At 65.4% G+C, this 56,428-nt stretch carries 48 protein-coding genes and 12 pseudogenes (1 of these 60 cut by a window edge); 32 read left to right on the top strand and 28 right to left on the bottom strand.

Going from position 1 to position 56,428, the window contains the following annotated elements:
- Nucleotides 1-1,689: pseudogene (locus tag AUC69_RS10030) on the top strand (valine--tRNA ligase) (it extends 1,041 nt beyond the left edge of the window).
- Nucleotides 1,690-1,728: 39 nt separating this feature from the next.
- On the opposite strand, the gene AUC69_RS17455 reads toward AUC69_RS10030, so the two are convergent.
- From AUC69_RS17455 to AUC69_RS10020, 3 genes are read right to left on the bottom strand one after another with little or no spacing between them, the layout of a single operon-like run.
- Nucleotides 1,729-1,869, bottom strand: coding sequence for a hypothetical protein (locus AUC69_RS17455; protein WP_158008075.1), 141 nt, complete (start codon nt 1,867-1,869; stop codon nt 1,729-1,731).
- Nucleotides 1,866-2,153, bottom strand: a complete 288-nt coding sequence (locus AUC69_RS10025) for a hypothetical protein (protein ID WP_069442043.1) — start codon at nt 2,151-2,153, stop codon at nt 1,866-1,868. Before AUC69_RS10025 ends, AUC69_RS17455 begins: the two co-directional genes overlap by 4 nt.
- A complete protein-coding gene (locus AUC69_RS10020) occupies nt 2,150-2,512 on the bottom strand; it encodes a hypothetical protein (protein WP_141700729.1) in 363 nt (120 codons plus the stop codon). The genes AUC69_RS10025 and AUC69_RS10020 overlap by 4 nt, the downstream gene beginning before the upstream one ends.
- A 347-nt stretch (nt 2,513-2,859) precedes the next feature.
- Here AUC69_RS10020 and ilvD point away from each other — a divergent pair, with 347 nt between their 5' ends.
- The 3 genes and pseudogenes from ilvD to AUC69_RS19740 form a co-directional block, all read left to right on the top strand.
- Entirely contained in the window at nt 2,860-4,584 is a 1,725-nt protein-coding gene (gene ilvD / locus AUC69_RS10015; RefSeq protein WP_069442041.1) for a dihydroxy-acid dehydratase, read from the top strand.
- Between the two features lie 10 nt (nt 4,585-4,594).
- Nucleotides 4,595-4,969, top strand: a complete 375-nt coding sequence (locus AUC69_RS10010) for an SEL1-like repeat protein (RefSeq protein ID WP_069442040.1) — start codon at nt 4,595-4,597, stop codon at nt 4,967-4,969.
- Nucleotides 4,966-5,130 (top strand): annotated as a pseudogene (locus AUC69_RS19740) (tetratricopeptide repeat protein); the annotation flags it as partial. The gene AUC69_RS10010 and the pseudogene AUC69_RS19740, both read left to right, overlap by 4 nt.
- Nucleotides 5,131-5,285: 155 nt before the next feature.
- On the opposite strand, the gene AUC69_RS10005 reads toward AUC69_RS19740, so the two are convergent.
- From AUC69_RS10005 to erpA, 3 genes are all read right to left on the bottom strand, one after another.
- Nucleotides 5,286-5,519, bottom strand: a complete 234-nt coding sequence (locus tag AUC69_RS10005; RefSeq protein ID WP_069442039.1) for a hypothetical protein — start codon at nt 5,517-5,519, stop codon at nt 5,286-5,288.
- Between the two features lie 46 nt (nt 5,520-5,565).
- On the bottom strand, nt 5,566-6,345 hold the full coding sequence (gene xth / locus AUC69_RS10000; RefSeq protein ID WP_069442038.1) for an exodeoxyribonuclease III: 780 nt from the start codon (nt 6,343-6,345) through the stop codon (nt 5,566-5,568).
- 96 nt (nt 6,346-6,441) lie between these two features.
- Nucleotides 6,442-6,774, bottom strand: a complete 333-nt coding sequence (gene erpA / locus AUC69_RS09995; protein ID WP_069442037.1) for an iron-sulfur cluster insertion protein ErpA — start codon at nt 6,772-6,774, stop codon at nt 6,442-6,444.
- A gap of 92 nt (nt 6,775-6,866) precedes the next feature.
- Here erpA and AUC69_RS09990 point away from each other — a divergent pair.
- From AUC69_RS09990 to AUC69_RS09925, 13 genes and pseudogenes are all read left to right on the top strand, one after another.
- Nucleotides 6,867-8,052, top strand: a pseudogene (locus tag AUC69_RS09990) (deoxyguanosinetriphosphate triphosphohydrolase).
- Between the two features lie 134 nt (nt 8,053-8,186).
- Entirely contained in the window at nt 8,187-9,947 is a 1,761-nt protein-coding gene (gene argS, locus AUC69_RS09985; RefSeq protein ID WP_069442036.1) for an arginine--tRNA ligase, read from the top strand.
- A gap of 1,859 nt (nt 9,948-11,806) precedes the next feature.
- Nucleotides 11,807-12,004 (top strand): SPOR domain-containing protein, encoded by a 198-nt coding sequence (locus tag AUC69_RS19735; RefSeq protein WP_425283528.1) that lies wholly within the window; start codon nt 11,807-11,809, stop codon nt 12,002-12,004.
- Nucleotides 12,005-12,051: 47 nt separating this feature from the next.
- Nucleotides 12,052-13,101 (top strand): beta-N-acetylhexosaminidase, encoded by a 1,050-nt coding sequence (gene nagZ, locus AUC69_RS09970; RefSeq protein ID WP_069442033.1) that lies wholly within the window; start codon nt 12,052-12,054, stop codon nt 13,099-13,101.
- 139 nt (nt 13,102-13,240) lie between these two features.
- Nucleotides 13,241-13,986: pseudogene (locus AUC69_RS09965) on the top strand (segregation and condensation protein A).
- A 412-nt stretch (nt 13,987-14,398) separates the two neighbouring features.
- Nucleotides 14,399-15,082 (top strand): SMC-Scp complex subunit ScpB, encoded by a 684-nt coding sequence (gene scpB, locus AUC69_RS09955; protein WP_069442031.1) that lies wholly within the window; start codon nt 14,399-14,401, stop codon nt 15,080-15,082.
- 89 nt (nt 15,083-15,171) lie between these two features.
- Nucleotides 15,172-16,353 (top strand): ABC transporter ATP-binding protein, encoded by a 1,182-nt coding sequence (locus AUC69_RS09950; protein WP_244500199.1) that lies wholly within the window; start codon nt 15,172-15,174, stop codon nt 16,351-16,353.
- A 113-nt stretch (nt 16,354-16,466) separates the two neighbouring features.
- Nucleotides 16,467-16,715, top strand: a complete 249-nt coding sequence (locus AUC69_RS09945) for a twin-arginine translocase TatA/TatE family subunit (RefSeq protein ID WP_069442030.1) — start codon at nt 16,467-16,469, stop codon at nt 16,713-16,715.
- Between the two features lie 67 nt (nt 16,716-16,782).
- Nucleotides 16,783-17,253 carry a Sec-independent protein translocase protein TatB gene (gene tatB / locus AUC69_RS17980; RefSeq protein ID WP_069442029.1) on the top strand — a complete coding sequence of 157 codons (471 nt, stop codon included), beginning with the start codon at nt 16,783-16,785 and terminating at the stop codon, nt 17,251-17,253.
- Between the two features lie 35 nt (nt 17,254-17,288).
- Nucleotides 17,289-18,074: pseudogene (gene tatC, locus AUC69_RS09935) on the top strand (twin-arginine translocase subunit TatC).
- On the top strand, nt 18,064-18,237 hold the full coding sequence (locus AUC69_RS17450; protein ID WP_158008074.1) for a hypothetical protein: 174 nt from the start codon (nt 18,064-18,066) through the stop codon (nt 18,235-18,237). Before tatC ends, AUC69_RS17450 begins: the two are co-directional and overlap by 11 nt.
- 120 nt (nt 18,238-18,357) lie before the next feature.
- On the top strand, nt 18,358-18,843 hold the full coding sequence (locus AUC69_RS09930; RefSeq protein ID WP_069442028.1) for a DUF305 domain-containing protein: 486 nt from the start codon (nt 18,358-18,360) through the stop codon (nt 18,841-18,843).
- A gap of 694 nt (nt 18,844-19,537) precedes the next feature.
- Nucleotides 19,538-19,885: a hypothetical protein gene (locus tag AUC69_RS09925; RefSeq protein ID WP_069442027.1), complete on the top strand. Its 348-nt coding sequence runs from the start codon at nt 19,538-19,540 to the stop codon at nt 19,883-19,885.
- A 60-nt stretch (nt 19,886-19,945) separates the two neighbouring features.
- Here the strand turns inward: AUC69_RS09925 and AUC69_RS09920 are convergent, their stop codons facing one another.
- Nucleotides 19,946-21,154 carry a hypothetical protein gene (locus AUC69_RS09920; RefSeq protein ID WP_069442026.1) on the bottom strand — a complete coding sequence of 403 codons (1,209 nt, stop codon included), beginning with the start codon at nt 21,152-21,154 and terminating at the stop codon, nt 19,946-19,948.
- A 234-nt stretch (nt 21,155-21,388) separates the two neighbouring features.
- Between AUC69_RS09920 and AUC69_RS09915 the strand changes: the two genes are divergently transcribed.
- A complete protein-coding gene (locus AUC69_RS09915) occupies nt 21,389-21,745 on the top strand; it encodes a hypothetical protein (RefSeq protein ID WP_069442025.1) in 357 nt (118 codons plus the stop codon).
- A 271-nt stretch (nt 21,746-22,016) separates the two neighbouring features.
- Here AUC69_RS09915 and AUC69_RS17775 read toward each other — a convergent pair whose 3' ends face one another.
- A complete protein-coding gene (locus AUC69_RS17775) occupies nt 22,017-22,172 on the bottom strand; it encodes a hypothetical protein (RefSeq protein WP_193427417.1) in 156 nt (51 codons plus the stop codon).
- A gap of 115 nt (nt 22,173-22,287) precedes the next feature.
- On the opposite strand from AUC69_RS17775, the gene AUC69_RS09905 reads away from it, so the two are divergent.
- Entirely contained in the window at nt 22,288-22,716 is a 429-nt protein-coding gene (locus AUC69_RS09905; RefSeq protein ID WP_158008073.1) for a cupin domain-containing protein, read from the top strand.
- A 10-nt stretch (nt 22,717-22,726) separates the two neighbouring features.
- Here the strand turns inward: AUC69_RS09905 and AUC69_RS09900 are convergent, their stop codons facing one another.
- Nucleotides 22,727-23,194, bottom strand: a complete 468-nt coding sequence (locus AUC69_RS09900) for a hypothetical protein (protein ID WP_141700726.1) — start codon at nt 23,192-23,194, stop codon at nt 22,727-22,729.
- A 211-nt stretch (nt 23,195-23,405) separates the two neighbouring features.
- Here AUC69_RS09900 and mdh point away from each other — a divergent pair, with 211 nt between their 5' ends.
- From mdh to lpdA, 7 genes and pseudogenes are all read left to right on the top strand, one after another.
- Nucleotides 23,406-24,374 carry a malate dehydrogenase gene (gene mdh / locus AUC69_RS09895; protein ID WP_069442021.1) on the top strand — a complete coding sequence of 323 codons (969 nt, stop codon included), beginning with the start codon at nt 23,406-23,408 and terminating at the stop codon, nt 24,372-24,374.
- 25 nt (nt 24,375-24,399) lie between these two features.
- Entirely contained in the window at nt 24,400-25,569 is a 1,170-nt protein-coding gene (gene sucC, locus AUC69_RS09890; protein WP_069442020.1) for an ADP-forming succinate--CoA ligase subunit beta, read from the top strand.
- Nucleotides 25,570-25,635: 66 nt separating this feature from the next.
- On the top strand, nt 25,636-26,508 hold the full coding sequence (sucD, locus tag AUC69_RS09885) for a succinate--CoA ligase subunit alpha (RefSeq protein WP_069442019.1): 873 nt from the start codon (nt 25,636-25,638) through the stop codon (nt 26,506-26,508).
- An 81-nt stretch (nt 26,509-26,589) separates the two neighbouring features.
- The gene (locus AUC69_RS19730; protein ID WP_425283524.1) at nt 26,590-27,501 is read left to right on the top strand and encodes a 2-oxoglutarate dehydrogenase E1 subunit family protein; all 912 of its coding nucleotides are present in this window, start codon (nt 26,590-26,592) and stop codon (nt 27,499-27,501) included.
- Nucleotides 27,498-29,455, top strand: a pseudogene (locus AUC69_RS09880) (2-oxoglutarate dehydrogenase E1 component). Before AUC69_RS19730 ends, AUC69_RS09880 begins: the two are co-directional and overlap by 4 nt.
- A 24-nt stretch (nt 29,456-29,479) precedes the next feature.
- Nucleotides 29,480-30,838 carry a 2-oxoglutarate dehydrogenase complex dihydrolipoyllysine-residue succinyltransferase gene (gene odhB / locus AUC69_RS09875; RefSeq protein ID WP_069442018.1) on the top strand — a complete coding sequence of 453 codons (1,359 nt, stop codon included), beginning with the start codon at nt 29,480-29,482 and terminating at the stop codon, nt 30,836-30,838.
- A gap of 11 nt (nt 30,839-30,849) precedes the next feature.
- Nucleotides 30,850-32,246 (top strand): annotated as a pseudogene (gene lpdA, locus AUC69_RS09870) (dihydrolipoyl dehydrogenase).
- Nucleotides 32,247-32,255: 9 nt separating this feature from the next.
- On the opposite strand, the gene AUC69_RS09865 reads toward lpdA, so the two are convergent.
- The 5 genes from AUC69_RS09865 to AUC69_RS09845 all read right to left on the bottom strand — a co-directional run bounded on the left by AUC69_RS09865 (nt 32,256) and on the right by AUC69_RS09845 (nt 37,110).
- Nucleotides 32,256-33,425, bottom strand: a complete 1,170-nt coding sequence (locus tag AUC69_RS09865) for an ABC transporter permease (RefSeq protein WP_083239303.1) — start codon at nt 33,423-33,425, stop codon at nt 32,256-32,258.
- Nucleotides 33,422-34,351: an ABC transporter ATP-binding protein gene (locus AUC69_RS09860; protein WP_069442017.1), complete on the bottom strand. Its 930-nt coding sequence runs from the start codon at nt 34,349-34,351 to the stop codon at nt 33,422-33,424. Before AUC69_RS09860 ends, AUC69_RS09865 begins: the two co-directional genes overlap by 4 nt.
- Nucleotides 34,348-35,343, bottom strand: coding sequence for an HlyD family secretion protein (locus tag AUC69_RS09855; protein ID WP_069442016.1), 996 nt, complete (start codon nt 35,341-35,343; stop codon nt 34,348-34,350). The genes AUC69_RS09860 and AUC69_RS09855 overlap by 4 nt, the downstream gene beginning before the upstream one ends.
- Nucleotides 35,340-36,014 carry a TetR/AcrR family transcriptional regulator gene (locus AUC69_RS17070; protein WP_069442015.1) on the bottom strand — a complete coding sequence of 225 codons (675 nt, stop codon included), beginning with the start codon at nt 36,012-36,014 and terminating at the stop codon, nt 35,340-35,342. The genes AUC69_RS09855 and AUC69_RS17070 overlap by 4 nt, the downstream gene beginning before the upstream one ends.
- Nucleotides 36,015-36,129: 115 nt before the next feature.
- Nucleotides 36,130-37,110: a tyrosine recombinase XerC gene (locus tag AUC69_RS09845; RefSeq protein ID WP_069442014.1), complete on the bottom strand. Its 981-nt coding sequence runs from the start codon at nt 37,108-37,110 to the stop codon at nt 36,130-36,132.
- Between the two features lie 133 nt (nt 37,111-37,243).
- On the opposite strand from AUC69_RS09845, the gene AUC69_RS09840 reads away from it, so the two are divergent.
- From AUC69_RS09840 to AUC69_RS19725, 6 genes and pseudogenes are all read left to right on the top strand, one after another.
- Nucleotides 37,244-39,412 (top strand): primosomal protein N', encoded by a 2,169-nt coding sequence (locus tag AUC69_RS09840; protein ID WP_244500198.1) that lies wholly within the window; start codon nt 37,244-37,246, stop codon nt 39,410-39,412.
- Nucleotides 39,413-39,654: 242 nt separating this feature from the next.
- Nucleotides 39,655-40,215 carry a F0F1 ATP synthase subunit delta gene (locus AUC69_RS09835; protein ID WP_069442137.1) on the top strand — a complete coding sequence of 187 codons (561 nt, stop codon included), beginning with the start codon at nt 39,655-39,657 and terminating at the stop codon, nt 40,213-40,215.
- Nucleotides 40,215-41,744 carry a F0F1 ATP synthase subunit alpha gene (gene atpA / locus AUC69_RS09830; RefSeq protein WP_069442012.1) on the top strand — a complete coding sequence of 510 codons (1,530 nt, stop codon included), beginning with the start codon at nt 40,215-40,217 and terminating at the stop codon, nt 41,742-41,744. Before AUC69_RS09835 ends, atpA begins: the two co-directional genes overlap by 1 nt.
- 7 nt (nt 41,745-41,751) lie before the next feature.
- Nucleotides 41,752-42,638 (top strand): annotated as a pseudogene (locus AUC69_RS09825) (F0F1 ATP synthase subunit gamma).
- Between the two features lie 20 nt (nt 42,639-42,658).
- Entirely contained in the window at nt 42,659-44,146 is a 1,488-nt protein-coding gene (gene atpD, locus AUC69_RS09820) for a F0F1 ATP synthase subunit beta (protein ID WP_083239301.1), read from the top strand.
- Nucleotides 44,146-44,358: pseudogene (locus tag AUC69_RS19725) on the top strand (FoF1 ATP synthase subunit delta/epsilon); the annotation flags it as partial. The gene atpD and the pseudogene AUC69_RS19725, both read left to right, overlap by 1 nt.
- 184 nt (nt 44,359-44,542) lie before the next feature.
- Here the strand turns inward: AUC69_RS19725 and AUC69_RS09815 are convergent.
- The 14 genes and pseudogenes from AUC69_RS09815 to rplU form a co-directional block, all read right to left on the bottom strand.
- Entirely contained in the window at nt 44,543-45,079 is a 537-nt protein-coding gene (locus AUC69_RS09815; protein ID WP_069442011.1) for an RNA pyrophosphohydrolase, read from the bottom strand.
- Between the two features lie 10 nt (nt 45,080-45,089).
- Nucleotides 45,090-45,640: pseudogene (locus AUC69_RS19720) on the bottom strand (divergent polysaccharide deacetylase family protein).
- Between the two features lie 103 nt (nt 45,641-45,743).
- A complete protein-coding gene (locus AUC69_RS17060) occupies nt 45,744-46,379 on the bottom strand; it encodes a hypothetical protein (RefSeq protein ID WP_141700723.1) in 636 nt (211 codons plus the stop codon).
- An 87-nt stretch (nt 46,380-46,466) separates the two neighbouring features.
- Nucleotides 46,467-47,816 carry a S41 family peptidase gene (locus tag AUC69_RS09800; protein ID WP_083239331.1) on the bottom strand — a complete coding sequence of 450 codons (1,350 nt, stop codon included), beginning with the start codon at nt 47,814-47,816 and terminating at the stop codon, nt 46,467-46,469.
- Nucleotides 47,816-49,180 (bottom strand): murein hydrolase activator EnvC family protein, encoded by a 1,365-nt coding sequence (locus tag AUC69_RS09795; RefSeq protein ID WP_083239299.1) that lies wholly within the window; start codon nt 49,178-49,180, stop codon nt 47,816-47,818. The genes AUC69_RS09800 and AUC69_RS09795 overlap by 1 nt, the downstream gene beginning before the upstream one ends.
- Before the next feature lie 87 nt (nt 49,181-49,267).
- A pseudogene (gene rlmH, locus AUC69_RS09790) lies at nt 49,268-49,749 on the bottom strand (23S rRNA (pseudouridine(1915)-N(3))-methyltransferase RlmH).
- Nucleotides 49,750-49,794: 45 nt separating this feature from the next.
- Nucleotides 49,795-50,205: a ribosome silencing factor gene (gene rsfS / locus AUC69_RS09785; RefSeq protein ID WP_083239298.1), complete on the bottom strand. Its 411-nt coding sequence runs from the start codon at nt 50,203-50,205 to the stop codon at nt 49,795-49,797.
- A 173-nt stretch (nt 50,206-50,378) separates the two neighbouring features.
- Nucleotides 50,379-50,996 carry a nicotinate-nucleotide adenylyltransferase gene (locus tag AUC69_RS09780; RefSeq protein WP_280136639.1) on the bottom strand — a complete coding sequence of 206 codons (618 nt, stop codon included), beginning with the start codon at nt 50,994-50,996 and terminating at the stop codon, nt 50,379-50,381.
- Complete coding sequence (locus tag AUC69_RS09775) at nt 50,993-52,279, bottom strand: glutamate-5-semialdehyde dehydrogenase (RefSeq protein ID WP_069442006.1); 1,287 nt, start codon at nt 52,277-52,279, stop codon at nt 50,993-50,995. Before AUC69_RS09775 ends, AUC69_RS09780 begins: the two co-directional genes overlap by 4 nt.
- A 10-nt stretch (nt 52,280-52,289) precedes the next feature.
- Nucleotides 52,290-53,414 carry a glutamate 5-kinase gene (gene proB / locus AUC69_RS09770; protein ID WP_069442005.1) on the bottom strand — a complete coding sequence of 375 codons (1,125 nt, stop codon included), beginning with the start codon at nt 53,412-53,414 and terminating at the stop codon, nt 52,290-52,292.
- Complete coding sequence (obgE, locus tag AUC69_RS09765; protein ID WP_069442004.1) at nt 53,411-54,448, bottom strand: GTPase ObgE; 1,038 nt, start codon at nt 54,446-54,448, stop codon at nt 53,411-53,413. Before obgE ends, proB begins: the two co-directional genes overlap by 4 nt.
- Before the next feature lie 70 nt (nt 54,449-54,518).
- Nucleotides 54,519-55,049, bottom strand: coding sequence for a GNAT family N-acetyltransferase (locus AUC69_RS09760; protein WP_244500196.1), 531 nt, complete (start codon nt 55,047-55,049; stop codon nt 54,519-54,521).
- A 68-nt stretch (nt 55,050-55,117) separates the two neighbouring features.
- Nucleotides 55,118-55,381 (bottom strand): 50S ribosomal protein L27, encoded by a 264-nt coding sequence (gene rpmA, locus AUC69_RS09755; protein WP_069442003.1) that lies wholly within the window; start codon nt 55,379-55,381, stop codon nt 55,118-55,120.
- A 141-nt stretch (nt 55,382-55,522) separates the two neighbouring features.
- Nucleotides 55,523-55,962 (bottom strand): annotated as a pseudogene (rplU, locus tag AUC69_RS09750) (50S ribosomal protein L21); the annotation flags it as partial.
- Nucleotides 55,963-56,428: the final 466 nt, after the last annotated feature.

Below are 56,428 nucleotides of genomic sequence, written 5' to 3'. Positions count from 1 at the left end.
GATCGTCGATCGGCTGGAAGGCGAGGGGCTGCTCGAGAAGATCGAGGACCACGTTCATGCGGTGCCGCACGGCGATCGCTCGAACGCCGTCATCGAGCCTTATCTCACCGACCAGTGGTATGTGGACGCAGCGACGCTCGCCAAGCCCGCCATCGAGGCGGTGAAGCGCGGCCGCACCACCTTCGTGCCGCGCAACTGGGAGTCGACATATTTCCACTGGATGGAGAACATCCAGCCCTGGTGCATCTCTCGTCAGCTCTGGTGGGGCCATCAGATCCCCGCGTGGTACGGGCCGGACGAGCAGCTGTTCGTCGCCGAGGACGAGGCGGCGGCGAAGGCGGCGGCCAAGGCGCATTACGGCAAGGACGTGCCGCTCAAGCGCGACGAGGACGTGCTCGACACGTGGTTCTCCTCGGGCCTGTGGCCGTTCTCGACGCTGGGCTGGCCCGACAAGACGCCGGAAGTTGCGCGCTACTATCCGACCGACGTGCTGGTTACCGGCTTCGACATCATCTTCTTCTGGATCGCCCGCATGATGATGATGGGCCTCCACTTCATGGAGGAGGTGCCCTTCCGCACCGTCTACATCCACGCCCTGGTCCGTGACGAGAAGGGCCAGAAGATGTCGAAGTCGAAGGGGAACGTCATCGATCCCCTTGAGCTGATCGACACCTATGGCGCCGATGCGCTGCGCTTCACGCTTGCCGCCATGGCGGCCCAGGGGCGCGACATCAAGCTTTCGGGGAGCCGCGTCGAGGGCTATCGCAATTTCGCGACCAAGCTGTGGAACGCCTCGCGCTTCGCCGAGATGAACGACTGCGTGCCGCTGTCCGGTTTCGATCCGCCTCCGCGACGCTCACCGTCAACAAGTGGATCGCCGGCGAGGCCGAGCGCACGTCCGCCGCCGTCACCGAGGCGCTCGAAGCCTTCCGCTTCAACGAGGCCGCCGGTGCCATCTATCATTTCATCTGGCACATCTACTGCGACTGGTATCTGGAGCTCATCAAGCCGGTCCTCATGGGCGAGGACGAGACCGGCAAGGCCGAGACCCGCGCCATGGCCGCCTTCGTGCTCGATCACGCGCTCAAGCTGCTGCATCCCTTCATGCCCTTCGTCACCGAGGAGCTGTGGGCCAAGCGCATGCCGAAAGGCGAGCGGCGCGATAACCTGCTCATGCTGACGGAATGGCCGAGCCATCTCGGGGTGCAGAATGCCGACGCCGACGCCGAGATCGGCTGGCTCATCAAGTTCGTGACCGAGGTGCGCTCGGTGCGCGCGGAGATGAACGTGCCGGCCGGCGCCAAGGTGCCGCTGGTGATCGCCGGCGCGCCGACGGCGACCAAGGCGCGCGCCGCCGCCCATGACGAGACCCTGAAGCGCTTGGCGCGCATCGACACGCTGGACTTCGGCCAGACGCCGCCGGGTTCGGTGCAGATCGTTCTCGACGAGGCGACGCTCGCCATGCCGCTCGCCGGCGTCATCGATATCGGCGCTGAGTCCGAGCGCCTGAAGCGCGAGATCGACAAGATCGGATCCGAGATCGCGCAGATCGACGCGAAGCTCGCCAATGAGAAATTCGTCTCCCGCGCGCCCGAGCACGTGGTCGAGGAGCAGCGCGAGCGGAAGACGGACGCCGAAGCCACCGCCGTCAAGCTCGAGCAGGCCCTGAAGCGCCTCGAGGCGCTATAGCCGTCGGCCTGGCGCCGCCTGCCTTGGCCGGGCACGCCCTTATTTGCGGATCACGCCTTCGGCCACTTCCAGCTCTTTGATGCGGCGGGCGAAGACCAGCAGATAGGCGAAGATGAAGAAGTAGAGATAGGTCTCGATGGTCTCGGCCGGCCGCTGTAGCAGGTGCGGGATCGCGTTCACCTGCTGAAGCTTGTCGACGCTCTTGAAGAAGGCCACGCCGAGCGCGTCGGCACGAGCGCCGCCGCCGGCAGAAACAGCGAGAAGCGGTTGGCGCGTACCCACGGCCAGAAGACGGCAGCGAGCGGCACCAGCAAGCCGCCGACGAAGATGCCGAGCTCCAGGATCAGGCGCGGCGTCTTCTCGAAGATATCGAAGGTGTTGTGCAAATTCGTCTCGTCCTGCCGGTTCACCGCCGCCCAATATTCCGGGGTGTTCCAGTGGAAGAAATGCTGGCCCCAGCTCATCTCTCGCCGGCGATGTAGATGCAGGCCAGCGCGCCCACGAGCGCCACGGACCAGGTGAAGGAGCGCGCGCGCACGAAGGGCAGGAGCAGCAAGCCCCCGGCGATGAGGAGGCCCAGGAGCGGCAGGATGAAGTGAGACACTTCGAGAATGCCGTAGCCCTCCGGGATCACGATGCGCATGTACCAGGCAGGGTCGAGCTGGTAGCTGCCGATGGTGAAGAGCGCCACCAGCACGGGCACCCCGAGCCACCACCAGGCCTCGCTCCAGCCTGGGTCGCATGTAAACGGGCGGTAGGGTCCAGTCGGCCGCTTCGGGTCGGGCAGGGGGGTATCCGGCGGGGCCGAGGGGGACTTCAACATTCCAAGCCTCGAGAGTAGCTGACAGCTGTCTAGATGACGATTTTAAGACAATTATCAAGCGCGAGACGTGCCGCAACATTGGGCGCGAGGCAGAGAGTCTTGGGCATTCTAGCAGGGCGCGCCCAGAATCTTTGCAACTGTATCAAAATTACAACAGACTGAGGTATTTGCGCCTCGTTTGCGCCATAAAACTTTGGGACATCGGCGTCAGTTAGAGGATCATTGGCCACGGAAGACACTCGCAGTCGAAATGCGAGGGGGGGCGGGGCCAGGGAGCGACCCGGCTAGACGTTTTGAGCGGCGGCGGATGACCCGTCGGCTGATCGATGCGTCGCCGGAAGTGGTAGATGGACGCAAAGACGTTCGATAAGTCCCGCTTGCCGAGCAGGCATGTGACGGAGGGGCCATCCCGCGCCCCGCATCGCTCCTACTATTACGCGATGGGGCTGACGCGCGAGCAGATTCACCAGCCCTTCGTCGGCGTTGCCACCTGCTGGAACGAGGCGGCGCCGTGCAACATCGCGCTGATGCGCCAGGCCCAAGCCGTGAAGCAGGGCGTGGCCGCCGCCGCCGGCACGCCCCGCGAGTTCTGCACCATCACCGTCACCGACGGCATCGCCATGGGCCACCAGGGCATGAAGTCCTCGCTGCCGTCTCGCGAGGTCATCGCCGACAGCGTCGAGCTCACCATGCGCGGCCATTGCTACGACGCCCTGGTCGGGCTCGCCGGCTGCGACAAGTCGCTGCCCGGCATGATGATGGCCATGTGCCGGCTCAACGTTCCGTCGATCTTCATCTATGGCGGCTCGATCCTGCCGGGCTCGTTCCGCGGCAAGCCAGTCACCGTGCAAGACCTGTTCGAGGCGGTCGGCCAATATTCCGTCGGCAATATCTCCTCGGAGGATCTCGACGAGCTGGAGCATGTCGCTTGTCCGTCGGCCGGGGCTTGCGGCGCGCAATTCACCGCCAACACCATGGCCACGGTGTCCGAGGCCATTGGCCTGGCGTTGCCCTATTCCGCCGGCGCGCCCGCGCCCTACGAGATCAGGGACCAGTTCTGCATGACGGCCGGCGAGAAGGTCATGGACCTCATCGCCCTCAATATCCGGCCGCGCGACATCGTCACGAAGAAGGCGCTGGAGAACGCCGCCGCCGTGGTCGCCGCCTCGGGCGGCTCCACCAACGCGGCCTTGCATCTGCCGGCCATCGCCCATGAGTGCGGCATCGAGTTCGACCTGTTCGACGTCGCCGCGGTCATGAAAAAGACACCTTACATCGCGGATTTGAAACCTGGTGGCCGTTATGTCGCCAAGGATATGTTCGAGGCTGGTGGCGTGCCGCTTCTGATGAAAACCCTCCTCGACCACGGCTACCTGCACGGCGATTGCCTGACGGTCACCGGCCGCACCATCGCGGAAAATCTTTCCAAGGTGAAGTGGAACCCGGACCAGGATGTCGTGCGTTCTGCAGACGCGCCGCTATCGCCCACGGGGGGTGTGGTGGGTCTGCGGGGATCGCTCGCACCGGAGGGCGCCATCGTCAAAGTCGCCGGCATGAAGAACCTGAAATTCAGGGGCCCGGCCCGCTGTTTCGACAGTGAGGAGGCGGCCTTCGCTGCCGTGAGCACCAAGAAATATGCCGAAGGCGACGTCATCATCATCCGCTACGAGGGCCCCAAGGGCGGTCCCGGCATGCGCGAGATGCTGTCCACCACCGCGGCCCTCTACGGCCAGGGCATGGGTGACAAGGTTGCGCTCATCACCGATGGACGTTTCTCCGGCGCCACGCGCGGTTTCTGTGTCGGCCATGCGGGTCCAGAGGCGGCGGCCTGCGGTCCGATCGCGCTGGTGCGCGACGGCGACATGATCGTGCTCGATGCCGAGGAAGGCATCATCGATATCGAAGTCTCCGCCGAAGAGTTGGCGGCGCGCGCCAAGGACTGGCGGGCGCCCGAGAAGTCGGTGCGGAGCGGGTATTTGTGGAAATACGCCAACGAGGTGGGGCCGGCACGGACCGGCGCCGTGACCCATCCGGGCGGAGCTGCGGAAGCGTCGTGCTATGCCGATATTTAGCGCATCCACAGTGGGGAGCGCGCTGGCCGCGTTCATTATCCTGACGCCGGCCGGTGTCGTCGGCGCGGATGAGCCGCCGCCTTACGCCTCGGCCACGGAAGCCTATCGCCAGGGCGCCAGCGCCATGAAGTCGGGCGAGTTGGCTTCCGCCGTGCCCGCGCTCGAATATGCCGCCAAGCGCGGCGTGCTCGGCGCCCAGCTCAAGCTCGCGCGTCTCTACGCCTCGGGGCGCGACGTGCCCAAGGACGACGCCAAGCGTTCTACTACTTCCAGCATATCGCCGATCAATATGCGGAGATTCCGTCGTCGAGCCCGATCGCCAAATATGTCGGCGAGGCCTTCGTCGCCCTCGGCCAATATTATTCGAGCGGCATCCCCGCGATGACGCTGCGCCCCGATCCCAACTACGCCGTCGGGCTGTTCCGCCATGCGGGCGCGTATTTCGGCAATGCCGAGGCGCAGTACCAGCTCGGCCGGCTCTATCTTTCGGGCACGGGCGTTGAGAAGAATTCGACCATCGCCGCCAACTGGCTCTCCATGGCCGCGCGCAAGCAGCATGCCGGCGCGCAAGCCGTCCTCGGCGAGCTGCTGTGGCGCGGCGAGGGCGTGAGCCAAAGGCCGGCGAGGGGCCTTGCCTTGCTGACGCTCGCCAACGAGAACGCCAAGGCGAGCGGCCGCGAGCCGTGGATCGGGCAGCTCTATCAGGAAGCCTTCGCCCACGCCGATAACATGACCCGCAAGGATGCCGAGGCGCTGCTGCCGCAATTGGGCGGCGCCAGGCGGCCGACCGCGACCGCCGCCAAGATCACCCAGAAGGAAGATCGGGTCGCCGCCCCGCCCGCCCGCGCCGCGGCGAAGCCGGCGACTCCGTCGCTGTCCGTGTCCGAGCCGCAGCTCGGTCCGGTCGACGTCGTGCCGCCGGCCGCCATGGGCATGTCGGTGGCTTCGGCGCCTCGTCCGACGGCGTCGGCGGCTTCTAGCCTAAAGCGACAACTCAGCCACGATCGGCACGTGATCCGACGGCTTCTCCCAGCTCCTGGGCGTGGCGTCGATCTCGCACGCGATGAGCCTGTCGGCGGCTTGCGGCGACAACAGCAGATGGTCGATGCGCAGGCCGTGATTCTTCTGCCAGGCGCCGGCCTGGTAATCCCAGAAGGTGAAGCGGTGCGGCTCGTCGTGACAGGCCCGGAACGCGTCCGTCAGCCCGAGATTGAGCAGCGCCTGGAAATGCGCGCGCGTCTCGGGGCGGAACAGGGCGTCGTCCATCCACGCGCTTGGATTGTAGACGTCCTCCGGCGCGGGGATGACGTTGTAGTCGCCGGCGACGACCAATGGCTCCTCGAAGGCGAGAAGCGCCTTCACCCGCTCTTTGAGCCGGTTCATCCACGCGAGCTTGTAGGCGAATTTCTCCGGCGCGCCGTTGCCGTTGGGCAGGTAGATATTCACCACCCGCACTACCCCCGACGGAACCGACACGACCCCTTCGAGATACCGCGCCTGCACGTCCTCCGCGTCGCCGGCGAGACCCGGCGTCACCTCGTCGAAGGGCAGCTTCGATAGCAACGCCACGCCGTTGAAGCCCTTCTGGCCGTGGACGGCGACGTTGTAGCCGAGGTCCTCGAAGGCGTGCGTGGGGAAGGCCTCGTCCATGCATTTGATCTCTTGCAGGCAGGCAATGTCCGGCGACTCGGATTTGAGCCAGGTGGTCGCGGTGTCGATGCGGGCCTTGACGCCGTTGATGTTCCAGGTGGCGATCTTCATGGGGCGATCCAGTGACGTGGGCCTCAGCGATAATCCGAGTCCGGTGAGTACTGGATTCCCGGCGTCGCGGGAATGACAATGACGCGGGAGAGGACGTTAGATCGAGAAGCTGGTGCCGCAGCCGCACGAGGCGGTGGCGTTCGGGTTCGTGATCTTGAAATGGGCGCCGATCAACTCGTCCACGAAGTCGATCTCCGAGCCTTGCACGAAATCCGCCGACACCGGGTCGATGGCCACCGTCGCGCCGTCCCGCTTGATGAGGATATCGTCGGGCGCGGTGTCGCTCGTCAGCTCGAAATGATACTGGAAGCCGGAGCAGCCGCCGCCTTCGACGCTGACGCGGAACAGGCTCGCGGCGGCGTCCTCGGACACGAGTTCGTTGATGCGCTTCGCGGCGCGCTCGCTCAAGGTGATGGACGGTTCGCTCATGATGGGTATAGCTCCTATCGATAAGATTGGGACGAACAAGGGAGTTGTCAATCAGCCAAGGCCGCAACCGTGAGCGGGATTTGACGCAGTGGATGGCGGCGCCGCCGGACAGGCGAAATCTCGCGGCCTACGCCGTGGATGAGCGCACGAGCCGCGGGCGGCTCGATCCCCGAGGCGCCGAGCCCGACCCGCTCGCCTTACGCGCGCGACCGCGACCGCATTCTCCATTCCACCGCGTTCCGCCGCCTCAACTACAGACCCCAGGTCTTCGTCTATCACGAGGGCGATCACTTCCGCTCGCGGCTCACCCACAGCCTGGAGGTGGCACAGATCGCCCGGGCGCTCGCCCGCACCTTGCGCATCGACGAGGATCTGACCGAGGCCTTGGCGCTCGCCCACGATCTCGGCCATCCGCCCTTCGGTCATGCGGGCGAGCGCGCGCTCGATGCCGCCACGGCGAATGCGGGCGGATTCGACCACAATGCCCAATCCTTGCGCGTCGTCACCGAGCTCGAGAAGAAATACGCGAGCTTCGACGGCCTCAATCTCACCTGGGAGACGCTCGAGGGCCTAGTGAAGCATAACGGCCCGCTACGGGCTGGAGCCGAGCCCGTGCCCGAGCCCATCCTCGCCTATTGCGCCAAGCAGAATTTGGACCTCGCCAGCTTCGCCTCCCTCGAGGCGCAGGCCGCAGCCCTCGCCGACGACATCGCCTACAACAATCACGACATGGACGACGGCTATCGCGCCGACTGCTTCACCTTCGCCGAGCTCGCCGAGGTGCCGGTCGCCGGACGCCTGCTCGCCGAGGTCGATGCGGCTTATCCCGGCGTCGAGGGGCCGCGGCGTCTTTACGAGGTCAACCGCCGGCTCATCACCGCGATGGTCAACGACGCGCTCGCCGAGACGAGCGCGCGGCTTGCGGCGCTTCGACCGCAAAGCGCCGACGATGTGCGCCACGCCGGCCACGCCGTGGTCGCGTTCTCCGACGCCATGCAGGACGATCTCAACGCCTTGCGCGGCTTTCTTTTTACGCGCGTCTACCGCCATGAGCGGGTCATGCGCATCATGGGCGAGGCGGAGGACGTGATCGTGGAGCTGTTCGGCCGCTATGCGTCGGACCCGGGCGCGCTGCCGCCGGATTGGCGCGAGCAGGCGCCGGCGCACGGCACGCGCGAATACGCCCGTCATATCGCCGACTTCATCGCCGGGCAGACCGACCGCTACGCCCTTGCCGAGCATCGCCGCCTGTTTGACGCCACCCCGGATTTGCGATAGTCGCGCGCTCACGCATGATCCGGAAAAGGGGTCCCCGGTTTCCGATAAGATCATGCGCGAAACGGCATGATCCGGAAAAGTGGTCACCGGTTTTCCGATAAGATCATGCGCAGAAAAGTCTTCCCGGAGCATCCATGGACGTTTTCGTAGGGTTTCACGGTCACGTCTTGGCGGCCGTTCAGCAGCTCAAGCATGACGGCGTCGTGCCCGACGACGCGAGCGTCGAGGGTATCACCTTGAGCGCGCCCAAGGACCCGACCCACGGCGACCTCGCCACCAATGCCGCCATGGTGCTGGCCAAGCCCGCCGGCGTTCCGCCGCGCAAGCTCGCCGAGCGCATCGTGCCGATGCTCGCCTCCGATCCGGGCATCGACAAGGTCGAGATCGCCGGACCCGGCTTCATCAACTTGACACTCTCCCGTGCATTCTGGCCGAGCGTGCTGCGCATGGTGTTGGAGCAGGGTGATGCGTATGGGCGAAGCGCCATCGGCAAGGGCGAGGCCGTGAACGTCGAATACGTGTCGGCCAACCCGACCGGTCCGATGCATGTGGGCCATTGCCGCGGCGCCGTGTTCGGCGACGCGCTGGCCAATCTGCTCGCCTTCGCCGGCTATGACGTCACCCGCGAATATTACGTCAACGATGCGGGCGCGCAGGTCGACGTGCTCGCGCGCTCAGCGTTCTTGCGCTACCGCGAGGCGCTTGGGCAGGACATCGGCGACATCCCCGAAGGGCTCTATCCCGGTGACTATTTGAAGCCGGTCGGCGAGAGCCTCGCCAGCAATCACGGCCGCGACCTTCTGGACATGCCGGAGGCCGAGTGGCTGCCGCTCGTGCGCGCCACCGCGCTCAAGGCCATGCTCGCCATGATCGAGGACGATCTGGCGAGCCTCGGCATTCGCCACGACGTGTTCTTCTCCGAGCGCTCGCTGACCGACGGCGGCCATGACGAGGTCGCCGCGACCATCGCCGACCTTAAGACCAAGGGCCTGATCTACAAGGGAAGTCTGCCGCCGCCCAAGGGCAAGGTCGACGAGGAGTGGGAGGACCGCGAGCAGTTGCTGTTCCGCGCCACGGAATTCGGCGACGACCAGGACCGGCCGCTCATCAAATCCGACGGGTCATACACATATTTTGCTTCCGACATCGCGTATCACCGCGACAAGTTCAGACGCGGGTTTAAGTCCATGATCGACGTCTGGGGCGCCGATCATGCCGGCCACATCAAGCGCATGGGCGCGGCCCTCGCGGCGCTCACCGAAAACGAGGCCGATCTCGACGTTAAGATATGTCAGCTGGTCCGCTTGTTTCGCGCCGGTGAGCCTGTCAAAATGTCGAAGCGTGCCGGGACGTTCGTGACGTTGCGGGATGTCGTGGACGAGGTGGGCGCGGGCCCGGTTCGCTTCATGATGCTCTACCGGAAGAACGACGCGCCGCTCGATTTCGACTTCGCCAAGGTCACCGAGCAGTCGCGGGACAATCCGGTGTTCTATGTCCAGTACGCCCATGCCCGGGCGAGTTCGGTTCTGCGTAATGTGCGTGAGATGTTTGAGGACCTCGACGTCGGGGGGAGTGATTTGGCGCGTGCTGACCTGGATCGGCTGAACGACGATGCCGAGATCGCGTTGATCCGCCGCATCGCGCAATTCCCCCGCATTGTCGAGGGGGCAGCCCAAGCACATGAGCCTCATCGCCTCGGATTCTATCTTTACGATCTTGCCGGAGACTTTCATGGTCTTTGGAACAGAGGCAAAGACTTGCCACAATTACGTTTTATTTACGAAAGTGACCGAGAGTTAACCCGTGCTCGCATTGCGTTAGTGGCCGCCACTCAGCGGGTCTTGGCACTGGGTTTGGGGATCCTCGGGGTTCAAGCCGTGCACGAGTTGCATTAGCCGGCCAGGGCAGGGGTGGTTCGAGGGAAGTAACCATGTCCACGCGTACTAGCGGGCTCGGCGGGCAAGCCGGTCGATCCCCTGAATTTGAATCAGATTTTGCCGAGAGGCAGAACGCCCTGAATGCTCCGGGTAGCCAGTCCTGGGGTGTGAATGCGGCAAACACCCAGAAGAGTGAGGTACCTTACATGGTTCAAGGAGCGGATCGGCCCGGGCAACCAAATATCGGACAACGCTCGATTTTCGGAAACAGCGGTCCGGCTTTTACCCAGATGCCGACATACACGCCGGTCACGCGCGCCCCTGAGCCTCAGCAGCAAGCCCCCGAGCCAGCCTACGCCCCTTATCCCGCCAATCAGCCCGCGCCGCAGCCGGCCCCTCAGCAGCGCCCCGCGCAGCCCGCGCCCCAGAGCCATCAGCCTCAAACCCGTCAGCCAAAACAGGCGCCGGCTTATCAGCCGCAGCAGCCGCAGCAGCCCCAATATCAGCCGCAGGCCTATGGCGGTAATCAGCACTACCAGCCGCAAGCCCCCGCGCAGAGCTATCCGCAATCGGGCTACGGCAGCGGCGCTGGGACGCCGAGTCAGGAAATTCCGGATCTGAGCAACGCCGATCCGAATTTCCCGGACTCCATCTTCCCCGATTTCAGCAATGCCGGTGCGAGCTTCGATGAGGGCGCGAGCGACGATCAGGCTCTGCCGATGCGAGCTTCGGCGATCAGGGTGACGCAGGGTTCCCCGAGCCCGATTACCAGGCATCATCCGACTTCGGCTATGACGAGGCGCCGGGTCATGCCGCGTCCGACCCGCGTTTCGAGCCCGCCGGCGACGATACGCCGGATTTCCGTATGGCCACGCCGGCTCAGGACACGCGCCACGCGCCGCAGTCCTATCAGCCGCAAGCGCCGCAGCAGTCCTACGCGCCGCAAGGCACCAGCCCCAGCAGGGCGATCCGCGGCGTCAGTTGCAGGCATTCGATGCGGTGTACGATCAGCCGCCGCAGATTGCTCTCGGCGGCGCGCAGAAGCCGGCCCCGGTGCCCGCGCCAGAGCCGTTCTACGAGACCGACCGGTCCGATGCGGATTTCCTCGACGAGAGCCATGCCCTGCCGCCGGCAGCAGCCCGCTCGAAACTGGCGAGCCTCAAGGGGCGCAGCGCTTTCATGGTCGGCAGTGCGTTGCTCGGCGCCATCGCCTTGGGTGGCGCCATGGCTTACGCCTATAAGCAGAGCGGCGGCGGCATGGGCAGCGAGCAGCCGCCCATCGTTCAGGCCGACGCCCGCCCGGTCAAGGCCGCGCCAGACGATCCGGGCGGCAAGGAATTTCCAAATAAAAACAAGCTCATATACGATCGTTTGACGAATGGCGATGTGGCCGAAGGCGAACGCATCGTGCCGCGTCAGGAAGACGTCGCGGTGCCGGCTCTGCCGCCGGCGACCGACACGGCCGGTCTCCCGGCGCCTGTCGCCACCACCGATCTCGCCAATCCGGCGACCACGCAGGCCGTGGACACGGCCGAAGACGGCGGTCCCCGCAAGGTGAAGACGCTCGTCGTACGTCCTGACGGTTCGGTCGAGGCGCCGGCAGCAGCCGAGGTCGCCGAGGCGGCCGGTGCGGCCGCCACCGCCGCGGTCGATACCGCCACAAACGCTGCCAACGCCGCCACGGCCGCCGCGCAAGGCGCCGTGATGCCGGTACCCGCGCCGCAAGAAGCCCGGCAGCCCAGCGGCAGCTCCGGCACCCGCGGCCGCGCCGCAGGTCGCCGCCGCGCCGCAGGTCCGCCGCGTGCGCCGCGCCCGCGCCCGCCGCACCCACCAAATATGTCGTCCAGGTCGGGGCGCATAAGAGCCAGACCGACGCGCTGGCGAATTACGCCGATATCCAGCAGAAGAACTCGAGCCTGCTCGGCAAATATCCGCCGATGGTGCAGAAGGTCGCTGTCAGCGGCGGCACCATGTATCGCTTGCGCGTTGGCCCGATGGACAGCAAGTCGGAAGCCTACAAGCTCTGCGGCGATCTGAAGGCGTCAGGCACCGACTGTTTCGTCGCGACGCAATAGCCATCAGGACGCTTGACCGCAGGCGGCGTCAGGGCTAGCCCGGCGACGTGGATCGCAAAGCCTTCATCACGGGATGCGCCGGCACCGTCCTGACGGATGCTGAGCGCGAATTCTTCGCGGCCGAGCGTCCGTGCGGCCTGATCCTGTTCGCCCGCAATGTCGAAAGCCCCGACCAGATCCGCGCGCTCGTCGCCGACTTTAAGACGGCGGTCGGCAGCGACGCGCTTCTCATCCTCATCGACCAGGAAGGCGGGCGCGTGCAGCGCCTTCGCCCGCCCCATTGGCGGGCCATGCCGCCCCAACGCTGCTACGGCGATCTCTACGCGGCAGACCCCGAGGCGGCCAAGCGCGCCGCCTTTGCCGGCGCCAGGCTGATGGCCGCCGAGCTTCACGATCTCAATATCAATGTCGACTGCACGCCTTGCATCGACGTGCCACAAGAAGGTGCCCACGACATTATCGGCGATCGCGCCTTCTCGACGGACCCCGACGTGGTCGCCACGCTCGGCCGCGCGGTCATGGACGGCATGCTGGCGGGCGGCGTGCTGCCCGTCATCAAGCACGTGCCGGGACATGGCCGGGCGCAAGCCGATAGCCATAAATCGCTGCCGCGGATCGACGTCTCGCGGGAGGAGCTGGAGGCCGTCGATTTCCGCCCGTTTCATGCGTTACGCGACGCGCCGCTGGCCATGACCGCCCATGTTTTGCTGCCCCAATTCGATGAGCGGCGCCCCGCGACCGTCTCGCCCGTTATAATGGGACAAGTGATTCGTGAGGGGATGGGACTGACCGGCTTGGTGATGAGCGACGATATCGGCATGAAGGCCCTCGAGGGCTCGTTCGAGGAGCGCACGGCTGGCGTGTTCGAGGCTGGCTGCGATGTCGTGCTCCATTGTAGTGGCGCCCTGGACGAGATGATCGAGGTCGCCGGTGCGGTGCCGTTGCTCGCGGGCGAAGCTGCGAAGCGCTTCGCCGCCGCGCGGGCCTGCCTGCACGATCCCGAGCCTTTCGATCCCATGGAAGCCATGGCCTTGGTGAGCGAAGCCGCCGCAACGCGCGTGGCGAGCCTCGGCGCCGACCCGACGGTGCAAGCATGAACGACGGCGAGACCCCGATGACCGAAGGCGCGCAAGGCGAGCCCCAAGACGAGCCGCAAGGCGAGCCGCAGGCGCCGGCCGAGGCGGAAGCCCCGCGCGAGCAGAGCGCGGCGCCGACTGGGAGGACGACCGCCTCGAGATCGGGCCGGGCGACCGGCTCATCGTCGATGTGGAAGGCTTCGGCGGCCCGCTCGATCTGCTGCTGGCGCTGGCCCGCACCCAGAAGGTCGACCTCGCCAAGATCTCCGTGCTGGCGCTCGCCCAGCAATATCTCGACTTCATCGCCGAGGCGCGGGCCTTGCGCCTTGAGATCGCCGCCGATTATCTCGTCATGGCGGCGTGGCTCGCCTTCCTCAAGTCGAAGCTCCTGCTGCCGGCCGAGCCGTCCGAAGAGGGCGAGCCCTCGGGCGAGGAGCTTGCCGCACTGCTCGCTTTCCGGCTGAAGCGCCTGGACGCCATGCGCGACGCGGCCGCCCAGCTCATGACGCGCAAGCGGCTCGGCCGCGATGTGTTTCCGCGCGGCCTGCCCGAACCCATCCGGGTCACGAAGAACAGTCAATACGAGGCCAATGTCTACGATCTGCTCAAGGCCTATTCCCAGCAGCGTCAGCGCAACGTGTCGCGCACGCTGCACATGGAGAAGCGCACCGTCTGGTCGCTGAAAGAGGCGCGCGACGAGCTAGAGCGTCTGCTCGGCATCGCTTGCGACTGGGCGCCGCTCGATCAGCTGCTGGCCGAGTTCCTGGTGGAGCCGGAGCTTCGCCGCACGGCGCTCGCGCGAGTTTTACCGCGACCCTGGAGATGACCCGGGAGGGCGCGCTCGAAATTCGTCAGTCGAAGTCGTTTGCGCCGCTGCTGGTCCGCCGTCGCGGACAGGCCGCGTGAGTTGCGTGGACGTGAGCCAGGCCGCGCGGTCCGGCTCGTGCGTACCGGACGCCACAGCGCTGAGAGGCTCATCATGCCGAGACCCAAAATTTCGCCATCGAAACTTGATCGGGATATGCCGGAAGAGACGCGGGCCCCTGAGAGGCAAGGGAAAACCAAGCGGCCTTGACCGCGCTGTTGTCCGATATATCGAAGCTGTCGGAGGCGGGCGGCGAGGCGAAAGGCGGGTCCACCTTGCTCAAGCTCGATCGGGCCATGCGGGCGGCGGCGGCGGAGCACACAAAGACAAAAACTTCCAAGGCGGGGTCGCAAATGACGGGTAATCAAGTGGAGAGAGTAGTCGAGATGGCGGCAGACGAGGACAAGCAGGGCGCCGCGCCCAGCGCCGGTGCTCCCGCTGCCGTCCAATGTGATGGCGCTGCCCTCGGCGGACCGGCGGGAGAAGCTGCGCATCGTCGAGGCGCTCCTGTTCGCCGCGCCGGAGCCTCTGGACGAGGCGGAGCTCGCCCGGCATTTCGGCCAGGGCGAGGACGTGAAGGCGCTGCTCGAGGAGCTGCAAGGCCTCTATGGCGGGCGCGGCGTCAATCTCGTGCGTGTCGCCGGCAAATGGGCGTTCCGCACCGCCGACGACCTGTCCTTCCTGCTCGAGCGCCAGGCCGTGGAGCAGCGCCGCCTGTCGCGCGCCGCCCTGGAGACGCTGGCCATCATCGCCTATCACCAGCCCGTCACCCGCGCCGAGATCGAGGAGATCCGGGGCGTGTCCACCTCCAAGGGCACCATCGACGTGCTGCTCGAGACCGGCTGGATCAAGCTCAGAGGCCGCCGCCGCGCCCCGGGCCGCCCGGTGACCTATGGTACCACGACCGCCTTCCTGGAGCATTTCGGCTTCGAGGCGATCCAGGACCTGCCCGGCCTGTCCGAGCTCAAGGGCGCCGGTCTGCTGGATTCCAATCTGCCCCCCGGCTTCTCCATGCCGAACCCGGATGACGCGCCCGATCTGCGCGAGGACGAGGAGCCGCTCGAGGACGAGCCGTTGGGCGCGGGCGAGGACGAGGACGACGACGACGCGCCGGACGCGGAGCAGCCCGAGGCGTAAGGCCTCAAGTCCCCCGAGGCGCAAGGTTTCGAGGCGCCCGCGACGCCACGAAAGTTGCACGAAGGCCCGGCAGTCGCGTAGACAGCCCCATGCTTGACTTCCTGAAGGCGCGGACGCGGCCCCCAACCGAGACCCCCGGTCACGGCGGCAACAGGAGCGGCGGCAAGACCAGCGTGCCCGCCCGCCACGGCAAGGCGGCGGTCACCTTCGCCGCGCATCTCCGTTTCGACGACGTATCGCGCCGCTATGGCGAGACGCTCGCGCTCAACCGCGTCAGCCTCGACGTGCCGCCCGGCAAGGTGTTGTGCCTTCTCGGTCCCTCGGGCTGCGGCAAGACCACTCTGCTCAGGATCGCCGCCGGCGCGAGCGGCCGAGCGCCGGCCGCGTGCTCATCGACGATCAGGAGGTCGCCGGTCCCCAATCGCTTCGTGCCGCCGGAGAAGCGCGGCGTGGGCCTCATGTTCCAGGACTTCGCGCTCTTTCCCCATCTGACGATCCTCGACAACGTGGCCTTCGGCTTGCGATCCCCTGACCAAGGCGCAAGCCGCGCCGAGGCGCATGCGGCGCTGGAGCGTGTCGGCCTCGGCCAATATGCCGGCGACTATCCGCATATTCTGTCCGGCGGCGAGCAGCAGCGTGTGGCGCTCGCCCGCGCCATCGCCCCGCGGCCCGGCGTGCTGCTGATGGACGAGCCGTTCTCCGGTCTCGATCCGCGTCTCAGGGAGACCATGCGCGAGGACACGCTCGCCATCCTTCACGAGACCCGTGCCACCTGCATCGTCGTCACCCACGACGCCGAGGAGGCCATGCGCATGGGCGACAGCGTGGCGCTCTTGCGCAAAGGTCACGTGGTGCAGACGGGAACGGCACCGGAGCTCTACCGCGCGCCCACGGATATTTTCGCCGCGCGCACCTTCTCCGATCTTAACGAGGTGACGACGCGGATCGAACAGGGCCGCGCCCCGACGCCGCTCGGCACGTTCGATGCCAAAGGGTTCGCCGACGGCACCGAGGTCATCGTCTGCATGCGCCAGGGCGGCATGCGGCTCTTGGGCCAAGGGGAGGGCGCTCCCGGCCGTGTCCTCGACACGCGCTTTCTCGGCGATGTCGGCCTGGTCGAGGTCGCCGTGCAAGGGTTCGACGCGCCGATCCTGGCCCGGGTGCGGGAAGCCGACGTGCCGGCGCGGGGGACCGAGGTCGGCATCAGCGTCGACGCCGGCGCGGTCCTGATCTTTCCGGCCGAGAACGGCGAGGCTCTGCCGTCATCCTAGTATGTCTTTGGGGGTAGGGGGCCCGCTTGCGAGCGGTACGCCTTTGCTGCCATAGTGCCGCCGAACAATGACACGCGCCGGGCCGCGAAGCCCCTCGCGTTGGAGGCTGTCGAATGGGACCGAGTTGGTGGCAAATCCTGATCGTGCTGGTGCTCTTCGTGCTGCTGTTCGGGCGCGGCAAGATCTCCGACCTGATGGGCGACGTTGCCAAGGGCATCAAGAGCTTTAAGACCGGCATGGCCGATGACGGCGATGACGCGGCCGAGCCCGAGCCCAAGGTGATCGAGCACGAGCGCACGACGCCGAAGGCCGGCAAATCTCCCCCCCGCGCCAAAGCACCGCGCAAGCAGAAGTCGGGCTAGGCGCGGGCCGCTCGTTCTAACCTCGGCCGCGCGCCGGGCCCTTGCGTGGAACGCCTGAACCAAGCTCATGCTCGACATCGGATGGTCGGAACTTTTGGTGGTCGCCGTGGTGGCGATCGTCGTGGTGGGTCCCAAGGACTTGCCCAAGCTGATGCGCAGCTTTGGCTTCTATGCCGGCAAGCTGCGGCGCGCGGCGTCCGACTTCCAGCGCCAATTCGACGAGGCCATGGCGGAGAGCGAGGCCGACGAGGTCCGCAAGAATATCGAGGCGATCCGTTCTGGCATGGGCGGTACCGTCGATCTCGATGCGCCCACTAACAAGCCGGTGATGATGCCGACGCCCGCGCCCGCGGCGATCGAGGAGGCGATCGTGCCGCCGCTGCCCAAGCCCAAGCCCAAGCCCAAAGCCAAGCAAGCTGCGAAGCGCGAAGCCCTTGCCAAGCCCAAAGCGGCATCCAAGGCCACGGCGAAAGCCAAAACCCCGGCGAAGCGCAAGACTACCGCCAAGCGCAGCGCCAAAGCGGAGCCGAAGCCGTGACCGACGAGGATATCGACGCCTCGAAGGCGCCGCTCATGGAGCATCTGGTCGAGCTCAGGCGCCGGCTCATGTGGGCGCTGGCCGCGATCTTCGTCGCCTTCCTGGTGTGCTTCTGGTTCGCCAAGCCCATCTACAATCTGCTGCTGTGGCCGTATCGCGTCGCCGCCGGCGTCGATGTGCCGATCGAGCTGATCTACACCGCGCCGCAGGAATTCTTCTTCACCCAGGTGAAGCTTGCGCTGTTCGGCGCCATCTTCATCGCCTTCCCGGTGATCGCCTCGCAGCTCTATATGTTCGTCGCGCCCGGGCTTTACCGCGCCGAGCGCAAGGCCTTCCTGCCGTTCCTCGTCGCCACGCCAATCCTCTTCCTGCTCGCGCCGCGCTCGTCTATTTCGTCGCCATGCCGCTCGCCATGATTCTTCCTGTCGATGCAGGAGACGGGCGACAGCGGCGTGCAGATCCTGCTCACCGCCAAGGTCAGCGAATATCTGTCGCTGATCATGATGCTCATGCTGGGCTTCGGCATTTGCTTCCAGCTGCCGGTGCTGCTCACGCTGCTGGCGCGCGCTGGGATCGTCACCGCGGACGGACTGAAGCGCTATCGCAAGCACGCCATCATCGGCGTATTCCTCGCCGCCGCCATCCTGACCCCGCCGGATCCCATCAGCCAGCTCGCCCTGGCGCTGCCGACGCTGCTCCTCTACGAGCTGTCCATCTTCGCGGTGAAGCTGGCCGAGAAGAAGCGCGCCGCGACCGATACCGCCGGCGCGGACACAAGTTCACCACAAGAAACAAACGGAGGAACAGCCAATGGGCAATGAGCAAGGCTTTGCCGAAGAACTCAATGCGCTGATCAAAAAGTATATCGACGCCGGGGCCGACCCGCAGGATATCGTCGACGAGTTGACCCGAGAATCGAACCTCGTCTTCGGGCATTACAATCTGGAGATCTATCTGGAAGCGAAGCCCATTGACCGAAAATAGGCGCTAGCCTTTCTCTGCCTGTGCGAGGCTCAGTAGGCGGACGAAACTCTCCCTGGTGTTGTGCGTTGAATCGGAAGCGCAGCCGAAATCCACAAACACAGGAAAACCTTGGAGAGATCGATGAGCTATGCCCGCTTCGGCGCCATGATCGTGACCGCCACGATCATCATGTTCGGCCTGATGTATCTCAACACCTATGCGCTCGATCACGTTTGGTTCAGTCAGACTCGCGCCTGGATGGCCGTGGTCATGGGCGCGACAATGGCCGTGGTCATGCTGGCCTTCATGCTGAATATGTACAAGAGCAGCAGGATCAACATCGCCACCGCCGTGGCGAGCGTCGTGTTGTTCGTGGGCGCCTTGTGGCTCGTGCGCAGCCAGGAGACGGTGGACGACGTCTCCTACATGAAGGCCATGATCCCCCATCATTCTATCGCCATCATGACCAGCCGGCGGGCGCATATCCGCGATCCCCGTGTCCGCGAGCTCGCCGACGGCATCATCGAGGCGCAGGTGCGCGAGATCGCCGAGATGGAGAAGCTGATCGGGGATTTGGAGGCGAACCCGGTGCCGGACGATGCCCGCGATCTGCCTCCTGGCGAGTGACCTGGACCCTGTCACCTTATCCCCGCCCCGAAAAGCTGCGGTAGAATGCACGCACCTCGTCCAATGAAGGGGCGCGCTCATGAGGCGTCTTGATCGCGGGACGGGGGACGGCGCCCGGGGAAGGCGCGGGACAGATGGGCTCATCGCGGACGGCCATACCCGCCCGGCCCGGACCCCCGCGCCAGGAAGACGCGTTCCGGCCTCGGGGGTCCCCGCTCCGCCCACCCGCGCTGTAACGCGTGGGTCGTCGGGTGAGGTGCGTGAACGATCTGCGCGCCTGTGCCACTGGTGAGAAGCCGTGCGGAAGGGGGCCATAAAATATCGCCGGATGTGGCGCGCCGTGACGGCGCCCGCCGCGGGTCCCCGCAAAGGACTCGCGGACACCATAAGGACTTTGCGCCAAGCGGCGCGCCACCCCCTCGCTTCGGAGGGGATTTCTTGGGAGCCATGGGAGCGTGCGCTCAAGGTGGCCAGAGGCCGGTAGCGCAAACAAAGAAGCCCGCGCGCAGTTGCATCGCGGAGACGAAGACGCGTGCGCGAAGCCTCGCGCGAAATGCGGCCGCATCGTCACATTTTCACAGAGCGAAACAATTTTGTCCCAACCGGACATGTTCGGCCACGTTCGGAGATCGGCGGGAAACCTGCCGGCGGTAGGATGCCCGCTCTGCCGAGGACCAACATTTCGGAGGTCCGAATGAACAGCATCCTTCGCACCGGCGCGCTGGCGCTGGCGCTTCTCGCCGGCGGCGCGCTCACGGCCGCGCCGGCCATGGCCGACCGTGGCCACGACAACTGGGACAAGAAGTCGTGGAGCAAGAAGTCCAAGCACGGCGGCAAGCACCGCAACTACGGCTATCGGGACTACGGCCATGGCTGGAAGAAGAAGGGCCATGGTTATAGGGGCCATGGCTACAGGGACTATGGCTATCGGGGCTACGGTCATCGCGGCCATGGCCGCTACGGCTATCGCGGCCCGCGCTACGGCTATGGCGGCCCCTATATCTATGGGGGCGGTCCCGGCTTCAGCATCCGCATCTACTGATCGCCTCGCCTGAGGAGCCCTTTGCCGCGACAAGCGGCGAAGGGCTTTCGCGGCTGATCGCTAATCCAGCCGGTCGCCGACCTTCGGGGTCACCGTCCAGCCGCGCGCGCGAGCGAGCTGCGACGTCGCCGTCTTGGTCGCGCGGCCGGTGAGCCACATCTGGCCGCGCCCGTTCGCCGCCAGGCTCTCGATCGGCGCGCTCCAATAGAGATAATCCACCGGCAGGATCGACACCGTGCCCTTGCCCGTCTGGATCATGGGCGCGCGGCCGGCGCGGATGAAGCCGGTCACCGGCGCGATCTTCTTGTTGTAGTTATGGATCAGCTCGGACTGGCGGCGATAGTAGAAGGCCATCTCGATGGAGGTCGCGCCTGCCGCGGTCTCCACATAGATCTGCTGCCCGTCCACATTGCCGAGCGTCTTCAGCGCCACGACGATGACCGCCTTGTCGGTCGGGGTCAGGCTGGCATTGGCGTAGAAGGCGTCTTGCGCCGTCTTCGACACGCCCATGGCGGTGAGGAATTCGCGCCCCTGCTCCTCGAGCTGCGCCGCCGTCTTGTCGCGTAGCGCCTCGCGCAGCTTCTGGCTGGTCGAGGTGGCGCTGATGGCGATGCTGGCGCCGCCGGTGACGAAGCTCAGCCCCACATTGACGCCGGTATTGCCGATGGCGCTTGCCGTGGCGAGCCGCGTCAGCTGTTCGTCGAGCGGCTTGAAGCTCGTGTAGGGATCGACGCCGAGATCGAAGGCGAGCTTGCGCCGCGCGGCGGCACCGCCCGTCACCGAGGCGACGATGCCCTCCTTGCGCGGGTCCGTCGCCTTCATGCCCGCATTGATGCCGCCGAAGAAATTGCCCACGCCCTTAAACGTGTCGCCAATGGTCTTGCCCGGCTCGGTGATGAGCCCCTTGGCGGTGCCGAGCGGCTTCAGCGCCGTCGCGCCTGCCGCGTCCACCAGCGTCTCGGTGCCGCCGATCTCCTGGAGCTTTGCTGCGGCCTGCATCTCGCGCGCGCGCACTTTCAGAAGAGTCGTGCCGACGATGCGGAACGTCCCCCACTGCGTGTCCACGTTGAACACATATTGGTAGTTCTCGACCCCCACCTGATTCTGGACTTTGAAATAGGGGCTGTCGAGATACGAGGCCGGCAGCACGGCGCGCGCGGTGAATGTCGGCGCGCTTTCATATTGCGCGGCATAGGCCGCGGTCCCGAGCCCGGCCGCGAGCACCACACCGGCGCAGCGGTAAGCGGTCCGCGCGCGGGCGCGCCCCAATTCATCGAGATCACTTGCAAAGCCCTCACGCGTTACGCGAACCGCACGGACGCGGCCTTCCCTGCCGCCAGCATACGCGTGAATCCGGGGACCGAGAAGAGCGTGCGCCCGCCAGAGCCGCCTGCGACATGCTGTCGGCGCGAGGAACCCGGACCCCGGTTCGGCCGTTTTTCCCTCAAGACCGGGCGATTTGAGCAAACCCGATTTGAGCAAGCCAACGAAAGGAGGCTCTTTATGAAGACCGCATTTCGCAAGACCGCGCTGGCGTTGGGCCTGATGGCCGGTGCCGCGCTGCTGACAGCACCCGCCACCATAACGCCCGCCATGGCCAACTCCGTGCATAAGGAGGGTCAGTTCGGCGGCAGCTGGAGCCGCATCGAGCCCAGCTCCGGCTATTATCAGCACCGCCGTCACGCCGGCCGCGTCGGCCCGCTTTACGGCGACCGCCATTTTCGCGGCCGCGGCTACTACGCACCGCGCGGCTACGCCGCTTACGGCTACGGCCCGCGCGGGGCTATTACGGCGCGCCGTATTATTACGACCGCGGCCCCGGCTTCAGCATCACCGTTCGTTAAGCCGAACCGCGCTTAACCATCGCGACGGAGCCCCTTCCCGGTTGGGAGGGGGTTTCGCGCGTTTGGACAGCGGAACTCGGCCTTCGCCTCGCACGTTATACCTCATGACGCGCGGGGCTCTTGGTGCAGGAGGCCGATCATGACTTTCAAATTGGACCAGACTGTTTGCTTGAGCCTCGCCGGCGGGTTCGCCATCGTGGCGCCGCCGAGCTTCCCGCGAAACCGCACGTCCGAAAATGACGACGCGCCGCCGCGCGCCGGCCGCATCGGCCGTGACGACGACGCGCCTAATAAGCGAGCGCGTAGTAGATCACGTAGAGCCAGCTGAAGAAGCCGTGGATGATGGCCCAAAGGATCGAGTGGTTGTTGTCGTAGGAAATGGCGATGGCGAGCGCCGTGCCGAAGCCGATGCCGTACTGCGCGCCGCTATAGGTGTAGTTCATGCTGTCCTCCTCCTTGTGTGACACGCCACTGTAAGCGCCAATTCACGAACGTCGATTCCTTGTCCCCGCCGGTCTGCCGCGGCGTTACACTGACGCCATGACAGGAGGTGTGTGGATGCGGATCGCGATTGTTGCCACGGCCTTATTGGCCGGTTCGATGATGTGGACCCTGCCGGCCGGCGCCCGCGAGGCGGGCGTGGCGGAGGGTGTGACGAGGCATGAGCTCTTCACCCAGCCCATGGCCGGCGAGCCGGGGGAGGACGTGGTGACCGATACCTACAGCATCCCCCCGGGCGCCGTGCTTCCCTGGCATATCCACCCCGACGCCCATGAGGTGAGCTACATCCTATCCGGCACCCTCACCCTCGAGATCGAGGGTGAGGGGAGCAAGCGCCTCGAGGCCGGAGAGAGCTTCTACCTCCACCCCAATGCCGTCCATCGCGGCCTGAACGAGGGCACCGAGCCGGTGAAGCTGTTCGTGGTGCGGATCAAGCCGAAGGACAAGCCGCTTGCCGTCAATGTGGCGCCGCCAAAGTCCGACTAGACAGGGCTTTCTAGGAAATCGCGGCGCCGCGGCGCTTCCGCAGGGCGTGGAGGCCGACCGCCCAGGTCCCCGCCACCACCACCCAGTAGAACACCTTGGCCGGCGTCCCCAGCTCCATGCCGAGGGCCGAGCCGGCGAAGGTGCCGAGCCCCGCCACCAGCGTGTAGAAAGCGGCGAAGGCGAGCACGAAAGCCGTGGCGAAGCGCGGCCGGAAGAAGCCGATCAGCGTGCCAGCGAGCCCCCAGATGAAATTGACGCCGGCCTGGAGCGGATTGAGGCGGAAGCCTGGGGGGAAGCTCTGCGGATCGGTATCGAAGCCGTAATAGGCGAAAGACAGCAGCATGACGCCGCCGAGCGCCAGGAAATAGGCGCTGCACCGCGCCGCCCAGACCACGAGCGGCAGCGGTTCGGTGGCGTCCAGCTCCTCGTCAGTCGGCTCGGCTCTCTCGGGAGCCCTCACCGGCCGGTTATCCCCCATGCGAATCCTCGCGTGTCATGCCTTCGTCCCACCCTACCCGATCGCCCCTTGGCTTTCCATGGGCTGCTCGGCGGCGGGCGTGAAACCCATACCCCTGGGCGGTTTCGGGCAATCCCCGCCTTGCACTAAAGCCCAATTGCATTTAACCAACCCACGAGTTCATTCGGGGCCGCGAGGCCGAAAATGGCGGTAATTTTCGAAGGGGATATTCATGGCGCGTAGTCGGATTGCATTGATCGGCGCTGGCCAGATCGGCGGCACCATCGCTCACCTTGCCGGCATCAAGGAACTCGGCGACGTCATCCTGTTCGACGTGGTCGACGGCGTCCCGCAAGGCAAGGCGCTCGATCTCTCCCACTCCGCGCCCGTCCACGGCTTCGCCCCGAAATTCAAGGGCGCCAACGAATATGCCGAGATCAAGGACGCCGACGTGGTGATCGTCACCGCCGGCGTGCCGCGCAAGCCCGGCATGAGCCGCGACGATCTGCTCGAGATCAACTTGAAGGTCATGGAGCAGGTGGGCGCCGGCTTGCGCAAATACGCGCCGGAAGCCTTCGTCATCTGCGTGACCAACCCGCTCGACGCCATGGTCTGGGCCCTGCAGAAGACGTCCGGCCTGCCGCGCAACAAGGTGGTCGGCATGGCCGGCGTGCTCGACAGCGCGCGCTTCCGCTACTTCCTCTCCGAGGAGTTCGACGTCAGCCCGCAAGACATCCACACCATGGTTCTGGGCGGCCATGGCGACACCATGGTGCCGCTCATCCGCTATTCGTCGGTCGCCGGTATTCCGATCGCCGACCTGGTCAAGATGCGCTGGATCACGCAGAAGCGGCTCGACGAGATCGTCCAGCGCACCCGCGACGGCGGCGCCGAGATCGTCGGCCTGCTCAAGACCGGCTCCGCCTACTACGCCCCGGCCACCGCCGCCCTCGACATGGCCGAATCCTATCTCAACGACGAGAAGCGCGTTCTCCCCGCCGCCGCCTATCTGAACGGCGAATACGGCGTGAAGGGCATCTATGCCGGCGTTCCCGTCATCATCAGCGCCAAGGGCGTCGAGCGCGTGATCGAGCTCGACCTGTCCTCGGCCGAGAAGGACGCCTTCATGCATTCGGTGGAATCGGTGAAAGCCCTCGTCGAGCTTTGCCAGAGGATCGCCCCCAACCTCGCCGCGACCTAGTCCGACGGCTGATTAAAGAGTTCCCATGAATATTCACGAGTATCAGGCCAAGGAACTACTCAAGGCCTACGGCGCGCCGGTGGCCAAGGGCACGGTCGCCACGACGGCACAGGGCGCCGCCGCGCAAGCGAAGGATCTCAGCGGCGACGTCTTCGTGGTGAAGGCCCAGATCCATGCCGGCGGACGCGGCAAGGGCGGCGGCATCAAGCTCGTGAAGACGCTCGAGGAGCTCCACGCCGAAGCCGACCGCATGCTGGGCAAGCCGCTCATCACGCCGCAAACCGGGCCGAAAGGCGCGTCGGTGCGCAGCGTCTACGTGGTCGAGGACACGACCATCGCCCGCGAGCTTTATCTGTCGCTCCTCGTCGATCGCGCCTCGGGCCGCGTGGCCTTCGTCGCTTCCACCGAAGGCGGCGTCAACATCGAGGAGGTCGCGGCCAACACGCCCGAGCTGATCACCACGCTCGACGTCGATCCCGCTTCGGGCCTGAGCGGCTTTCATGGCCGCGTGATCGCCTCGGCGCTGAAGCTCGAAGGCGATCTCGCCAAGCAGTGCGGCAAGCTGGTCAAGACTCTGTACAACCTCTTCATCGAGAAGGACGCGAGCCTCATCGAGATCAATCCGCTCGTCGTCACCAAAGAGGACAAGCTGGTTTGCCTCGACGCCAAGATGGGGTTCGAGGACAACGCCCTGTTCCGCCATCCGGACATCGTCGAGCTGCGTGACATCCACGAGGAGGACCCGGCCGAGGTAGAAGCCTCCAAACACGACCTATCCTACGTGAAGCTCGACGGAACGATCGGCTGCATGGTCAACGGCGCGGGCCTCGCCATGGCCACCATGGACATCATCAAGCTCTATGGCGGCGAGCCGGCGAACTTCCTCGACGTCGGTGGCGGCGCCACCAAGGAGCGCGTCACCGAAGCCTTCAAGATCATTCTGTCCGATCCAAACGTGCAGGGCGTACTGGTCAACATCTTCGGCGGCATCATGCGTTGCGACACCATCGCCGAGGGCATCATCGCCGCTGCGCGGGAGACCAATATCGCCGTGCCGCTGGTGGTCCGCCTCGAGGGCACCAACGTGGAGCGCGGCAAGGAGCTGTTGCGCGACTCCGGCCTCGCCATCATTCCCGCCGACGACCTCGATGACGCCGCCAAGAAGGCCGTCGCCGCCGTCAAGGCCGCGGCTTGAAACTTGCAGAGTTAATTCCTTCGCTGTTGTCATCAATCTTTCCACCAAAGGCTCTAGCCGCTCATCATGTCCGTCCTCGTCGATAAGAATACGCGCGTCATTTGCCAGGGCTTTACCGGCGCTCAAGGCACCTTTCATTCCGAGCAGGCCATCGCCTACGGCACCAAGATGGTTGGTGGCGTGACCCCGGGCAAAGGCGGCACCAAGCATCTCGATCTGCCGGTGTTCGATACGGTCCGCGACGCCGTCGAGGCGACCGGTGCCACCGCATCCGCCGTTTATGTACCGCCGCCCTTTGCCGCCGACGCCATCCTCGAGGCGATCGATGCCGGCATCGAGCTCGTGGTCTGCATCACCGAAGGCGTGCCGGTGCTCGACATGGTCAAGGTGAAGCGGGCGCTGTGCGGCTCGGGCACCCGGCTGGTGGGCCCGAACTGCCCGGGCGTGATCACGCCCGGCGAGTGCAAGATCGGCATCATGCCCGGCCATATCCACATGCCCGGCAGAGTGGGCATCGTCTCGCGCTCCGGCACCCTCACCTATGAGGCCGTAGCGCAGACCACCGCCACCGGCCTCGGCCAGACGACCTGCATCGGCATCGGCGGCGATCCCGTCAACGGCACCAACTTCGTCGATGCGCTGGCGCTGTTTCTCGCGGACGATAAGACCGAGGCCATCATCATGATCGGCGAGATCGGCGGGTCGGCCGAGGAAGAAGGCGCCGAGTTCCTCATCAAGGCCGGCAACAAGAAGCCCATCGTCGGCTTCGTCGCCGGCGCCACGGCGCCTCCGGGCCGCCGCATGGGCCATGCCGGTGCCGTCATCTCAGGCGGCAAAGGCGACGCAAAGAGTAAAATTGAGGCAATGGAGGCAGCCGGCATTGTGGTTTCACCGTCGCCTGCGGCCCTTGGAACGACGCTTGCAGGAATATTTTCGTGAAGAGCGATCCGGACGCCTAACACTCGCCTTGATTGCCCCGCACGCCGGTGATCCACCGATTCTCCGGCAGGGTTTGGTCCGATGACACGACACGAATTGAACGAAGTGTTTGCCCGCACGTCGTTCCTGGACGGCGCAAACGCCACCTATCTCGCCGAGCTCTATGCCCGCTACGAGACGGACCCGGGCTCCCTCGATCCTGAATGGCAGAGCTTCTTCGCCAGCCTCGGCGACGAAACCGCCGAGATCCTCGCCGATGCGCGCGGGCCGTCCTGGGGCGCGAATAAGAGCACGTTCCCGGCGCCGATCACGCCGCGCGGATCCCTGACCCAGAAGCAAGCGCTCGACGCCGCCCGCGATACCCTGGGCGCGCGCATGCTGATCCGCGCCTACCGCACTCGTGGTCATCTCGTCGCTCAGCTCGACCCGCTGGAACTCACCACGCGGCGCGAGCATCCCGAGCTCAAGCCTTCGACTTACGGCTTCACCGAGGCCGACTACGACCGGCCCATCTATATCGGCGGCGCTTTCGGACTCGAATTCGCCACCTTGCGCGAGGTCCTCGAGATCCTCAAGCGCACTTATTGCGGCCCCATCGGCGTCGAATATATGTACATCTCCGATCCCGAGCAGCGTGCCTGGATCCAGGCGCGCATCGAGGGCATGGACAAGGAGGTGCGCTTCACCCCGCAAGGCAAGCGCGCGATCCTCACCAAGCTGATCGAGGCGGAAGGGTCCGAGCGCTTCCTCAACGTCAAATACACCGGCACCAAGCGCTTCGGCCTCGACGGCGGCGAGTCCATGGTCCCGGCGCTGGAGCAGATCATCAAGCGCGGCGGCCAACTCGGCGTGCGCGAGATCGTCATCGGCATGCCCCATCGCGGACGCCTGAATGTGCTCGCCAATGTCATGGCCAAGCCCTACCGCGCCATATTCAACGAGTTCCGGGGCGGCTCGGCGCAGCCCGACGACGTCGAGGCTCCGGTGACGTGAAATATCACCTGGGCGCCTCCTCCGACCGCGAGTTCGACGACAACCGCGTGCATCTATCGCTCACCGCCAATCCCTCGCATCTGGAGAGCGTCGATCCCGTCGTGCTCGGCAAGGTCAGAGCCAAGCAGGATCAGCTCGGCGACAAGGAGCGCAAGCAGATCCTGCCACTCCTGTTGCACGGCGATGCAGCCTTCGCCGGTCAGGGTGTGGTCACCGAATGCCTCGGCCTCTCGGGCTTGCGCGGCCACCGGACCGGCGGCTCGATCCACTTCATCGTCAACAACCAGATCGGCTTCACCACCGCGCCGCGCTTCTCGCGCTCCTCGCCCTACCCATCCGACGTGGCCAAGATGATCGACGCTCCGATCTTCCACGTGAACGGCGACGACCCGGAAGCCGTGGTGCATGTCACCAAGATCGCCACCGAGTATCGCCAGCTCTTCGGCAAGCCTGTTGTCATCGACATGTTCTGCTATCGCCGCCACGGCCATAACGAAGCCGACGAGCCCGCCTTCACCCAGCCCCTGATGTATCAGCGCATCGCCGCGCATCCGGGCGTGGTCGAGACCTACGCCAACCGACTGATCAACGAGGGCTTGTTCACGGCGGAGGAGGTCGAGGACCTCCAGGCGCGGTTCCGCAGCTATCTCGAGGAAGAGTTCGCCGCCGGCGAGACCTACCGGCCGAACCGTGCCGATTGGCTCGACGGACGCTGGTCCAACATCGGCTTCGCCGACGAAGGCGCCCGCCGCGGCGTCACCGGCGTCGACCTCGACCTGCTCAGACAAGTCGGCGACAAGCTCACCACCATCCCCAAGAGCTTCACGCCGCACAAGACGATCGCCCGCATCATGGGCAACCGCCGCAAGATGATTGACGAGGGCAAGGGCATCGACTGGGCGACGGCCGAGGCGCTCGCCTTCGGCACGCTATTGGTCGAGGGCTTCAAGGTCCGTTTGTCGGGACAAGACTCCGAGCGCGGCACCTTCTCCCAGCGCCACTCGGTTCTCATGGATCAGGAGAACGAGAAGAAATACACGCCCCTCAAGCATCTCGGTAAGAAGCAGGCCGATTTCGAGGTCATCAACACCATGCTCTCCGAGGAGGCGGTGCTGGGCTTCGAGTATGGCTACAGCCTGGCCGAGCCGAACGCGCTCGTGTTGTGGGAGGCGCAATTCGGCGATTTCGCCAACGGCGCGCAGGTCGTCATCGACCAGTTCATCTCCTCCGGCGAGCGTAAATGGCTGCGCATGTCGGGCCTCGTGCTGCTGCTCCCGCACGGCTATGAGGGCCAGGGACCGGAGCATTCCTCGGCCCGCCTCGAGCGCTATCTCCAGCTTTGCGCCGAGGACAATTGGCAGGTCGTCAATTGCACCACCCCGGCCAACTATTTCCATGTCTTGCGGCGCCAGCTCCATCGCGAGTTCCGCAAGCCGCTGGTGCTGATGACGCCGAAGTCGCTGCTCCGTCACAAGCGTGTGGTATCCGACCTGGATCAGTTCGGGCCCGACTCGAGCTTCCATCGTCTTTTGTGGGACGACGCCCAAGGCAAGCTCGACGAGGCCGTTCAGTTGGTGCCCGACGACCAGATCAGGCGCTTGGTGCTCTGCTCCGGGAAGGTGTATTACGACTCTACGAGGAGCGCGAGAAACGCGGCATCACCGACGTCTATCTGCTGCGCGTGGAGCAGCTCTACCCCTTCCCGGCCCGCGCGCTGATTCAAGAGCTTACCCGCTTCAAGGACGCCGAGATCGTGTGGTGCCAGGAAGAGCCGAAGAATATGGGGGCTTGGAGCTTCGTCGAACCGAATGTGTCCTGGGTTCTCGACCATATCGGTGCCAAGCACCGGCGCCCGCGCTATGCTGGACGGCCGAGCTCGGCGGCTACTGCGACCGGCTTGATGAGCAAGCATCTCCGTGAGCTGAAGGCCTTCCTGGACGAAGCGCTAGGCTAATTAAGAAGGATAGGCGACGAACCGATGGCGACAGAAATCCGAGTGCCGACCTTGGGAGAATCCGTCGTTGAAGCCACGGTCGGCCAGTGGTTCAAGCAGGCGGGAGACGCCGTCTCCGTCGACGAGCCTCTGGTCGAGCTCGAGACCGACAAGGTCACCGTCGAGGTTCCCGCCCCGGCCTCGGGCGTGCTCTCCGATATCGCGGTCAATGCCGGCGACACGGTCGCGGTGGGTGCGCTGCTGGGCGCCATCGCCGAAGGCGACGGCAAGGTGAAGCCCGCCAAATCGAAATCGGCCAAATCTAAGCCGGAGAAGGCCAAGCCGGACGCGGCCAAGCAAGCTGCAGCGAAACAAGCTGAGCCCGCACCGGCGAAGGCCGAGACCAGGACTGCGCCGCCGCGATTGCCCTCAAGGGACTCGGAGCGGGAACCCCAGCCGCGCGAGGAAATAGCCACCGACACCTACGACGTCGACGAGACCAATGGCGCCATGCCGCCCTCACCCGCCGCCCGCAAGCTGCTGGCCGAGAAAGGCCTGACGCCGGGCGACGTCAAGGGCTCCGGCCGCCGCGGCCAAGTGCTGAAGGGCGATGTGACGGCGCAAGCCGCCGAAGCGCTGCTCGCGCGCGCGCGGACGCCGAAGCCTTCGCCGGCACCACGCTCACCCGTCGCCACGGACGACGCGTCGCGCGAGGAGCGGGTGCGCATGACCCGACTGCGCCAGACCATCGCCAAGCGTCTCAAGGAAGCGCAAGACACCGCCGCCATGCTCACCACGTTCAATGACGTGGACATGAGCGCGGTGATGAAGCTGCGGAAGGACTATCGCGAAGCCTTCGAGAAGAAGCATGGCGTGAAGCTTGGCTTCATGGGCTTCTTCGTCAAAGCCTGCGTGCAGGCCTTGAAGGACATTCCGGCGGTCAACGCCGAGATCGACGGCGAGGACATCGTCTACAAGAATTACTACCATATCGGCGTCGCCGTCGGCACCGACCGCGGTCTCGTCGTGCCGGTATTGCGCGAAGCCGACAGCATGAACCTCGCCGAGATCGAAGCGCAGATCGCCGATTTCGGCATGCGCGCCCGAGAGGGCAAGCTTGGTCTCGCCGAGATGCAAGGCGGGACCTTCACCATCTCCAATGGCGGCATTTACGGCTCGATGCTGTCCACGCCCATCCTCAACGCTCCCCAGTCCGGTATTCTCGGTATGCACCGCATCGAGGAGCGCGCCGTGGTGCGCGATGGTCAGATCGTGGCCCGGCCGATGATGTATCTCGCGCTGTCCTACGACCACCGCGTCGTCGACGGTAAAGAGGCGGTCACCTTCCTGGTGAACGTCAAGGAGTCGCTCGAAAATCCCGCCCGCCTCGTCCTGGACCTTTGAGACCTTAGCTCATGACTCATTACGATCTCGTCGTCATCGGCACCGGCCCCGGCGGCTATGTCTGCGCCATCCGCGCCGCGCAATTGGGGATGAAGGTAGCGTGGTGGAGAAGCGCGCCACCCATGGCGGCACCTGCCTCAATGTCGGCTGCATCCCCTCCAAGGCGCTGCTGCATGCGAGCGAGGCTTACGCCGAGGCCGCTCACGATTTCGCCGGCATGGGCATCAAGGTGAAGCCGGAGCTCGATCTCGCGGCCATGCTCGCCTTCAAAGATTCCGGCGTGAAGGGCAATGTGGATGGCGTCGAGTTCCTGCTGAAGAAGAACAAGATCGATACCTTCCACGGCACCGGGCGCATCACCGCGCCGCACACGGTCGAGGTCACCGAAAGCAAGGGCAAGACCCAACTCGCCACCAAGGCCATCGTCATCGCCACCGGCTCGGAGGTGGCGCATGTGCCGGGCATCGACATCGACGAAAAGCGCATCGTCTCGTCCACCGGCGCGCTGTCACTCCCGAACGTGCCCAAGCGCATGGTGGTCATCGGCGGCGGCTATATCGGGCTTGAGCTCGGCTCGGTGTGGTCGCGGCTTGGTTCCGAGGTCACCGTGGTCGAGATGCTGCACACCATCACGCCGGGCCTCGACGGCGAGCTGGCCAAGCAGCTCCAGCGCATCCTTCAGAAGCAGGGCATCACCTTCAAGCTCGGCGCCAAGGTCGTGAAGGTCGACGCCAAGGGCAAGGGCGTGACCCTGACCGTCGAGCCGGTCGACGGCGGCAAGAAAGAGACGCTGGAGTGCGACGTGGTGCTGGTCGCCGTGGGGCGCGTCCCCAACACCGAAGGTCTCGGCCTCGACGACGTGGGCGTGGAGACTCATGCCCGTGGCCGCGTCATCGTCGATCATAAATTCCAGACCAACGTGCCCGGCATTTACGCCATCGGCGACGTGATCGCCGGCCCCATGCTCGCCCACAAGGCCGAGGAGGAAGGCGTCGCCGTGGCCGAGGATCTGGCGGGCCAGGCCGGGCATGTGAACTACGATGTGATCCCGTCGGTGGTCTATACCGCGCCCGAAGTGGCGAGCGTCGGCAAGACCGAGGAACAGTTGAAAGAGGCCGGTATCGCTTACAAGGTCGGCAAGTTCCCCTTTACGGCCAACGGCCGGGCCAAGGTGAACCGCACGACCGAAGGCTTCGTCAAGATCTTGGCCGACGAGGCCACCGACCGCGTGCTCGGCGTGCATATCATCGGACCGGATGCCGGCACCATGATCGCCGAGGCCGCCGTGCTGATGGAATTCGGCGGCTCAGCCGAGGACCTGGCCCGCACCTGTCATGCCCACCCGACCTTGAACGAGGCGGTGAAGGAAGCCGCCCTCGCCGTCGACAAGCGCGCCCTGCATATGTAGGCGCCGCGCCTAATCCAGCGTCCGGCGGAAGCGCAACAGCGCGAGCCCCATGGCGACCACGAGGAAGAGCGCCAGCGCCAGCACGTCGATCCTCATCTCGGCGAATCCGTTTCCCTTGAGCATGATGCCGCGCACGATGCGCATGAAATGGGTGAGCGGCAGCACCTCGCCGATCCACTGCGCCCAGTGCGGCATGCCGCGAAACGGGAACATGAAACCCGACAAGAGAATGTTCGGCAGGAAGAAGAAGAAGGTGAGCTGCACCGCCTGAAGTTGGTTCTCGGCGATGGTGGAGAAAGTATAGCCCACGGCGAGATTGGCTGCGGCGAACAGGGTCGTCAGCGCGATCAAGAGGGGAACGCTCCCGAGAATCGGCACGCCGAACATGAAATGGGCCGCGCTGATGATGATGGCCATCTGCACGAAGCCAACGAGCACGAAGGGCGCGATCTTGCCGATCATGATCTCGACCGGCTTGATGGGCATGGCAAGCAAGCTCTCCATGGTGCCGCGCTCGATCTCGCGCGTCACCGCGAGCGCGGTGAACATCATCATGGTCATGGTGAGCACGACGCCGAGCAGGCCGGGCACGATGTTGTATTGGGTGAGACCTTCGGGGTTGCGCCGCTGCAGCGTGAGCTTGAACGGCGGGGCCCTCGCCTCGATGGAATCGTCCGGCCCGCGCAGCTCGCGCTTGAGCGCCGTATCGACGAGCCCCTGCACCGCGGAGATCGCCGTGCCGGTGGCGACGGGATCGGTCGCGTCGGCGATGACCAGCAGCGACGGCCGGTCGCCCCGGCGGATGTCGCGCTCGAAACTCGCCGGGACCTCCACCGCAAATTGCACCTCACCCGAGGCCAGCATCCGGTCGATCTCGGCCGGGTCGCGCACTTGGGCGACGAACTCGAAATAGTCGCTGTTCTTCATCGCCGTGAGCACGGCGCGGGTCAGCGGGCCATCGTCGCGCGTCAGCACGGCCGTGGGCAAATGCTTGGGATCGGTGTTGATGGCGTAGCCGAACAGCACGAGCTGTAGGATGGGGATGAAGATCATCGTGGCGAAGGTCATGCGGTCGCGCCGCATCTGCACGAACTCCTTCACCACCATCGCCCAGGTGCGCTTGAGGAAGCCCGGGTCGCCGCGCTGCGATTTCGCCTGTTTGTCGGACGCCTCGCTCATGCTGCGAAATTATCCTTCACGCTGTCCATGAGAAGGATGAAGACGTCCTCGAGGCTGGGCTCGCCCCGCGTCCAGCGATGGCTGCCGTCTTCCTTCTTTGCCGCTTCGACGGCGGCATCGAGAGCGCGGCTGTCGCGGCCCGACACATGCAGCTCGGCCCCGAACGGGGCGACCATGTCGATGCCATCGCGATTTCGAAGTTCGATGGCGAGGCCGTGCAGATTCGGCCCCGACACGATCCACGTGCTGAGGCCAGACTGCCCAACGACCTGGGCGGCGGTGCCCTTCGCCAGCAACTCGCCGAAGGCGATATAGGCCAGCTCGTGGCAGCGCTCCGCCTCGTCCATGTAATGGGTGGAAACGAGCACGGTGATGCCATCCGCCGCGAGCCCGTGGATCTCGTCCCAGAACTCGCGCCGCGCCTTGGGGTCGACGCCGGCGGTCGGCTCGTCGAGGAGAAGGAGCTTCGGGTTCGGCAGGATGCAGGCGCCGAGCGCCAGCCGCTGCTTCCAGCCGCCCGACAATTCGCCCGCGAGCTGCTCGGCGCGGCCCGACAGCCCGAGGCGGTCGATCGCCGCCTTCGCCGCCCGCCGCGGATTCGCCACGCCATAGACGCGCGCCACGAACTCCAGATTCTCGCGGATCGACAGATCGGCATAGAGGCTGAAGCGCTGCGTCATGTAGCCGACATGACGCTTGATCTCTTCCTGCTGGGTCAGGATGTCGTAGCCGAGACAGGTCCCATCGCCCGCGTCCGGCGTCAGCAGCCCGCACAGCATGCGCAAGGTCGTGGTCTTGCCGCTGCCGTTCGGCCCGAGAAAGCCATAGATTTCGCCCTTCGGCACCTTGAGGCTCAAGTCGCGCACCACAACACGGCTGCCAAAGCTTTTTGTCAGGCCGTGCACGTCGATGGCAATTTCCTTCATCGCCGCACGACTTTCTCCGCCTCGGTCGCAAGGCTCACCGTGACCGGCTGCCCCGCCGTCAGCGCGGCGGCTTTGGCGTCGGGCCGCGCTTCGACGAGGAAGACGAGTTTCTTCCGTTGCTCCTCGGAGAAAATGACGGGTGGCGTGAACTCGGCATCGCGGGCGATGAAGTTGATCGCGGCGGTCAAACCCGGCGGACAGCCGTCGCACGAGACTTTGACGGTCTGGCCGACATGGAGCTTGGCCCTCTCCGGCTCGTCCACGAAGAAGCGCACCTTGAGATTGGCCGGCGGCAACAGCGCCACCACGCCTTGACCGGCCACAACCACTTCTCCGGGGCGGAAATAGACCTCCTCGATGGTGCCGCCCGCAGGGGCGAAGACCTCACGCTTGGCGAGATTCTTCTTCGCCTCCTCCAGCGCGTGGCTTGCCTCCGCGACAGCAGCAACGGCCGCCTCGATCACGCCTGAACGGCCTGGAAGTTGTCCGGCGGAAATACGCCGCTCCGCTTCCGCGACAGCGGCCTGGTTGCTGTCATGCTGCGCCACCGCCTCGTCGAGCTGTGCCTTGGATACCCAACCTTTGTCGTAGAGGGTCTGGACCCGGTCGAGATTCAGGCTGGACTGCTTGAGCATGGCGCGCGCGCGCGTGAGCGCCGCCTGCAGGACCTCAATCTCCCGCGGCCGCTGGATCTCGGCCTTGGCATCGGCCAGTCGGGCTTGCGCCTCGTCGCGCCGCGACTTGGCCGCGGCGACCGCCGCTTCCTGCTCGGAACTCTCGAGGGTGAAGATGGCATCGCCGGTCGTGACCGAGTCGCCTTCCTTGACGGACAGGGTGGCGATGCGGCCGCCCTGCTCTGAGCCCACCAGGACGAGATCGGCTTCCATATAGCCGGGCACCTCGGCGCCCTTGTTGGCCGGATAGGTGAACAGGATGAGCCCGATCGCCGTCACCACGATGAGACCGATGAGAAGGAGAGCGGTCCGTTTCATGACACGTCGCCCTTGCTTTGCGGCGCACGGACGGCGTCCACCATGAGGTCGATATGTGTCTTCAGCAACGCATCGGTGTCGAGATGGTGATGATGCTCGAACAGCGCGCGCCAGATGACGGCCATGAGCATCGGCGCGATGAGGAGTTGCGGATAATCGCGCAAGGCCGTCTCGCGAAACTCGCCGCGCGCGACACCGCGATCGATCAAGGCCCGCAGGGTCTCGAGCCCGCGTGCGACGACGTTGTCGAAATAGAAGGCGGTGAGCTCGGGATGCTTGTGGCCTTCGGCGATCAGCAGCCGCACGATGAGCACGCGCCGCGAGCACACCAGCTCCTGCACGAATTTTAGGAACGGCCCTTTGAGGAAATCTTCGACGGAGAGCGTCGTGCTCTCCATCTCATTGCGGATCGTGTCGAAATGCGAGGTGATGACGCTACGCACCACCGCCTTGAACAGCTCTTCCTTGGTCTTGAAGTAGAGATAGGGCAGGCCCTTTGAGACCTTGGCGCGGGCGGCCACGTCCTCGAGCCGCGTTCCGGCATAGCCATGGGAGGCGAACTCCTCGAAAGCGGCCGCCACGATCTCTTGCGGGCGATCGTCCTTCCGCACGCGTTTGCGCGCGCTGCGGTCGGGCCCCTTAAGCTCTGACTTCGGCTGTGTCTTGGACATGGCTTGAACCTCTCGCGGCGGCTGTCCCCAATTTATGACTGACCGGTCAGTATTACAATGGCCAAGGCGGACGCAGGCTCGGAAATCCGCGAAAAATGCAAAAAGGAAGATGTGCTCAGGCCCGCGGGTGCGCAGCCTCATAGGTCTTGAGCAGATGCGCCCGGTCGACCTCGGTATAGCCTTGCGTGGTCGACAGGCTGGCATGACCCAGCAATTCCTGGATCGCGCGCAAATCCGCCCCGGCGCCAAGCAGATGCGTGGCGAAGGAGTGGCGCAGCGCGTGCGGGGTCGCCGTCTCCGGCAAGCCGAGCGCCGCGCGGGCGCGGGCCATGCGCAGTTGGATGATGCGGGGCGAGAGCTGCTTGCCGCGCGCGCCGATGAACAGCGGGTCGTCGGGGCCGAGCTTGGCCGGACAAAGCTTCAGATAATGCTCGATGGCTTGGCGCGTCACCGGCAGCACCGGCACCACGCGAGTCTTGCTGCCCTTGCCCGTCACCCGCAACATGTCGCGGCCCTTGACCGGCGCCTCTTTCGCGCGGAGGGACAAAGCCTCGGAAATGCGCAGGCCCGACCCGTAGAGCAGCGTCAGCACGGCGGTGTCGCGCGCCAAGATCCATTCCGGTGCGTCCGGCGCCGCGACGTCCGCACCGTTGACCAACGCCGTGGCTTTCGATGCAGTGAGCGGCTTCGGCACCGAGTGCGGCAGCTTCGGCAGCGAGACAGCGCGGATGGCGTCGTTCTTGCCGAGCCCCCGCCGTTCGAGAAAGCGGTAGAACATGCGCAGCGCACTCAGCGTCCGCGCCAGGCTGCGGCTGCCCACGTCCTTGGCCCGGCGCATGGCGAGGAAGGAGCGCACGTCGCGTGCCGTGAGCGAGAGCAGCAGCTTGAGATCGGGCTGGCGATCGAAGTGACCGGCAAGGAAGGACAAGAACTGACCGAGGTCGCGCCGGTAGGCTTCGACCGTATGGGCAGCGAGCTGGCGCTCGGTCATGAGATAGACGAACCAGGCATTGACCGCGCGGTCCACGTCCGGCGCGGCCCTCAGCGCTTGTGCTTTTACCTGGGATCTTGCCGCGGATTTAGACTTGGCTGCCATCCACCCCTCGACTTTGCGCCCGAGCGGCTACTATGGGTCGGTGAGTCGTTAACCGCCGCTTAACTTAAACGAGTACGCCCTGGCCAAGACGAAGACCAGTCCCGAAAAGCGCGAAGCGATCGAGACCGCGCCTGTGACGGTTCCCGTCCTGCTGCCGCTCGCCCTGCCAGCCCCTTACGATTATCTGGTGCCCGACGGCGCGCGCGTGGAGCCCGGCCAATTCGTGGTCGTGCCGCTCGGACCCGTGCACTATATCGCCGCCGTGTGGCGGCGCCCCGAGGGCGAGGAACCGCCGAAGATCGCGCGGAAGAAACTGCGCGAGATCGTCGAGATTCTCGACGACGTGCCGAAGCTGCCGACCGTGTCGCTCGACTTCGCAGACTGGGTCTCCAACTACACCCTCACGTCTCCCGGCATGGTTTTGCGCATGATGATGAGTGCCCGCTCGGCATTCGAGCCGCCCGCGCCGCGCTACGGCGTGCGGCTTAGCGGCCCACCGCCGGAACGCATGACCCCGGCCCGCGCCCGCGTGTTGGAAGCAGCCAAGAACGGTCTCTCCTGGGTGAAGTCGAGCTTGGCGGAAGCTGCCGGCGTGAGTCCCAGCGTCATCGACGGGCTTGTCGATGCCGGCACGCTCGTTGCCGAGCCGCTGCCCGACTGGCATGCCATGCCGCTCGATCTCGCCCGGAAGCGCGCCACCCTCAACCCGGAGCAAACCGAGGCCGCGACGGAATTGCTAAAGCACACCGGCGGCGGTTTCGCCGTCAGTCTGCTCGACGGCGTCACCGGGTCCGGCAAGACGGAAGTCTATTTCGAGGCCATCGCTCAATGTCTCGAGCGCGGCCAGCAGGCGCTCGTGCTCCTGCCCGAGATCGCGCTGACAGGTCAGTTTCTCGCCCGCTGCGAGGAGCGCTTCGGCGCCAGGCCAGCCGAATGGCATTCCGGCGTGAGCCCCTCCATGCGGGGGCGCGTCTGGCGCGCGGTGGCGGAAAACAAGGCAAAATTGGTGGCCGGCGCCCGCTCGGCGCTGTTCCTGCCCTTCCCCGATCTCGGCCTTATCGTCGTCGATGAGGAGCACGACCAGGCCTATAAGCAGGAGGATCGCGTCGCCTACCAGGCTCGCGACATGGCCGTGGTGCGCGGGCATCTAGGCCACTGTCCGGTGGTTCTCAGCTCGGCCACGCCGTCGATCGAGAGCCTGGTCAACGCCGACCAAGGCCGCTACCGGCACATCCGGCTCGGCACCCGCTACAAGGCGGCGAGCCTGCCAGCGATCCAGACCGTCGACATGCGGAAGAACCCGCCGGAGCGCCGCCACTGGCTGTCCCCGGTGTTGATCGAGGAGATGGCCGCGACGCTGGAGCGTGGCGAGCAGGTCCTGCTGTTCCTCAATCGCCGGGGCTATGCGCCGGTGACGCTCTGCCGCAAATGCGGCTTCCGCTTCGAATGCCCCAATTGCTCGGCCTGGCTCGTGGAGCACAGATTCCGCCACCGCCTCGAATGCCATCACTGCGGCAAGTTCATGCCCATCCCCCACGAGTGCCCGAGCTGCGGCGCCGAGGAGTCCCTCGTCGCTTGCGGTCCCGGCGTCGAGCGCATCGCCGAGGAGGTGGCCGAGCATTTTCCCGAGGCGCGCCGGGTGCTACTCTCCAGCGACCTAACCCCTTCCATTAGTGAACTCCGCGAGACCTTGCGCGAAATCGAAGAGCGCGAGGTCGACATCATCATCGGCACCCAGCTCGTGGCCAAGGGCCACCACTTCCCGGGGCTCGCGCTGGTGGGCGTGGTCGATGCCGATCTCGGCCTCGCCCAGGGCGACCCCCGCGCCGCCGAGCGCACCTTCCAGCTCCTGAGCCAGGTGACGGGACGGGCGGGCCGTGACGCCATCAAGGGTCGCGGCCTGATCCAGACCTATATGCCCGAGCATCCGGTGATTGCGGCGCTGGTCGCTGGCGACCGCGACACGTTCTTAGACCGCGAGATCGCCGCCCGCCGGGACGCAGGCCTGCCGCCTTTCGGGCGGCTTGCCGCCATCCTGGTCACCGCCGGCTCCCGCGAGGCGGCCGAAGCCTATGCCCGGGAGGTCGCCCGCGCGGCCCCTGAAGCCGAGAAAATCCAGGTTTTGGGCCCCGCCGAGGCCCCGCTATCGGTCATCAGGGGGCGCTATCGCTTCCGCCTCCTGGTGAAGGCCACCCGCGAGGCGGATTTGCAGACCTATTTACGGGTCTGGCTGGCCCAGGCGCCGAAGGCCAAGGGCGATATCCGCCTTACCGTGGACATTGACCCTTACAGCTTCCTCTAGGGGGCATTTGCGGGCGGTGGGGGCCTGGTTGTGCTGGACCAGGGGACACAAAGGACGCAGTCTTGCCGCCCGATATTGCGCCCCCTTCCCCCCTGTGTTACAGGCTCCGCGGGGTTTCCGGGGCACGTTTTCGGGGGGTTTCACCCGCAGGCGCGGAGGCTCTAAATCCCAGCATTTTCCGGGGTCCGCGGGTGGGACGCGCGAAGATTGCGCCCGCCCCTGAGCAAGAGGCGTTTATCGAAGTGGCAGGCGAGGACCATATCGTATCGGGCGTGGCCGGCCGCTATGCGACCGCCCTGTTCGAGCTTGCCCTCGAAGAGAAGGCGCTGGAGCAGGTCGAGGCCGATGTGACGCGCTTCGGCGAGGCGCTCGATGCGGTCGAGGACATGCAGCGGCTGGTGAAAAGCCCCGTGTTCTCCGCCGAAGAGCAAGGCCGGGCGCTCGCCGCCATCCTCGACGAGCTCAAGATCGAAGGCCTCACCAAGAATTTTCTGCTGCTCGTCTCCAAGAATCGCCGCCTGTTCGCCGCACCCGACATGATCCGCGGTTTCCGCGCCATGCTGGCGAACCACCGCGGCGAGACGAGCGCCACCGTCACCGCAGCGGCGGCCCTCACCGAAGCGCAAGTCACCGCCATCAAGCAGGCGCTGAAGGCAGCCCTCGGTAAGGACGTCATGCTGGAGCAAAGAGTCGATCCCAGTCTGATCGGCGGTCTCACGATCAAAGTGGGCAGCCGCATGATCGACACCTCGCTCCGCACCAAACTCAATAGTCTCAAGCACGCCATGAAAGAGGTTGGCTAATGGATATCAAGGCCGCCGAGATCTCCTCGATTCTCAAAGAGCAAATCAAGAATTTTGGGCAGGAAGCCGAAGTCGCCGAAGTCGGCCAAGTGCTTTCCGTCGGTGACGGTATCGCCCGTGTCTACGGCCTCGACAAGGTCCAGGCCGGCGAGATGGTCGAATTCGCCGACGGCACGCGCGGCATGGCGCTGAACCTCGAAGTCGACAATGTCGGCATCGTGATCTTCGGCGACGACCGCAACATTAGAGAAGGCGACATCGTAAAGCGCACCGGCGCCATCGTGGAAGTGCCGGTGGGCCGTGGCCTGCTCGGCCGCGTGGTCGACGCGCTCGGTAATCCCATCGATGGCAAGGGCCCCATCGTATCCGACGAGCAACGCCGCGTGGACGTGAAGGCGCCGGGCATCATTCCCCGCCAGTCGGTGCATGAGCCCATGCAGACCGGCCTCAAGGCCATCGACGCGCTCATCCCTGTCGGTCGCGGCCAACGCGAGCTGATCATCGGCGATCGCCAGACCGGCAAGACCGCCATCATTCTCGACACCATCCTCAATCAGAAGTCGATCAACGAGGGCGGTGACGAGAGCGCCAAGCTCTATTGCATCTACGTCGCCATCGGCCAGAAGCGCTCGACTGTCGCGCAGTTCGTGAAGACGCTCGAGGAGAACGGCGCGCTGCCCTACTCCATCGTGGTCGCCGCCACCGCGTCCGACCCGGCACCGATGCAGTTCCTGGCGCCCTTCGCCGGCTGCGCCATGGGCGAGTATTTCCGCGACAACGGCATGCACGCGCTCGTCTGCTACGACGACCTTTCCAAGCAGGCCGTGGCCTATCGCCAGATGTCGCTGCTGCTGCGCCGTCCGCCGGGACGCGAGGCCTATCCGGGCGACGTGTTCTATCTCCATTCGCGCCTGCTCGAGCGTGCCGCCAAGCTCAACAAGGACAACGGCTCCGGCTCGCTGACCGCGCTGCCGGTGATCGAGACGCAGGCCAACGACGTGTCGGCCTATATCCCGACCAACGTGATCTCCATCACCGACGGCCAGATCTTTCTTGAGACGGATCTCTTCTACCAGGCAATCCGCCCGGCCGTGAACGTTGGCCTCTCGGTGTCCCGCGTGGGCTCCGCCGCCCAGGTGAAGGCCATGAAGCAGGTGGCCGGCAAGATTAAGGGTGAGCTCGCCCAGTATCGTGAGATGGCGGCCTTCGCGCAGTTCGGCTCCGACCTCGACGCCACGACCCAGCGCTTGCTGAACCGCGGCGCGCGCCTGACCGAGCTGCTGAAGCAGCCTCAATTCTCACCGATGAAGGTCGAGGAGCAGGTGGTGGTGATCCATGCCGGCGTGAACGGCTACCTCGATCCCATCAAGGTTTCCGACGTGGGGCGCTTCGAGGCCGAGCTGCTGCGTTTTGTGCGCGCCGATCACAAGGACATCCTCGACGACATCCGCGAGAAGAAGCAGATCTCCGACGAGACCGGCAAGAAGCTCAAGGATGCAGTCGAGAAATTCTCCAAGGCTTTCGCGTAGCTAATCCATGGCGTCTCTAAAAGAGCTCCGCAACCGTATCGCCTCGGTCAAGGCGACCCAGAAAATCACCAAGCCATGCAGATGGTGGCCGCGGCGAAGCTTCGCCGCGCGCAAACTGCAGCCGAGGCCGCGCGGCCCTATGCGACGCGCATGGAATCGGTGCTTTCCAATCTCGCCACGGCGCTCGAGGGCCGCGAAGGCGGGCCGCCGTTGATGGTCGGCACCGGCAACGACGCCGTTCACCTGCTCGTGGTCTGCACCTCCGAGCGCGGTTTGTGCGGCGCCTTCAACTCCTCGATCGTCCGGCTTGCCCGCGAGCACATCAATCGTCTCGTCGGCCAAGGCAAAGAGGTGAAGATCCTCTGCGTCGGCAAGAAGGGCTACGACCAACTCCGCCGCCAGTATAAGGGGCTGATCATCGACACGATCGAGTTCCGCGGCATCCGTCAGCTCGGGTTCGAGAATGCCGAGCAGGTCGCTGAGAAGGTGCTGGCCCTGTTCGACGAAGGCGCATTCGATGTCGCCACCCTGTTCTTCTCGCGCTTCAAGTCGGTGATCAGCCAGGTCCCGACCGCGCAGCAGATCATCCCGGCCTCGATCGCGGATGAGGCGCCTTCGGCCGAGGCAAATCTCGGCGGCGCCGTCTACGAATACGAGCCGGATGAGGCCGAGATTCTCACCGAGCTTCTGCCTCTCAACATCGCCGTGCAGATCTTCAAGGCGCTGCTTGAGAACGCGGCCTCCGAGCAGGGCGCGCGGATGAGCGCCATGGACAGCGCCACCCGCAATGCCGGCGACATGATCGACCGGCTGACCATGCTCTACAACCGCACCCGCCAGGCCCAGATCACCAAGGAGCTGATCGAGATCATCTCCGGCGCCGAGGCGCTCTAGTCACCTAAAGGAACGTACCGATGGCAAAGAAACCCGTGGTTGCTGAGACCAAGTCACAAGAGAAGCGGATCGCCGCAGGCAAAGGCCCCAAGGGCCATGTACGCCAGGTCATGGGCGCCGTGGTGGACGTGCAGTTCGACGATGAGCTGCCGAAGATCATGAACGCGCTGGAGACCGAAAACCAAGGCACGCGCCTCGTGCTCGAGGTCGCTCAGCATCTCGGCGAGAACACTGTCCGGACCGTTGCCATGGACTCCACCGAGGGCCTCGTGCGTGGCCAGGACGTGGTCGATACCGGTGAGCCGATCGCCGTGCCGGTGGGTGAGAAGACCTTGGGCCGCATCATGAACGTGGTCGGCGAGCCCGTGGACCAAGCGGGTCCGATCGGCACCAACGAGAGGCGCCCGATCCATGCCCCGGCTCCCTCCTATGTCGATCAGTCGACCGAGTCCGAGATTCTGGTCACCGGCATCAAGGTGGTGGACCTGCTCGCGCCTTACGCCAAGGGCGGCAAGATCGGCCTGTTCGGCGGCGCCGGCGTGGGCAAGACCGTGCTCATCATGGAGCTGATCAACAACGTCGCCAAGGCGCACGGCGGTTACTCCGTGTTCGCCGGCGTGGGCGAGCGCACCCGCGAGGGTAACGACCTCTATCACGAGATGATCGAGTCCGGCGTGAACAAGGACCCGTCCAAGGGCTCCGTCGAGGGCTCCAAATGCGCTCTGGTTTACGGCCAGATGAACGAGCCGCCCGGCGCCCGCGCCCGTGTCGGTCTGTCCGGTCTGACCGTCGCCGAGTATTTCCGTGACGAAGGCCAGGACGTGCTGTTCTTCGTGGACAACATCTTCCGCTTCACCCAAGCCGGTTCCGAAGTGTCGGCCCTGCTCGGCCGCATTCCCTCGGCCGTGGGCTATCAGCCGACGCTCGCCACCGACATGGGCGCGCTGCAGGAGCGCATCACCACCACCCAGAAGGGCTCGATCACGTCGGTGCAGGCCATTTACGTGCCGGCCGACGACCTGACCGACCCGGCCCCGGCCACGTCCTTCGCGCATTTGGACGCCACGACCGTGTTGTCGCGCTCCATCGCCGAGAAGGGCATCTATCCCGCCGTGGACCCGCTCGACTCCACCTCGCGCATGCTCGACCCGCGCATCGTCGGCGAGGAGCACTACGCGGTGGCCCGCCAGGTGCAGGAGATCCTGCAGCGCTACAAGGCTCTCCAGGACATCATCGCCATTCTCGGCATGGACGAGCTGTCGGAAGAGGACAAGATCGCCGTGGCCCGCGCCCGTAAGATCGAGCGCTTCTTGTCCCAGCCCTTCCACGTGGCCGAAATCTTCACCGGCTCGCCCGGCGTGTTCGTCGATCTGGCCGACACCATCAAGGGCTTCAAGGGCCTCTGCGAAGGTGAGTACGATCACCTCCCCGAGGCGGCCTTCTATATGGTCGGCACCATCGACGAGGCCATCGCCAAGGCCGAGAAGCTTGCCGCCGAGGCTGCGTAATGCCTGACCCGTTCAAATTCGAGCTGGTATCGCCGGAACGGCTTCTCGTCTCCGCCGACGTGGAGCAGGTGCTCGTGCCCGGCGCCGAGGGCGACATGACCGTGCTCGCGCACCACGCGCCGGTCCTCTCCACCTTGCGTCCCGGACTGCTCGAGATCGGTTTCCCCGGCGGCAAGAGCCAGCGCTTCTTCATCCGCGCGGGCTTCGCCGAGGTCAACCCGGCCGGCCTCACCGTGCTCGCTGAGACAGCCATCGACCTCGACGACCTGAGGCCGACCAGTTGGCTCAGGCCATTCGGGATGCCGAGGATGACGTCACCGACGCCGTTGACGACGGCAAGGACCGTGCCCAGACCAAGCTCGACCATCTGCGCCAGGTCCAGGCGACCCTCGACCTCTAGGCTTCCTCGTCGCGCTGAGCTTTCGCGGGCTCACCCGCCAGAAGAGGCGCGAACTCCGCGACGAGCGCCGTATAGACGTCTCGTTTGAACGGGACCACGAGATCCGGCAGGTCCCGCACCGGCACCCAGCGCCACGCATCGAATTCCGCCTTGTGGCCAGGATCCGGCTTCAGGTCGATCTCGCTCTCCGCACCTTCGAAGCGCGCGGCGAACCACATCTGCTTCTGCCCGCAATACCGCCCCTTCCAGGCGACACCGACAAGCTCGGGCGGCAGGTCGTAGTAGAGCCAGTCCTTGGCGTGGGCGATGAACTGCGCACGTCGTACACCGGTCTCCTCCCAGAGCTCGCGCCGCGCCGCCTGCTCCGGCGTTTCGCCCTTGTCCATTCCGCCTTGCGGCATTTGCCACCACCGGCCCTCGCCTTCCGAGGCGCCCTTGCGGTTGGCGCGACGGCCGACAAAAGCCTGGCCCTCGGCATTGAGCAGCATCACCCCGACGCAAGGCCGATAAGGCAGGCGGGAGGTCTTTGTCATGGAGATGAGGTCAGCTCTGCCGCTGCGACCGCATCGCGGTGCTGACGGGCACGAGAACCAGGCCCTTGGCCTCGAGCGATCCGGCCCAGTCGGCGATCTGCTTGACGGTACCGGGCGATGCCTTGGCGACGCCGATTGCCGTGCCGCTGGCCTTGGCGGCGGCCTCGAGCTCGGCCAGCGCCTTGGCCAGCTCGGCAGTGGACGTGCCGCTGTCCAGCCGAACCTGGGCGATCGAATAGGTGAGGCCGAGCCCGGCGGCGATTTGCCCGGCTGCCGAGCCCTGGACACTGCCGTCATCGAGATAAATCAGACCGCGGCGCTTGAGTCTTCGAGCACCGGCTGGAACGAGGCTTGAGTGGTCTCGAACTTCGCACCCATGTGGTTGGTGACACCTACATAGCCGGCATAGCGCGACATCAGCCAGTGAAGCCGCTTGATGTTTTCTTCTGTGGGGAGGGTCGTGAGGAGAGTGTGGGGACCGGGATCTTCGGTCGGGTAGTCGTTCGGCTCCAGGGGGATCGCGAGGAGAACCTCGTGGCCCTCGGCGCGGGCTCGTGTCACCCACTCCTGGAGGCTGCGCCCGTAGCGCCGTAGGCGATGCTGACGGGGGGCGGCAGGCCCTTGATCACGTCGCCGTCCGGTGCGCCCGGAACGCCGAGCCCATTCACCAGCACAGCCACACGCGGCGGACCGCCTGCCGTTTGCGCATAGCGCGACGGGCGCGCGTAGACTTCGGCGGGGCGGCGACCGTCGGCGGCGATCTTGGGCAACGGTCCGTATTTGGACTCCTCCACCAGTCGCCGGCGCGCACTGTCGGCAATGGGATCGAGCCCGTGTTGTCGATACCGGCGGTCAGATCCGCGGCGGCGACTTGGGGAAGATCGGACTTGGTCCCAGCCGCATCCGCCTCAGCCGTTTTGGGCGCGTCCGGTGACGAGGCCTCGCCAAAGCGATCGGTCGGCTGCGGCAGCGAGCCTCCAGGCCCTGGCACTCCCATGGCCGGCGGCCCGACCGGCACCATGGTGGTGCCTTGCCCCGGCGGGGCGAGCTGCGGCGCGGCGGGCTGCCGCGGCGCCGATGGGACCGAGGCGGGCCCCGTAACGGCGAAGCCCGGCGGCAGGTCGAAATTGCCGGCACCCGCTTGCGGCGCAGACGCCGCGGGTGGCGGCGCGGGGGCCGGATCGACCTGGAGGACGGCGACTGGCTGGCCTTCATTGCCGCCCGGAAAAAACACGAGCACGGCAACACCCAGCACCAACGTCCAGAACACAATCCCCGCTGCGACGGCCAGGGCTTTCATCGTTTCGTTCTCCCCGCTTCCCGGCCGTATTCTGGGGCTAGCGCCTCTTCTCCGGGGCACCCATCGCCGCGATCAGACCCGACAGGCTTAATTGGCCTCAGCCTTCTTCTTGGTTTCGGTATCGACCGACTTGATGCCTCGCAGGAGGTCGAGCGCGTAGTTGAGCTGCGTGTCCTTTTCCTTGTCCTGCGGCACGTAGGAGGAGCTTCCGGACTCTTCCTCGACTTCCTCGCCCTCCTGGGCCTCATATTCGCCCTTGAGGTGACCGCGGAGATTGGCCTCGCCTCGCGTGCCTTGGATCTCGACCTTCTTCTTCAGCTCTTCCGGCAACTCCTCCTCGACCACGACCTCAGGTGCAATGCCCTTGGCCTGGATCGAGCGGCCCGACGGCGTGTAGTAGCGCGCGGTCGTAAGCCTCAGCGCGCCGTTGGAGCCAAGCGGGATGATCGTCTGCACCGATCCCTTGCCGAAGGAGCGGGTGCCGATGATGGTCGCGCGGTGATGGTCTTGCAGAGCGCCGGCGACGATTTCCGACGCCGAGGCCGAGCCGCCATTGATCAGCACCACAATCTTCTTGCCGTCGGTGATGTCGCCGGTTCGCGCATTCGACCGCTGCGTCTCTTCCAGATTGCGGCCGCGGGTCAGGACGATGGCGCCCTGGTCGAGGAAGGCGTCGGACACCGAGATCGCCTGGTCGAGCAGACCGCCTGGATTGTTGCGGAGATCGATGATGTAGCCCTTCAGATTCGGTCCGAGTTGCTTCTTCAGGTCCTCGATCGCCTTTTGCATATTCTCCGTGGTCTGCTCGTTGAAGGTCGTGAGCCGGACATAGCCGACGTCATCGCCCTCGGCGTTGTACTTGACCGGGTTGATGTGAATCATGTCGCGGACGACCTTCACCTCGAAGGGGTCCTCGACGCCCTTGCGAACGACGGTCAGAGAGATCGGCGAGTTGATCGGACCGCGCATCTTCTCGACCGCCTCTTGCAGGGTAAGGCCGAGGATCTGCTCCTTGTCCAGATGGGTGATCAGGTCACCGCTCATCAGCCCGGCGCGCGAAGCCGGCGTATCCTCGATCGGGGACACGACCTTGACCACGCCGTTCTCCATGGTGACCTCGATCCCGAGACCACCGAACTCGCCGCGGGTCTGCACCTGCATGTCGCGGAAGTGTTTCGGGGTGAGATAAGCGGAATGCGGGTCGAGAGCCGTCAGCATGCCGTTGATCGCCGACTCGATGAGCTCGGAGTCTTCGGGCTGCTCCACATAGTCGGCGCGCACACGCTCGAGCACCTCGCCGAACAGGTCGAGCTGCTTATAAATCTCCGAGTTGGCGGCGGAGGCCGACTGGCTTCGGGCCAGGCTCACCATTGTCGTCCCGGCAGCGAGCACGGCCAAGACCAAGAGCGCCCAAAGCGCGTATTCGGATTTCCGCATCATCCTTGTACCTTCCCGGATGCCTCGGCCCACCATGGACCGGGGTCTACTGGCCTGCCGTCCTTCCTAAACTCGACATAGAGGACGGGGCGTGAAATGTCGTCGCTGCTGATGCTCGACTCTTTTGGGTTTCCCATCACGGCGATGGGCTCGCCAGCTAACACGAATTGGCCGAGGCTCACGTCAATACGGCTCATCCCCGCAAGCAAAAGATGATAGCCCCCGCCCGCGTTTATGATCAAGAGTTGCCCGTAGGACCGGAACGGCCCGGCATAGACCACCCAGCCGTCGGCGGGGGCGGTAATCCGGGCTTCGTCGCGGGTTTGCAGGGAAATTCCCTTGAGGGGCGCGCCGGCCGTATCGAGATCGCCGAAGCGCTTCAACTGACGTCCCTGGGCCGGCAACCTTAATGTGCCCTTGGCCTGCTCGAACGGCAGGGCGGGCTTGAGCCGATCGGGGCTGGCGAAAGCCACTTTCGTCGATTCCGGCTTGATCTCCACCACGTTCTCGTTCGCGGGGGTTGCCATCACCTCCTGCTGCAACCGTGCCCGGAGAGCCTTCTCGGCGGCGATCTCGGCATCGTATTGCGCGACCTCCGCCCGGGCGATCTGGACATCCAGGCGCTCGATCAATTCATTGAGATTGGTAGCTTCGCGCGACAACTGCTCGGTCGATTGTCTGACTTGGACCAGTTCCGCCTCGCCTTGGGCCAGCTTCGATTTCTTCTCCTTGAGCAGACGGTCCAGGCGCGCCTGACCGGCGGCAAGGCGGTCGGTTTCCTGCTTCTGCTCATCCCTCCGCTCGCGGATGCTGGTCTCGAGAGTCACCAACCCTTCAAGCTCATGGGACAGATTGTCGGCCTGGTACTTCAGCTCCGGAAAGACGTCGGCCAGCAGCATGGCGCCCCGCACCACGGCCAGCGCATCGTCGCGCCGGGTCACGATCGCCGGCGGCGGCGTCCGGCCGATTCTCTGCATGGCACTCAGCATCTTGACGATGGCGACTTTCCGCTCGGTGATCGAGCTCTGAATGACCGTCACTTGTTCGGTAAGCTCGGCGAGCTTGCCTTCCGTCTCCGACAATTTCGCTTCGCTCTCCTGCACCCTCTGACCGGCCTCGATCAGCTCGCTGTTGAGCCGCGCTCGTTCTTCTGCCAGGGCAGCGAGGTCCTTGGTGAGGCCCTCCGCTTTGACCCGGCTCGACTGCAGTTCCTGTTCGGTCGCATCGAGACGCTGCTTGGCCTCGTCACGGGAGAGATCGTCCTCGGCAACAGCCGCCCACGGCGACGCGCAGAGCAGCCCGGCGAGGAGCAGAGCGGACCGAAGTCTTCGTCTTGAAAAAGCCAATCGATCGGATTGCGCCATACGTCCTGGCCGTTCAGTCGATGGCACCGGAAGGAAGCGGCAGAATCAAGGCAAAACGCTTACGAATCCTTAACCTTAGGCCGTTCGTCAGGCCCGGTGATAGGGATGGCCGGCGAGGATGGTCATCGCCCGGTAGATTTGCTCCGCCAGGACGATCCGGGCGAGCCCGTGCGGCAGGGTCATGGGCCCGAATGAGAGGCTCAGATCGGCCCTGTTATGGACGGCCTGGCCGAGCCCATCAGCTCCGCCCACCAGGAATGCGAGCCCCGCCGCCCCGCCGTCCCTGACCTTGGCCAGGGTGCCGGCGAAGGCCTCGCTCGACTGGGTCTTCCCGGCCGGATCGAGACAGATGAGGGTATGGGAAGGCGGCACTTTGCCGAGCAGGGCCTCGGCTTCCGCCGCTTGGCGGCCGGGGGCGCTTGCGGACCTGGATTCCGGTAGCTCGACGCTCGTCAGCGGCGTCAGGCTCAAGGTCCGCCCGAGCGCCTCGGCGCGGCCGAGATAATGGGTGTAGAGCTCCCGCTCCGGCCCTGCTTCAACTTCCCGACGGCGGCGATCAGGAGCCGCATGGCTCACCTGTCGCGCGAGCGCCGCCGGTCGCGGTTAGCAACCGGTCAAACCACCATCCGCTCCACGGGCCGGTCGGCGGACCACATCTTTTCGAGGTTGTAGAAGTCACGAACCTCGGGGCGAAAGACGTGGACGATGACATCGCCGGCATCGATCAGCACCCAGTCGCACTGGGGCAGGCCTTCGATGCGAGCGCGGCCATAGCCTTCATCCTTCAACTTCTTGATGAGGTGGTCGGCGACAGCGCCGACATGCCGCTGCGAGCGACCCGAGGCGAGCACCATGTGGTCGCCGATTGAGGTCTTACCCTTCAAGTCGATAACGACAACATCCTCGGCCTTGGAGCCATCGAGCGTGTCGAGCACGATCTTGAGCAGTCTTTTCGGATCGGCGCGGAATGACGCAAATCCGGTAGGAGGCGTGCCGTGTTCGGCACCCTCTCTAAGTGAGCGCATGTTTTGGTGAGTGTCCTTTCGCCATTGCTCCCGGAAGCGGCCTTGGCCGTGTCTCGCGCATGATGCTGGAGGAGCCTCTCAATCGCCGCTTCACACCCTAAAGATAGTATGCGCCGTCGCCAGGTTTCAATAGCTAGTATTGGCCGCGCCTTTTCTTGCTCTTATTTGGCTCTCTAGACTGATTTCAAGACAGTTTCGCGAAGGGCGGTCGACGACAGGCCGGACAGCCTGTGGCTGAGGACCGTCCAAGCCGGGGGCTCGAGGTCCGCAAGGCCCGCCGCGTCGCTCTCGTCCACGTAATAGGGGGCGAATCGCTGGGCCGCAGGGGCGGCACGGGCCTTGAGCCGGTAACCGGGCCGGTCCAGCACCGCGATCGGCACTATGGCGAAGATCTCCGGCCACGCCTTCCAGCGGTGGAACTGGGCCAGGTTGTCCGCGCCCATGAGCCAGACGAAGTGAACGCTGGGAAACCGCTGCTTGAGGGCCTTGAGCAGGTCGACGGTGTAGCCGGACCCGCGCCCGCCATCGAAGCCAGTGACCTTGATCCGCGGATGGCGGGCGAGCGTCTCGGCCGCCCTCACCCGCTCGGCCAAGCCCGGTAACCTCGAGACGTCCTTCAATGGATTGCCGGGCGTGACCAGCCACCACACTTGGTCGAGCCCGAGACGCTTCAGGGCAGTGAGGCTGATCTCGCGATGGGCGTCATGGGCCGGATTGAACGAGCCGCCGAGCAGCCCGATCCGCATACCGGCCGCCGCAATGGGAAGCTTGGCGCATCGCTCCGCGCTCAAGGCCGCGTCTGGCCCTGTCCGCGCACCACATACTTAAACGTGGTGAGTTGCTCCAGGCCGACCGGTCCGCGCGCATGAAAGCGCCCGGTGGCGATACCGATCTCCGCGCCCATGCCGAACTCGCCGCCGTCGGCGAATTGCGTGGAGGCGTTGTGCAAGACGATGGCGCTGTCGACGCGAGCGAGGAAGGCGTTCGCCGTGTTCTGGTCGTCGGTGACGATGGCATCGGTATGCTGCGAACCGTAGTGCGCGATATGCGCCACCGCCTCGTCGAGCCCATCGACCACCTTTACCGCGATGATTGGTGCGAGATACTCCGCTCCCCAATCGTCGTCGGCAGCAGGCTTGACACGCGTGTCGGCGCGTTGCGTCTCCTCGTCGCCGCGCACCTCGCATCCGGCGTGGAGCAGCGCATCGACCAGCGGCGCGAGATGGCTCGACGCCGCGCCACGATCCACCAGCAGCGTCTCCGCCGCGCCGCAAATTCCCGGGCGCCGCATCTTGGCGTTAACGACGATGTTCTTGGCCATGTCGAGATCGGCGCTCTTGTCCACATAGACGTGGCACACGCCTTCGAGATGGGCGAACACCGGCACGCGCGCCTCTTGCTGAACGCGCTCAACCAGGCTCCGTCCGCCGCGCGGCACGATCACGTCGATGGCTCCGTCGAGCCCGCCGAGCATGAAGCCAACCGCCTGGCGGTCAATTGTCGGCACCAGTTGGATCGCCGCTTCCGGTAGCCCCGACGCGGTGACCGCCTCGGTCAGCAGATTGGCAATGACCAGCGAGGTCAGAAAACTGTCCGAACCGCTGCGCAACATCACGGCGTTGCCAGCCTTGAGGCAGAGGCCCCGAGCGTCCGCCGTCACATTGGGGCGACTCTCATAGATCATGCCGATGACCCCGAGCGGAACGCGCACGCGCGCGATCTCGAGTCCGTTGGGACGCGTCCACGCGGCAATGGTGGTGCCGACTGGATCGGGAAGAGCTGCGATCTCGTGCAGGCCTTTGGCCATGGCGGCGATGCGTAAGCCGTCGAGCCGCAGCCGGTCGAGAAAGGCCGCGTCGCGCCCCTTCTTCTCGGCCGCCTCGAGATCCTGACGGTTCGCCGCGATGATCTTCTCGCTGCCCGTTTCGAGCCGCGCCGCCATGCGGCCGAGCGCCGCGTTCTTCACGTCCGTGGCGGCCAGCGCCAGCTCGCCCGCCGCCTCGCGCGCGAGCCGGCCCATATAGAGCATCATCGGCTCTATGCTCGCTTCGGGGTTTTGGGCGGTAATGGACATCGCGAAAACTCTAGCCTTTGCGGGTCAGGGTCATGTCGTCCCGGTGGATCAGCTCGGGCCGGCCAAGGTAGCCGAGAATGTCGCCGATTTCACCGCTCTTGCGGCCGATAATGGCGGCGGCCTCCTCGTGTCCGTAGGCCGATAGCCCGCGTCCGATCTCCAGCCCGTCGCCGTTCTTGATCACCACCGCGTCGCCGCGCTCGAAATGGCCTTCGACGCGCGTCACGCCCGCCGGCAATAGACTCTTGCCGGAGCCGAGTGCTGTCGCCGCGCCGGCATCCACGATAAAGGCGCCGCGCGGCTCAAGCGTACCGCCGATCCAGCGCTTGCGCGCCGTCATGGGATCTGACCGCGCCAAGAACCAGGTGCATATGCCCGTTGTCTCCAGCACGCGCAACGGGTGCATGACCTTGCCGCTGGCGATCACCATGTCGGTACCGCCTTGCACCGCGATCTTCGCGGCCTCGATCTTGGTGACCATGCCGCCGCGCGACAGCTCGGAACCCACGTCGCCGGCCATGGCTTCGATCTCGGATGTGATCTCGCGCACCTCGTCGAGCCGCCGCGCATCCGCGCAAGAGCCGGGGGGCGCGGTGTAGAAGCCGTCCACATCGGACAGCAGCACGAGACAATCGGCGCTCGTCATCGACGCGACGCGCGCGGCGAGGCGATCGTTATCCCCATAGCGAATCTCGTTGGTCGCCACCGTATCGTTCTCGTTGACGACCGGCACGGCACCGAGCTTGAGCAGCGTGGTGAGCGTGCTGCGCGCATTGAGATAGCGCCGGCGCTCTTCCGTATCGCCGAGCGTGACGAGAACTTGCGCCGCCACAAGTCCACGCGCGCGGAACGCTTCCTCATAAGCATGTGCCAGATCGATCTGACCGACGGCGGCCGCCGCTTGGCTGTCCTCAAGCTTAAGCGCGCCCTTCGGCAGCTTGAGCGCGTTGCGGCCGAGCGCGATAGCGCCGGAGGAGACGACGATCACGTCCTTGCTTTGCCGTCGCAGGTCCGCGATATCGTCGGCGAGCGCGTTGAGCCATTCACCCTTCAGCGTGCCCGCCGCGCTGTCGACCAATAGCGACGAGCCGATCTTCACCACGATGCGGTGGGCGGAGGTCCATTCTTGTCTCATGGCCGCCAGCCCGCCTCGCTGACGGGGGCCGCCTTCTCGACCGTCCGGACCGCTTCGATCTCAGTCGCCAGCGCCCGCAACACCTCCGGCACGCCCTCGCCGCTCGCCGCCGAGACGATGAGAGGTTGAACCCCGGCCGCCTTCTTCAGGGCGCGGACCTTCTTCTTCAGCTCGTTCTGCGGCACCGCATCAGCCTTCGACAGTGCAAGCACCTCGGGCTTGTCCTCGAGGCCGTCGCCGTAGGCCTCGATCTCGCCGCGCACGATCTCATAGGCCGCGACCGGATCCTCGAGCGAGGCATCGACCAGATGCAGCAGCACGGCGGTGCGCTCGACATGACCGAGGAAGCGGTCGCCGATCCCTGCGCCTTCATGGGCGCCTTCAATCAGCCCAGGAATGTCGGCAAGTACGAAATCGGTGCTGTCGATCCTCACCACGCCGAGATTGGGGTGAAGCGTCGTAAACGGGTAGTCGGCAATCTTGGGCTTGGCGGCGCTGACCGCGGCGAGGAAGGTGGACTTGCCGGCATTGGGCAGGCCGATGATCCCGGCATCGCCGATCAGCTTGAGCTGGAGCCAGATATACATCTCCTCGCCCTTCTGCCCGGGATTGGCATGGCGGGGCGCCTGATTGGTGGAGGACTTGAACCGCGCGTTGCCGAAGCCGCCATTGCCGCCCTTGAGCAGCGTGATGCGCTGGCCAGGCTCCGTCAGGTCGGCGATCAGCGTCTCACCATCCTCATCGAAGATCTGCGTTCCGGGCGGCACCTTGAGCACCACGTCGGCCCCGCCCGCACCGGTGCGGTTCTGGCCCGAGCCGTTGCCGCCCTTCTTGGCCTTGAAATGCTGCTGATAACGGAAATCGAGCAGCGTATTGAGGTTGGCCACGCACTCCACGATCACATCGCCGCCTTTGCCGCCATCCCCGCCGTTAGGACCGCCGAACTCGATAAACTTCTCCCGCCGGAAGCTCACGCACCCGTTGCCACCGTCGCCGGCGCGGACATAGACCTTGGCTTGATCGAGAAACTGCATGGGAAGGGCTTAGCACTAGAGGTCTTACCGTTGCACTAGTCACGGTAGGACCGGCCTGATTGGAAACGGTTCAAGGCCAACGGACATTGGCCAGGGCCTGGGCACGGCCGAGACGGTAGGTGACGCACTCCATCTGCGCGCTCCGCGCTGCACAGTCGCGCAGCTCACCCCCTTGGGCGACAAAGCCGAGCTTGCGCAGAACCGCCGCCGATGCCGGGTTATCGGCGAAATGACCGGCCATCAGAAAGTCGAATCCGTCCGCGTCGAAAGCGTGAGCGATCAGCGCCAGCACCGCCTCGGTGGCGTAGCCCCGGCCCCAATAGGGCTTGCCTATCCAATAGCCGAGCTCGGCATAGTCGGCCGCCATGGCCCGATAGCCGGTGCAGCCGATGAGCCCCTCCTGCCGCTCGATCATGAACACGACGCCCTCCTCGCCTTCAAGCGCGCCGGCGATCCACTCGGCCGCCATCTGCTCGCTATATGGGTGCGGAATCGTGCCGGTCATGCACGCGACGTCGAAATCGCCGGCGAGCATGGAGACGCGCGCCGCGTCGGCAAGCGCCGCCGGCCGCAAGGTCAACCTTTGCGTTTTGATCTTCACGGGACAATGAGGCTACACGCGCTTCGGCGCGCGCGGGAGGGTGTTGGGCGGAGAACGGTGGGGTGAGGCTAATGGGCCTCGTTCGGCTTCACCGATACGTAGACCCGGCCCTTCTGCTTGGTCACGAACTCGACCTGACCGTCGCGCACGGCGAAGATCGTATGGTCCTTGCCGATGCCGACGCCCTCGCCCGGGTGCCATTTGGTACCGCGCTGGCGAATGATGATGTTGCCCGGGATGACGCTCTGACCGCCGGACTTCTTGACACCAAGCCGCCGCCCGGCCGAGTCCCGGCCGTTACGCGATGAGCCGCCTGCTTTCTTATGTGCCATGGTGGTCTTCCTTTAGCTCTTCTTCGGCTTGGCTGCGGCCTTCTTGGCCGGGGCCTTCGCGGCTGATTTCTTGGCCGCCGCCTTGGCGGGAGCCTTCTTGGCCGCGGTCTTCGGCGCTGCCTTCTTGGCGGCGGGCTTGGCCTCAGCCTTCTTCGCTGCCGGCTTCTCCGCAGCCTTGGCTTCAGCAGGCTTGGTCTCGGCAGCCTTGGTCTCTGCCTTCGCCTCGACCTTCTTAGGCGCCGGTTTGGCAGCGGCCTTGGAGGGCTTCTTGCCGTCGGTCAGGATCTCGGTGATGCGAAGCGCGGTCAGCATCTGGCGATGGCCTTTGGTCCGGCGATAGCCTGGCGGCGCTTCTTCTTGAAGACGATGACCTTGTCGTCGCGCTTCTGCTCGATCACCTCGGCCGCCACGAGTGCGCCGGAAATGGTCGGGCTGCCGGTCTTGGGGGAATCGCCGCCGAGCAGCAGAACCTCGCCAAGCTCGACGATATCGCCGGGCTCACCCGCGATCTTCTCAATCTCGATAATGTCGTTTGGCGCCACGCGATATTGCTTGCCGCCCGTGCGAATGACCGCGAACATGTCTCAAATTCCGTCTCTTGGGGCTTGATTTGCCAGCGACTAGGCGCGCGGGCAGAGCCTCTAAAGGAGCGATAAGCGGCGCAATATAGAGGCCAAAGCCGATAAGTCAATTGCTAGCAGGCGTTAAAAGGCTTGGCAAAGCCGCCATTTTTTCGCCGCTCCGGCGCAGCCGTCAGCGTCTCGCCGGGGCCTGCCCCGCGAGTGCTGATCCGTCCTCCCATGTCTCCCATTTCCCACGAAATGGGCCCCGAGAAGGGGGTGGCGCGCCGCTTGGCGCAGAGTCCTAATAGGTTCCGCGGGGCTCTGCGAGACCCGCGGCGGGCGCTAACGGCGCGCCACATCCGGCGATATCAGGCCCCCTTCCGCACGGCTTCTCACCAGTGGCACAGGCGCGCAGATCGTTCGCGCGCCTCACCCGACGACCCACGCGTCCAGCGCAGGTGGGCGGAGCGGGGACCCCCGAGGC

This window comes from Methyloceanibacter superfactus, assembly GCF_001723305.1.
In the GTDB taxonomy this organism is placed as follows: domain Bacteria; phylum Pseudomonadota; class Alphaproteobacteria; order Rhizobiales; family Methyloligellaceae; genus Methyloceanibacter; species Methyloceanibacter superfactus.
Note: the sequence above shows the minus strand (reverse complement) of the source record. Positions and strands in the feature narration are given on the sequence as shown.

What these genes read in the sequence shown, in the direction of transcription:
- AUC69_RS09900 (WP_141700726.1), bottom strand. Translation starts at nt 23,194, where the DNA reads ATGGGGGATAACCGGCCGGTGAGGGCTCCCGAGAGAGCCGAGCCGACT.
- AUC69_RS09855 (WP_069442016.1), bottom strand. Translation starts at nt 35,343, where the DNA reads ATGAAACGGACCGCTCTCCTTCTCATCGGTCTCATCGTGGTGACGGCG.
- argS (WP_069442036.1), top strand. Translation starts at nt 8,187, where the DNA reads ATGGACGTTTTCGTAGGGTTTCACGGTCACGTCTTGGCGGCCGTTCAG.
- AUC69_RS10020 (WP_141700729.1), bottom strand. Translation starts at nt 2,512, where the DNA reads ATGTTGAAGTCCCCCTCGGCCCCGCCGGATACCCCCCTGCCCGACCCG.
- AUC69_RS09860 (WP_069442017.1), bottom strand. Translation starts at nt 34,351, where the DNA reads ATGAAGGAAATTGCCATCGACGTGCACGGCCTGACAAAAAGCTTTGGC.
- AUC69_RS17450 (WP_158008074.1), top strand. Translation starts at nt 18,064, where the DNA reads ATGGGCAATGAGCAAGGCTTTGCCGAAGAACTCAATGCGCTGATCAAA.
- atpD (WP_083239301.1), top strand. Translation starts at nt 42,659, where the DNA reads ATGGCAAAGAAACCCGTGGTTGCTGAGACCAAGTCACAAGAGAAGCGG.
- AUC69_RS09945 (WP_069442030.1), top strand. Translation starts at nt 16,467, where the DNA reads ATGGGACCGAGTTGGTGGCAAATCCTGATCGTGCTGGTGCTCTTCGTG.
- AUC69_RS09775 (WP_069442006.1), bottom strand. Translation starts at nt 52,279, where the DNA reads ATGTCCATTACCGCCCAAAACCCCGAAGCGAGCATAGAGCCGATGATG.
- AUC69_RS17070 (WP_069442015.1), bottom strand. Translation starts at nt 36,014, where the DNA reads ATGTCCAAGACACAGCCGAAGTCAGAGCTTAAGGGGCCCGACCGCAGC.
- AUC69_RS19730 (WP_425283524.1), top strand. Translation starts at nt 26,590, where the DNA reads ATGACACGACACGAATTGAACGAAGTGTTTGCCCGCACGTCGTTCCTG.
- AUC69_RS09845 (WP_069442014.1), bottom strand. Translation starts at nt 37,110, where the DNA reads ATGGCAGCCAAGTCTAAATCCGCGGCAAGATCCCAGGTAAAAGCACAA.
- ilvD (WP_069442041.1), top strand. Translation starts at nt 2,860, where the DNA reads ATGGACGCAAAGACGTTCGATAAGTCCCGCTTGCCGAGCAGGCATGTG.
- AUC69_RS09925 (WP_069442027.1), top strand. Translation starts at nt 19,538, where the DNA reads ATGAACAGCATCCTTCGCACCGGCGCGCTGGCGCTGGCGCTTCTCGCC.
- AUC69_RS09930 (WP_069442028.1), top strand. Translation starts at nt 18,358, where the DNA reads ATGAGCTATGCCCGCTTCGGCGCCATGATCGTGACCGCCACGATCATC.
- AUC69_RS17060 (WP_141700723.1), bottom strand. Translation starts at nt 46,379, where the DNA reads ATGAAAGCCCTGGCCGTCGCAGCGGGGATTGTGTTCTGGACGTTGGTG.
- AUC69_RS09905 (WP_158008073.1), top strand. Translation starts at nt 22,288, where the DNA reads ATGCGGATCGCGATTGTTGCCACGGCCTTATTGGCCGGTTCGATGATG.
- scpB (WP_069442031.1), top strand. Translation starts at nt 14,399, where the DNA reads ATGGCGCTGCCCTCGGCGGACCGGCGGGAGAAGCTGCGCATCGTCGAG.
- rpmA (WP_069442003.1), bottom strand. Translation starts at nt 55,381, where the DNA reads ATGGCACATAAGAAAGCAGGCGGCTCATCGCGTAACGGCCGGGACTCG.
- rsfS (WP_083239298.1), bottom strand. Translation starts at nt 50,205, where the DNA reads ATGCGCTCACTTAGAGAGGGTGCCGAACACGGCACGCCTCCTACCGGA.
- AUC69_RS09865 (WP_083239303.1), bottom strand. Translation starts at nt 33,425, where the DNA reads ATGAGCGAGGCGTCCGACAAACAGGCGAAATCGCAGCGCGGCGACCCG.
- obgE (WP_069442004.1), bottom strand. Translation starts at nt 54,448, where the DNA reads ATGCAGTTTCTCGATCAAGCCAAGGTCTATGTCCGCGCCGGCGACGGT.
- mdh (WP_069442021.1), top strand. Translation starts at nt 23,406, where the DNA reads ATGGCGCGTAGTCGGATTGCATTGATCGGCGCTGGCCAGATCGGCGGC.
- proB (WP_069442005.1), bottom strand. Translation starts at nt 53,414, where the DNA reads ATGAGACAAGAATGGACCTCCGCCCACCGCATCGTGGTGAAGATCGGC.
- AUC69_RS09950 (WP_244500199.1), top strand. Translation starts at nt 15,172, where the DNA reads ATGCTTGACTTCCTGAAGGCGCGGACGCGGCCCCCAACCGAGACCCCC.
- tatB (WP_069442029.1), top strand. Translation starts at nt 16,783, where the DNA reads ATGCTCGACATCGGATGGTCGGAACTTTTGGTGGTCGCCGTGGTGGCG.
- xth (WP_069442038.1), bottom strand. Translation starts at nt 6,345, where the DNA reads ATGAAGATCGCCACCTGGAACATCAACGGCGTCAAGGCCCGCATCGAC.
- AUC69_RS09815 (WP_069442011.1), bottom strand. Translation starts at nt 45,079, where the DNA reads ATGACAAAGACCTCCCGCCTGCCTTATCGGCCTTGCGTCGGGGTGATG.
- odhB (WP_069442018.1), top strand. Translation starts at nt 29,480, where the DNA reads ATGGCGACAGAAATCCGAGTGCCGACCTTGGGAGAATCCGTCGTTGAA.
- AUC69_RS09800 (WP_083239331.1), bottom strand. Translation starts at nt 47,816, where the DNA reads ATGCGGAAATCCGAATACGCGCTTTGGGCGCTCTTGGTCTTGGCCGTG.
- AUC69_RS17775 (WP_193427417.1), bottom strand. Translation starts at nt 22,172, where the DNA reads ATGAACTACACCTATAGCGGCGCGCAGTACGGCATCGGCTTCGGCACG.
- sucD (WP_069442019.1), top strand. Translation starts at nt 25,636, where the DNA reads ATGTCCGTCCTCGTCGATAAGAATACGCGCGTCATTTGCCAGGGCTTT.
- sucC (WP_069442020.1), top strand. Translation starts at nt 24,400, where the DNA reads ATGAATATTCACGAGTATCAGGCCAAGGAACTACTCAAGGCCTACGGC.
- erpA (WP_069442037.1), bottom strand. Translation starts at nt 6,774, where the DNA reads ATGAGCGAACCGTCCATCACCTTGAGCGAGCGCGCCGCGAAGCGCATC.
- atpA (WP_069442012.1), top strand. Translation starts at nt 40,215, where the DNA reads ATGGATATCAAGGCCGCCGAGATCTCCTCGATTCTCAAAGAGCAAATC.
- AUC69_RS09795 (WP_083239299.1), bottom strand. Translation starts at nt 49,180, where the DNA reads ATGGCGCAATCCGATCGATTGGCTTTTTCAAGACGAAGACTTCGGTCC.
- AUC69_RS09915 (WP_069442025.1), top strand. Translation starts at nt 21,389, where the DNA reads ATGAAGACCGCATTTCGCAAGACCGCGCTGGCGTTGGGCCTGATGGCC.
- AUC69_RS10025 (WP_069442043.1), bottom strand. Translation starts at nt 2,153, where the DNA reads ATGAGCTGGGGCCAGCATTTCTTCCACTGGAACACCCCGGAATATTGG.
- AUC69_RS10005 (WP_069442039.1), bottom strand. Translation starts at nt 5,519, where the DNA reads ATGCCCATGGCGGCCGGCGGCACGACGTCGACCGGACCGAGCTGCGGC.